Below are 57,120 nucleotides of genomic sequence, written 5' to 3'. Positions count from 1 at the left end.
CCAAGACTTCTTCTTGAAACGTAAAATCGACAAAGGTAGCATTGATGAAGCCAATATCAAGACGCTTTATTCAGATAAATTGATTGAGATTTCAATCCCTATAAAATAAGAAGACCAGCCAAAAGCTGGTTTTCTTTTGCAAAAAAGATTGGTAGTTCACAGCTACCAATCTTTTAATTTTATTTCACAGCTTCTTTTAATGCATCTACCTTGTCCAAACGTTCCCATGGAAGGTCAATATCTGTACGTCCCATGTGTCCATAAGCCGCTGTTTGACGGTAAATTGGACGTTTAAGGTCTAGCATTTGGATAATTCCTGCAGGACGAAGGTCAAAGATTTGACGCGCTGCTTTTTCAAGCTTGCTTTCAGCTACTGTTCCTGTACCAAAAGTATCGATACGAACAGAAACAGGTTGCGCCACCCCGATAGCATAGGCCAATTGTACTTCTGCCTTCTTAGCAAGGCCTGCTGCAACGATGTTCTTGGCAATGTAGCGAGCTGCATAAGAGGCTGAACGGTCCACCTTCGTCGCATCCTTACCTGAGAAGGCACCACCACCATGACGAGAGTAGCCACCATAGGTATCCACGATAATCTTACGACCAGTCAAACCTGAGTCTCCTTGAGGTCCACCGATTACAAAACGACCAGTTGGATTGATGAAGAATTTTGTTTGCTCATCCAAGTAAGAAGCCGGAATAACTTCTTTAATGACCTTGTTAATCACATCTTTGTGAATTTGTTCGTTGCTGACTTCTGGATCGTGCTGAGTTGAAATTACGACTGTGTCCACGCGCACTGGACGGTCATTTTCATCATACTCAACTGTAACTTGTGATTTAGCATCAGGGCGAAGATAGCTGATTTCACCAGACTTGCGAAGTTCTGCCAAACGACGAACCAGTTTATGACTGAGTGAAATTGGCAATGGCATGAGTTCCTCTGTCTCATCTACTGCAAATCCAAACATGAGACCTTGGTCTCCAGCTCCAATCAAGTCCAGTGGATCTTGATCCGCATTTCCACGAACTTCCAAGGCTTCGTTAACACCTTGGGCGATATCTGGTGACTGCTCAACAAGTGACGGATGAACTCCAACGGTCTCCGCAGAAAAACCATACTCTGTATTGGTATAACCAATCTCTGCAATGGTATCACGAACCACTCGGTTAATATCTACATAAGCATGTGTAGAAATTTCACCAAAAACATGAACCGAACCTGTGTATACAGCTGTCTCGGCAGCAACGTGCGCATCTGGATCTTTAGCTAAAATAGCATCCAAAATCGCATCTGAAATTTGGTCTGCAATCTTATCCGGATGCCCCTCAGATACAGATTCAGACGTGAATAATTTACGTTCTGACATAAAAATGTCCCCCCTTAAAAAATATTGTTATAGAGTTACAAAGTACTGATAGGTATTTCTATCGTCTAAGAGTTACGACTCGAAAGAAATATAAACGATACTTTTTTATTTCTGAAGCTAGTAAGGCGCATAGGGTGATCGCGTTATAGCGGCAACCGTAGAAGGACGAGCGACTTTGGAGCCGTCATTCTTTGCGAGTTACAAAGTACTGATAGAAATTTCTACCATCTTATCGGGACTATATAACCTTATCATTATACCACTTTTTACTTTTTTTTGCAGTATTTTCTCGAAATCGAAAAAAGAACCTTACGGCTCTTTTCTGGTCATAAAAATTCGGTTTGTACTCCATAATACAGAAGCTCATACCTATGCTTATCTGCATACTTCGTTTACAAACTACCTATTTTTTATCACAATATTCTTACAAACAATCTTCCAGTTAGGCTTACTGTTCCTTAGACTTTCTATTGCTTACAGTTAAGCCAAGTCCAGCCATTAGGAGGCCAAGTCCCACAATACCATAGTTCGCTGTATCATTACTTCCTGTATCAGGGAGTTTCGCCACTTCTTTTTTATAAGCTGTAGCTACTGGAACTGTGGTAGTTGGAGTCGCACTTCCTGTCTGAGCAATAGGTAGTGTTGTACGACGTTCTAGGTAAAATTGGTAATTATCTTTCGTTACCTTGTAATTGTGTCCTTCAGTTACAGTTTCAACAATCCATGTAGTTGCATCCTTAGTTAAAGAATCAGCCAAGTTACGATCAATATTCATTAATCGACCTTCAGATACAAAATCTTTATAGCTAATATCGGTCCCTGTCGAAGTTGCAACAATTCTTTCGATTTTTGCGGCTTTCAAAGACGCAAGAGTATTCGCCATCGTTGGAATTGAAGGATCCTCCTTCATTGGAGCATCTGTCAACAATACGACAAACTTTTTATTTTTAGGTGACTTAGACCAGTCGTAGGTTGAAATAATTTGTGTAAGAGCAGGTGTAGATGTTTCAGGGAAGTCTCCACTATGTGCAATCTTAATGCCTGCTAAGGCTTTTTCAAGCTCAGCTGGGTCAGAGGTAAAATAAGATTCATTAAATTTTGTTAAAATTGTACCCTCATCTGCTAATCCACCTATACGTCCATATACTTCATCACTAAAGGTAGCTAATCCAAAACGTGCTGCTACTCCATCTTTAGCAAGATTTCTTGCAAACTCATTGATATTGTTACGGACAGTGTCAATAGTTCGATACATAGATGCTGAACGGTCAACAACAAAAACGATATCGGCAGAGTTAGATTTTGAAATCGTTCTTGTCGCTTTCTTAATTTCGACTGTAGTTGTTTTATCAACACGTTCATATTGGGTATAAGAATTTCCATCTTCATCTTTCCCACTCACTGTACTCTCAGTTGTTTCAGTCTTTGGAGCAGGAAGTTCTTCACTTTTTACAGGTGCCACTTCTGTCTTTGTGACTTCGACTGTTGCAGTTTCTTCATGAATCTTTTGATCACCTTCTTGGCGTTCTTTCACGTCAATAGGTGAAACCTTCTTAGAAACATCAACAAGTTCTCCAGGTTTTGCATCTGATTGGTTAACGACTGGTTTCGCCTCATCAGCTTTAATTTCTGCTAAAGCAGCTTCGACTGCAGATTTATTTGCTTCGGTTTTCTTTACTGTTTCAGCTGAAGTAGATGCCGGTTGTGTTGTTTCATCTGCAGACACTTGTCCGACCTGAGCAAAAGCAAACAAAATTGCTACAGAAGCCAACCCAACTTTCATTTTACGGAATGAAAAACGTTGTTGTTTCATAAATGATTTATCCATAGAAGTCCCCTTTTCTTTTCACGGATCATATTATATAATCCGATTTTTTTATAGTATGATAACACAATTTTGTATAGTTTTCAATTTTTTTCCTTACGATTTCAATAAAATATTGGTCTAAAAAAGGTTTTAAAGCAATTACTGTTTTATAAATTAAATTATTTAAAATATATAATTATTATCTCCTTTGAATATTTCCGGAAATAAAAACTCAGTAGAATCAGGTGATTCTACTGAGTTTTTAAAATGTTTGGCGTTTGGCTTTTCGCTCTGCACGGCCACGTGCGCGATTTTCAGCACGCTTGGTTTTGCGGCGTTTTTCATCCACCGCCCATTGAATCTTCTTCTTATAGCCTGGTTTGACCTTTTTCTTTTTCTTTTTGACCAAGCCAATCATTTCAATATCAAGCTTATCCTGCTTCTTTTCACGATTGGCACGACGATCACGGTCATAGGTATCTTGAAACTCTCCGTCTTTGACCATCTTAGGAGTAAACTTGATCCCTAATTTTTCTAACTCACGGATATCCGAGTCATCACTTGGCTGGTAAAGGGTAATCGCTGTACCAGGCAGTCCGTTGCGCCCAGTTCGTCCAACACGGTGAACAAAGAAAGACAAGTCTTGCGGAATGGCATCATTGATAACATGGCTGACCCCTTCAATATCAATTCCACGCGCTGCCAAGTCCGTTGCGACAATGTACTCAAAATCCAGATTTTTCACCTGATTCATGATCCGTTTGCGTTCACGAGGAGCAATGTCTCCATGAATCTTAGCTACCTTCAATCCTTGAGCAGTCAAGTAGGCATGTAACTCATCAGCACGCGTTTTTGTGTTAACAAAAATCATTGCTAAATAAGGCTGCATCAACTGAGTCAGCTGGTAAATCTGAGCATTTTTGTCGCGGCCCTTGGTCGAAATCAACCAGTTATCAATGGTAGCTGAGATAACTGTTTTAGTCTTGATTTTTTCCATGACAGGATTTGACAAGTATTTCTTCAAGAATGGTTGCAATTTTTGAGGAATCGTCGCTGAAAAAACCATGAATTGCAAGTCTTTTGGAAGGCTCCCTGCAATCTTATCAACGGTTTCCAAGAATCCCATATCCAAGGTCATATCTGCTTCATCAATTACAAAGGTCTTGGCCTTGTGAATAGCCAAATCACCAGACTTGACCAAGTCATAGATGCGACCTGGCGTTCCGATAACGATATGTGGTTGGTTGCTGGCAAGTTTTTCAATCTGACGCGCCTTATCCGTACCACCTACATAATTAACCACACGAACTTCGACATCTGAGTGAACTGCAATCTGACGAGCTGCTTGGTATATTTGAGTGGCCAACTCACGACTTGGTGCAGTAATGACCGCTTGCACACTATCGCTAGTTTCATCTAATTGCTGGAAAATGGGTAATAAGAAAGTATGAGTCTTTCCTGAACCTGTTTTTGACTCGCCCACCAAGTCACGACCTGCCAAGACAATAGGAATCAACTTTTCCTGAACCTCGGTAGGAGTCGTAAACTTCAACTCCTCCAAGGCTTCTACTATATAATTTTTAAATTGAAATTTCTTAAATGACATACTATCCTCGATTCTATCCTTTCAATTATACCATATTTTGTCCTATTGCAGTAGCCCCATTTGAGTCTCAGTCCTGTAGTAAAGATTCGAATAGATTAAAAAGTTGGAACTCTCTGGTTCCAACCTCTTTCATTATTTCCAGGTCAATACAGCATTCAAACCATAATGATCACTGACTTGTGGACTATTTTGGCCATCAAAAACTACTTGCAAACTCTCTACTTCTAACTCTTTGGTCGTAAAGACGTAGTCGATTCGTAATGGCTCGGTATTGCCTTTCCAACCATCAATTTCTGGTGGAACGGTGTAGCTACCACTTCTTTCTTTCGCAACTTCAAACGCGTCTTGTAATCCTAATGGGCTAGCTAAAATCGCTTGATAGCCTTCCTGACCAGCTGGATTATTAAAATCACCTGCTAAAATCAGAGGTTTGTTCAACTCTTTTAGTACAGCCTCAAATCGTGCCCATTCTTCTTGGAAACCTTTATCCCACCAAGAGAGATGAACGCTTGCAAGAGCAAGTTCCTTACCTTCAACCTCTGTCTCAGCCAAGGCAACGCGACGAGTATGGTAGTCCGTTGGATCATCTACATCTGATACTAAAATCTCACGCGCCTTAATAGGTGTTTTAGATAAGATAGCTACGCCTTCATGGTAGCGGTCATAGCCAATATGATTGTAAGCCCAAGTCCAGTAGTAGTTTTTCCCTTTCTCAGCCAATTTTTCAACCAGAAGTCGGACATAGTGATCCTGATGAATGGGTTCTGCTGATGGTAAAGCTTGATAGTGATTGTTAACCTCTCCCTCAGGCGAAGTCATTTCTTGATTGATTTCTTGGAAACAAATCAAATCATAATCCTTATCAAGAATGTCTTGGAGTAAGATTTGGAATTTTTCCTCTGCTTCCTTCTCCATCCAACTGTGGGTATTGAGTGTTAGAAATTTCATGCTTTTCTCCTAAAACAAGAGGTTGGAAAACAGCTTCCAACCCCAAGTATATTACAATTCTACTTTAGCAACTGCTGTTTTAGCTGCAAGAGAACCTGTTTGTTCTAATTTAACTGATTTGAGGACATCACCATTTGTGAAGACAACCACTGTTGATGTTTTGCGTCCTGCTTCTCGAATAGCATCCAAGTCAGCTGTGACAAGAAGATCACCAGCAACCACTTTTTGTCCTTCAGAGACATGAACAGTAAATGGTTTTCCTTCAAGACTTACTGTATCCAAACCAATATGAACAAGCACTTCAAGACCTGAGTCAGTGACAAGACCAAGAGCGTGTTTTGTTGGGAAGATACTTGATACAGTACCAGTAACTGGAGATACAATGTTGCCATTTGCTGGCTCTACTGCAAATCCATCACCCATCATTTTTTGAGCAAAAACTGGATCTTCCACTTGTTCCAAGGCAACAACTTGACCGTCAGCTACTGAGTAAACTTCCTCAGTTACACCTTTGAAATGGACAGTATTTTGTTGAGTTTCTGTCATTTGACTTGGAAGAGTTTCAGGAATTACTTCACCTGAGTCAAGGATATCTTGGATATCAGATTTCAATACATCAGCTTTTGGTCCGTAGATAGCTTGGACACCTTGTCCTTTCATGACAAGCCCCATAGCTCCTTCTGCTTTCCATTGTTCCTCAGTACCAACGCGATCTGCGTCTTTAACAGTTACACGAAGACGAGTCATACATGCATCCACATCTACGATATTTGCACGACCACCAAGAAGGTTAATGATATTTACGGCTTGAGAAGCTGCTGCAACTTTTGGAGTTCCAGAAGCTGCTTCTTCTGATGCTCCTTCAGCTGTTTCGTAGTTTCCGTTACGTCCTGGAGTTGCGTAGTTGAATTTCTTGATCATGAAGTTGGCAATGAAGTACATGATAACCGCAAAGAGAACAGTTACCCAGATAAAGTTAACGATATCCATACCAATACCAGCATTAATTGCCAATGGTGTACGAGTCAAGAATTCAATTGAACCGAATGAGTGGACACGAAGGTGAACAATATCTGCCATAGCAAAGGCAGCACCTTGAACTACTGAATAAACAAGGTAAAGCGGTGTTGCGATGAACATGAACATATACTCGATAGGTTCAGTAACCCCTGTCAAGAATGTTGCAAGGGCTGTCGCAATCATCATACCCTTGTATTGGTGTTTCTTGTCAGCATCAACATTGCGGTAGATAGCAACGATGACACCCATCAAGATACCAAATGAACCGATCATTTGTCCAACTTTGAAACGAGCTGGAGTGACTGTTGTAAGAAGGTGTTGGTATTGGTCAGCATTTGAACCTTTAAGGTTAACAAGGTCAGTTACCCATGCAAGCCAAAGGGGATCTTGACCAAATACTTGTGTTCCTTTTGCTGCACCAGTTAACACTTCGTATGTTCCACCAAGAGCTGTATAGTTCATTGGGATTGTCAACATGTGGTGAAGACCGAATGGCAAGAGCAAACGTTCCAAAGTACCATACAAGAATGGTGCAAGGACTGGAGCAGTTTCTTGTGAGTTGGCAATCCAAATACCGAAGTTGTTGATACCTGTTTGAACTACTGGCCAAAAGGCAGCAAGTAGAATTGCAGCAATAGCTGAACGAAGAATAACGACGAATGGTACGAAACGTTTACCATTGAAGAATGAAAGGGCATCAGGAAGTTTACGGAAGTTGTAGTATTTGTTATAAGCTGTTGCCCCAACAAAACCAGAGATAATCCCTACAAAAACCCCCATGTTAAGAGCTGGTGCCTCAAGAACGCTGATAAAGTAGTCAGCAACCTTGATTGAACCACCAAAGAAGGTAGTAACCATTGCTTCAGGGTTTTTCAACATATCACCTGTAACACCGAAGATAGCACCTGTGATACGGTTAATCAAGATAAAGGCAAGTCCAGCTGCAAATGCACCACCTGCACGTTCTTTTGCCCAGCTTCCCCCAATAGCAAGGGCAAACAAGATATGAAGGTTACCGATAACCCCCCAACCAATTTGCTCAAGGATTCCACCTGTAATCACTAGAGGAGCAAGGTTTGGGTCGATCATCACGATTGATTTACCGATTGAGATCATCAATCCCGCCGCTGGCATAACGGCGATAACCACCATTAAAGCCTTACCGAATTTTTGCCAAAATTCGAAAGACAAGACATTTTTGAATGTAGCTTTCATCATTCAAATCTCCTTTATTTTATTTAGGCAAACGTTTTACGAAAACGTTTGCATTTGGTTATGTATTAATTATACCACTTTTATTTTTTTTGTAAAGGCTTTTATAAAAAAATTGTCTATTTTTTTTAATTTTTAAAAAGGAAAAAGAGAAGTTTACAAAAACTTCTCTTTTAAATATGTATTATTTTTCTGATTTGTACTGCAATTTGCATTTAAATCCAACTAGATCTTCAAGAATCGACGCATCGAAATCCCTGAACCAATTGAACCAATGAAAATTCCGATTATAAATAATAGGACTGTCATCAGAGGGATAAACACATCTGGCGTAATCATTGACAAGTTTTGACCTACCAAGGATTTATTGACCGATTGATAAACCATATTGTAAACAAAGAATACAAGGACTGAAGGAATCGCTGCACCAAGCAAGCCAATAAAAGCACCTTCTAGCAAGAATGGACCACGGATATAGCCATTTTTCGCTCCTACCAGACGCATGATCTGAATCTCACGACTACGTGAAATAATGGTGATACGGATGGTATTGGAAATGAGGAAGACTGCGATAAAAATCAAGAGCCCTGCAATAACCAATCCCCAAACACGGATAAAGGAAGCTAGTTCGAAAAGTCGTTGAGTGTTGGCTCCACCATCTTGAACCTCTGATACTCCCTCAATTTTCTTAGCTTCTTCAGCTACCGTTTTAACATCACTCGGAGAATTTGTATCGACGATATAAGCATCATAGAGAGGGTTTGCATCTCCTTCAAAGACCTTCCAATCGTCACCCATTGTTTCCGTTAGTTTTTCGTACTGTTCTTCTTTACTTGAGAAGGTGACACTTTTTACAGCTGGCATAGCTTTCAAAGCATCATAGACCTTGTGGTAGTCATTGTTGGTAACTGTCTGACCTTCTTTTTCAATCGTTTCACTGTTATCAGCTACATCCTTACGAATGTAAACCATGACCCGAACGTTGTTTTCAATGTCGGTAGCCAGTTTTGCTGTATTAAAAATTACAGATGCAAACAGGGCAACAAGTGTCAAGGTAATCATAACCGAACTCACTGCTGCTACTGTCATCCAGCCATTTCGTTTTAAACTTTTTAATGATTCAAATAAATGGCGAAAAAATCTACTAATCATCGTATCCATATTCTCCTTTAGCTTCGTCACGAACGACACGACCATTTTCAATGGCAATGACACGGTGGCGCAAGGTATTTACAATCTGGCTATTGTGGGTTGCCATCAAGACAGTAGTACCTTGGAGATTGATGCGTTCCAACAGATTCATAATTTCCCATGAATTATCTGGGTCCAAGTTTCCTGTTGGTTCATCGGCAATCAATACTTTAGGATTGTTGACAATCGCACGAGCAATCGCAATCCGTTGCTGCTCTCCACCTGAGAGTTCATTAGGGAAAGAGCGAACCTTATGTTTCAAACCAACCAGGTCCAATACTTCCATAACACGTTTTTTGATGTTGCGACGGCTCTCACCGATTACTTCCATTGCATAGGCAATATTCTCATAAACAGTCTTCTTAGGCAAGAGTTTGTAATCCTGAAAGACTACCCCGACACTACGACGTAGCAGTGGGACATCTTTCTTCTTAATTTTAACTAAATTAAAGCCTGCAACTGTTAGGCTTCCTTTTTCGATCTTTACTTCTCGGTATAAAGCTCGAATAAAGGTTGACTTACCTGCTCCAGAAGGTCCTACGATATAGGCAAACTCTCCTGGTTCAATGGTAACAGACACTCCACGCAGGGCAGTCGTTCCATTGTCATACTTTTTGACAACATCTCTCATTTCAATGATTGACATATGAGTTCCTTTCTATCTTAGCTGATTCGCCACTTGAGGTAGGCATCGATAAAACCATCAAGGTCTCCATCCATCACCTTATCTACCTGAGCAACTTCAAAGCTTGTACGGTGATCTTTTACCATAGTATAAGGCGTGAAAACATATGAACGGATTTGGCTTCCCCATGTGATTTCTTTTTTCTCACCTTTAAGGGAATCAACTTCCGCAGCTTTCTTTTCTTGCTCCATTTGATAGATCTTAGCCTGCAACATCTTCATGGCACGATCTCTATTTCCATACTGGGTACGATCGACCGTTGATTGGACGACAGTTCCCGTAGGAATGTGTGTCAAACGCACACCTGTTGAAACCTTATTGACGTTTTGTCCACCAGCACCACCTGAACGGAAGGTATCCATTTTGATATCATCTTCACGAATCTCCACTTCGATGGTATCATCCAACTCAGGCATAACCTCTACGGATGTAAAGGAAGTATGGCGGCGTTTGGCAGAGTCAAATGGCGAAATACGGACTAAACGGTGAACACCCATTTCTGATTTAAGTAGGCCGTATGCATTGGGTCCTTCAAAAGACAAGGTCACAGACTTGATACCTGCTTCATCACCAGCCTGGTAATCCAAGACTTCTACTTTAAAGCCTTTGGCATTTCCATAACGAGTATACATACGAAGCAGCATATCGCCCCAGTCCTGTGCCTCAGTACCACCAGATCCTGGATGGATTTCCAAGATTGCATTATTATGGTCATAAGGTTCTGACAAGAGAAGGGTCATCTCGTAGCTGGTCATCATCTTATCCAGTTCTGTCAACTGTTCGACCAGTTCATCATGGACTGACTCATCTTCTGCTAAAAAGTCCAATAAAATCTCAACTTCATCCTGCAACTCTTCCATTTTACGGAAGGTGTTGTAGGTGTTTTTTAATTCATTTAATTCTTGCGACGTTTTTTGGGCCGCGATATTATCGTTCCAAAAATCAGGTTCTGTCATCTTGTTTTCCAAGATGGCAATCTCTTCCTCTAAGCCTTCGAGGTCAAAGAGACCCCCTAAAAGAAGCTAATTTTTCACGATTTGCGTCAATTTTTTGACGAATTTCTGAAATGTCCATAGATACTCCTTTTCATATCGTTTTATTATACCATAATCTCTCATTTCTTTCCATATTTTGCTTTTCACCGCTTTTGATGACAGAAGAAAAGAGGCTCTAAAGCCTCTTGTTTAAAGGACTTTGGCAGAGGTATGAGTGATCTCCTCCACTTGAATTCCTTCTTTTTCAAACTTATCCTTTAATGCAGTCAAATCGATTTTTCCATCAATTTGAACTTCGATGACGACCTTGCCATCCTTACGTGGAATGTTTACAGTATGGGAAATATTTAAATCCTCTTCTACAATTAAAGCTACAATTTTCCCCAGTACTCCGACTTCATTTTCTGTAATGAAACGAACACGAATCCCCTCTTCTCCGTATCCGGCGATTTCCAAGAAAGCCTGAAAAACATCGCGGTCTGTAATAACGCCGTAGACTTGATGATTGTCTACGACTGGTAATATCCCAATTTTATTTTTCAGCATCAGGTAGGTCGCATCTTCTAGACTAGCATAGCCAGAAACCGTCACGACATCTCGAATCATTACATCTTTTACTTTGGTTTTATTCAGAAGATAATTCATCTCATAGATAGAGAGACTGGTTGCTTTAGATGGGCTGGCTTCCGCAATGGTTCCTTCTGTTACCAATCCGACTAATTGATCATTTTCGATAACAGGTAAACGGTGCAAACCTTGCTCGCGCATCAAATCTGCTGCGTGTGCTACAGTTGTATCTGGACTGATATAAACTACCTTACGGGTCATGAAATCTTTAACTGCCATGAGACTTCTCCTTCTATATTGCTACTTTTATTATACACTTTCTTAGAAAATCTATCAAACGCTTTCATCTCTTTTTCAAGATTTTGAATAATCTGAGTCTTTTACAAAAAAGAGCTCTAATCTAGAGCTCTATATGTGCAAGTTAGCAAACATTATTTATATTTCTTTCAGTTGTTAAGGATACTAGCAACTAGTATTGAAAACCTATTATCATCTCCATCCACAACCTAAACTAGTCTACCAGACTAAAGGAGAATAGCTGCACAATTCTTATCCTCCGACTAAAAAGGCCCCCCAGACTATAGAGGGATTGCGTGCGCAATCTCCATCCACAACCTAAACTAGTCTCCCAGACTAGAGGAGAATTGCTTATGCAATCCTTATCCTCCGACTAAAAAGGTCCCCCGGACTATAGAGAGATTGCTTGCGCAATCCTTATCTACCGACTAAAAAGGTCCCCGGGACCTTTTTAGCCACCTAGATATGCTTTTCTGACTTCATCTGATGCTGCGAGTTCTTTTCCTGTTCCTGATAGGACGATCTTGCCTGTTTCAAGTACATAACCTCGGTCAGAGATAGCAAGGGCCTTGTTAGCGTTCTGTTCAATTAGGAGAACCGTTGTTCCTTGCTTCTGAATATCTTGAATGATATCGAAAATTTCTTGGATAAAGATCGGGGCAAGTCCCATTGACGGCTCATCCAAGAGAAGGAGCTTAGGTGTAGACATGAGAGCGCGTCCCATAGCCAGCATCTGCTGTTCACCACCTGAAAGAGTTGCCGCATCTTGGTTTTTACGCTCTTCAAGACGTGGGAAGCGTGAGAAAACTTTTTTCAAGTTAGCTTGATTTTCTTCACGATTTTTCTTTAAAAAGGCTCCCATTTCCAAGTTTTCCATAACAGTCAAGCCTGGAAAAACATGGCGTCCCTCAGGAACTTGTGAAAGGCCACCTGCTACGATTTTTTGCGCTGGCAACTTTTGAATTTCTTTTCCCAAAAACTCAATTTTACCAGCACTTGGACGAACCAAACCTGAAAGGGTACGAAGAATGGTTGTTTTACCAGCACCATTAGCACCTATCAAGGAAACAACTTCACCTTCATTAACCTCGAAACTTACATCACGAACCGCTTGAATCATTCCGTAATGCACAGAGAGGTTTTCAACTTTTAACATAGACATCAGGCTTCACCTCCTAGATAAGCTTCGATAACGCGTTTGTTGTTCTTGATCTCATCCGGAGTCCCATGAGCAATCAACCGACCATATTCAAGAACATAGATACGCTCAGTGACTTCCATAACCAAATTCATATCATGTTCGATAAGCATGATGGTAATTTTAAATTCATCTTTGATACGACGGATCAATTCTGTCAATTCAGCTGTTTCTTGTGGATTCATACCAGCTGCAGGTTCGTCCAAAAAGAGGATTTTAGGTTCAGTTGCCAGAGCACGAACAATTTCTAATCGACGTTGTTGACCATAGGCCAGATTCTTGGCAAGAGTATTTGCGTCACTATCCAAATCAAAAATCTTCAGCAAGTCCAAAGCTTTGCTTTTTAATTCTTCCTCGTTCTTATAAAAAGCTGGTAGGCGTAGAAAGCTCGCAAGGACATGTTGTTTATGATGATTGCTAAATGCAATCAAAACATTTTCCAAAACTGTCAAGTCCTTGAACAAACGAATATTTTGGAAAGTACGACTGAGACCAAGTGAGGCAATCTTATAGGGAGTTTTCCCATTTAGGAGATGTCCATCTAGTGTCACAGTACCTTCGCTTGGTTCATAAACGCCAGTCAGGAGATTGAAAAGGGTTGTTTTACCAGCCCCGTTTGGTCCAATCAGACCAACCAACTCTCCCTCGTTCAATTCAAGAGTGACATCTCCAACAGCTGTTAGACCGCCAAAATGTTTGGTTAACTGTTTAACTTCAAGTAATGCCATTAGTTTTGTCCCTCCTTCTTCGATTTTTTAAAGAAACGTGATAGACTCAATTCCCATGTCCCAAGAAGTCCACCTGGTCTGAAAATCATGACCAATACAAGAGCCAAAGCGTAGATGATCATACGTACGCTTGCTACATCCTGAAGGAGCATATTTAAAATTCCTAAAACAATCGCTGAAACGATGGTACCAGTAATCGATCCAAGTCCACCAAATACAACGATAATCAACACATTGATGGAATTAATAAAGGTGTAATCTTTTGGAACAACAGATCCGATAAAACCGGCCTGAAGTGAACCAGCAATACTAGCTGTAATAGCTCCAAAGACAAAAGCGATAATCTTGATCTTTGTAGTGTTTACCCCAACGGATTCTGCAGCAATCTCATCCTCACGAACAGATAGAGTAGAGCGTCCAATTGGACTACGTAGGAAGTTGAGAGTTGCAATAGTTGTGATCACCACAAATAGATAAACCATTTGCCAGTTGGTAAAGTTTGGGATACCCAAGATACCAGCAGCACCATTGGTCAAACTTCCACCATTAATGATAAAGATACGAATGATTTCTGAAACACCTAGTGTCGCAACAGCCAGGTAGTCACCCTTTAAACGAAGCGTTGGAATCCCAACGAGCAAAGCGACTGCACCAGAAATCAAGGCACCCAAGACCATTGCTCCAAAGAAGGCACCATAGGTTGGTGATTTTGAACCAATAATCGCTGCTGCATAAGCCCCAATTGCCATAAAACCTGCATGACCGAGTGAGAATTGACCTGAAAAACCAACGATTAAGTTCAAGCCTACTGCAAGGATGATATTAATCCCAATTTGTTCTAAAATTTGGACATGGAATAGATTGAGAACACCAGCAGAAACCAGTATACTAATCAATCCATAACCCGCTAACAGAAGGAATAACCAGAAAATATTTACTTTAAGATTTGTCTTCATTGTTTACACCTTCTCTTTCACATTCTTACCAAGGATACCTGCAGGTCGAACAATCAGAATCAAAAGCAAGATTCCATATACGATAGCATCACGGAAATCAGACATACCGAAGGCAGTAGCAAATGTTTCCAACAAGCCAATCACAAATCCCCCTAGAGCTGCACCAGGAATAATCCCGATACCACCCAGTACGGCCGCAACGAATGATTTTAGACCTGGAGTCACGCCCATCAAAGGTTCAAGAGAATTGTAGTAAAGGGCAATGAGGACTCCTGCTGCACCAGCAAGAGCTGAACCCAAAGCAAAGGTAAAGCTGATTGTACGATTTACATTAATTCCCATCAATTGAGCTGCGTCACTATCAACTGATACCGCACGCATGGCTTTCCCCATTTTTGTTTTTTGGACGATCAATTGCAATAAAACCATCAAGAGTACAGAAACTGCTAAAATCATCAATTGAACATTTGTCAAGCTAATTGGTCCCAAGTCAAAGCGGACTGTTTCAATTGCTTGAGGGAAGGCACGAGTATTGGCGCCTACTAGATAAACCATTCCGTATTCCAGTAGGAAAGACACTCCGATGGCAGTAATCAATACAGCAATTCGTGTAGAGTGTCGTAAAGGACGGTAGGCAAGAAACTCAATCACAACACCAAGTAGTGCGGTTCCTGCCATTGAAATAATTAAAGCTAAAAAGAAATCCATTTGGAAAGAATTAATCAAAAAGTAACCAATAAAGGCACCCATCATGTAAATATCACCGTGGGCGAAGTTGATGAGTTTGATAATTCCATAAACCATGGTATAACCCAGAGCCAAAAGTGCATAAACACTACCCAGAATTAGACCATTCACAAGTTGTTGGAGCATAGCGTTCACTCTTTTCTATCCTTATTTTTTAGAAAATTTCATTATTTTCACAAGTTCATAAACACCGAAACAGGGAGTGAGTCAAAGGCTCATTCCCCATTTCAATTACTATTCTAATGTTATGGTTTTACAACTTCTGCTTCTTCAACTTTACCATTGTTCATGGTCATCATGTAAGCAGTTTTCACTGTATTGTGGTCAGCATCAAAGCTTGTTTGACCAGTTACACCATCAAAATCTTTGGTTTTAGCAAGGTTGTCCTTGATCTCACCTGAGTTTTTAGCACCTTTTGCAGCATTTGCTACTAGGTAAACTGAGTCATAGGCCAAAGCTGAGAATGTTGAAGGTTCTTCGTTGTATTTAGCACGATATGCTTCAAGGAAAGCTTTAGCTTTTGCAGAAACATCAACAGTAGTTGAGAATCCTGAGATGAAGTAAATGTTTGATGCTCTTTCAGCAGTTGCTTGTTGAACAAATTCTTCACCGTTAAATCCATCACCACCAATGATTGGTTTATCAATTCCCATACCACGAGCTTGGTTTACAATTTTACCTGCTTCTGTGTAGTAACCTGGAACAACGATAGCGTCAAACTCTTTGTCTTTCATTTTAGTAAGGGCTGCTTGGAAGTCAGTATCACCTGCTACAAACGTTTCATCTGCTACAATTTCACCCTTGTAGGCTTCGCGGAAAGATTTAGCAATACCTTTAGCATAGTCACTAGCATTGTCAGTATAAAGAACAACCTTCTTAGCATTCAATTTATTTGTTACATAGTTAGAAATAATCTTCCCTTGGAAGCTATCTTGGAATGTTCCGATAAATAGGTAATCTTGACCTTTAGTCAAACCGTCTTGAGTAGCACTTGGTGAAATCAATGGCACCCCAGCTTTAGTAGCGTTAGCTACAGCTGCAGCAGTTGCACCAGATGTCGCAGGTCCTACAATAGCTGCTACTTTTGATTGGGTAACAAGGTTTGTTGTAACAGAAGCTGCTTCAGCAGTTTCTGACTTGTTGTCTTTGTCTACAACTTCGATTTGTTTTCCATCAATTCCACCTGCAGCGTTGATTTCGTCTACAGCAAGTTGGGCACCTTTTTGTTCAGCTGTACCATAAGCTGCCACAGCACCTGTCTCTTCAAAGTTAAAACCGATTTTAATTGTTTTCTCGTCTACTGGATTTCCAGTTGTGTTTGACGCTCCTGACTTGACCTCTCCACAGGCAGCAAGAAGAGCCACACTAGCAAGAGCCACAAAAGATAGGGCAAATTTTTTCTTCATTTTTAATCTCCTTATAGTTGTTTCAAAAAATAGTATGTTAAGAATATACCGAATTATCAGAAAATTGTCAATACATTTATTTAATTTTTTAAATGATAACGTTTTCTTCGTTACGATAGAGATTGCCAACGAAAGGAGTTTCTAGCTCTTGAATATGGCAACGTCTAATTTTCTTGATATATCTTTCCTTACCTAATCTCTCAACTAAGTCATCTAACTCCTCAGTTGGAACATAGAGCTGCAAGTAACGATGTTTTTTGGAATGGTAACAGATATCACCGTATTCCTGAAGTTTTTTTGCATCTCGATTATAGTAGAGATAGATGATTAATCCTGATCGATTTGTTTTTTCAAACATGAGGGATCCTCTTTCTAAGAAATCTTCTCCTATTATATCAAAAAAAGCGAACTCCGTCGAGTTTGCTTTCTAGGTTGCTTAGCTTAAAGAATTATTAGCCATGATTTCATCAATAAAGCCATATTCAAGTGTTTCTTGGGCACTCATCCAGTAATCACGTTCAGCGTCAGCATGAATTTGCTCGACTGATTTACCAGAGTTATCTGCAAGGATTTGCTCCAAAGTCTTACGAGTTTTAAGCAAGTGCTCTGCAGCGATTGCCATATCTGTCTGTTGGGTACCACCACCTGTACCACCCATTGGTTGGTGAATCATGTACTCTGCATTTGGAAGCATGAAACGTTTGCCTTTTGCTCCACTTGATGCGATGACTGTCCCCATGGATGCAGCCATCCCCATAACGATTGTTTGGACATCTGCCTTGATAAAGTTCATGGTATCAACGATTGCCAAACCAGCTGACACAGAGCCTCCAGGTGTGTTGACATAAAGGTAAATATCTTTTGTGCTGTCTTGGGCATCCAAGAAAAGTAATTGGGCGATAACAGAGTTGGCCATGTTGTCTTCAACTGGACCTGTTAGCATGATGATGCGGTCTTTCAGAAGACGAGAGTAAATGTCATAGGAACGTTCTCCACGGCTTGTTTGTTCAATAACTACAGGAATCATTCATTTCTCCTTTTATGTTGAATTTTCTTAGTCTTACGACTCAATACAGAACTATTATATCTTTTTGGTCAAAAAAGGTCAAATTTTTGTTCTATTCTCTAAACAGAAACAAAAACTCAACCTCCTTTCAAGTTAAAAACGAACTTCTAGTTTCACTATTTACTTTGGGATTTTATTTAGTACCGAACAAGCGGTCTCCAGCATCTCCAAGACCTGGAACGATATAACCGTGTTCGTTCAAGCGTTCATCCAAAGCTGCTGTAAAGATCTCTACATCTGGGTGTGCTTCTTGAAGAGCTTTCACTCCTTCTGGAGCAGATACTAGGCAGACAAACTTGATATTTGAAGCGCCACGTTTTTTAAGTGAATCTACTGCCAAGATTGCTGAGCCACCTGTTGCCAACATTGGATCAACGACAAAGATTTGACGTTGGTCAATATCCTCAGGCAATTTCACCAAGTATTCAACTGGTTGAAGGGTTTCTTCATCACGGTACATACCGATATGACCAACTTTGGCTGCTGGAACCAAGCTCAAGAGGCCATCTACCATCCCGATACCTGCACGCAAGATTGGGACAATCGCCAATTTTTTCCCAGCCAATTGTTTTTGAACGGTCTTTGTGATAGGTGTTTCGATTTCCACATCTTCAAGTGGAAGATCACGAAGTACTTCATATCCCATCAACATTGCAATCTCATCAACTAGTTCACGAAAAGCTTTTGTAGAAGTATCTGTACGTCGCAAGATTGACAATTTGTGTTGAATGAGTGGATGATTAATGACTTCAATTTTTCCCATTTTCTGAGTTCCTTCTTTCAATTTATTCTTCTTATTATATCAAAAAACGGTTTAAAAAGCTTTCTAAACCATTTATTTTTATTAATTTTTAAATCAAATCTGCCTCTTGAAGAGCTGTCTGAACAGTCTCTAATGGTAAATGGGTCAACTCGGTGCCTTTTTCATGATAAAGGTACTGGGCATAGTCATCCATTCGGTACTGGTTGATATAAACCACGCGCTTACAACCAACTTGTAGCAGTTGTTTGGTGCAGTTCAGACACGGAAAATGGGTCACATAGGCTGTAAATCCTCTTGGAACCCCTCGTTCGGCTCCTTGCAAGATGGCATTAACCTCGGCGTGAAGGGTTCGAACACAGTGACCTTCAATGACCAGACATTCGTGGTCAATACAGTGCTCCGTTCCTGATACGGAACCATTATAGCCAGTTGAAATGACTTTATTGTCCTTGACGAGGACCGCTCCCACCTTGGCACGTTTGCATGTCGAACGATTGGCAATCAGTAAAGCCTGGGCTGCAAAGTACTCATCCCAAGCCAGTCTTTTTTCTGTCATAATTCTTCTCCTTATCCCCTATTTTTTGAAAAATGGCAAGCGTAAATCTGCAATCTTTTCAGCTGGAACCTTCATGCCATCCTTGATCCATTTGAGCAGAACTGATACGATGGCAGAACTCCAAAAGGAATGAAGGTAGCTGCTAACGCCTTTTGACTTTCCATGGTATTTTTCTAGAAATTCCTGCATGGCTTGGACAAAAATCTTTTCCAAATGATAGTCCAGAGCAAGTTGGATAACCTTGGCTTCTTTCTTGGCTGCGCGGAAAAGGTGTACCCAGACTAGATAAAGGTCTGTTTTGACATCGTAGTGGCTCAACTGTTCCATAATGTTATGGACACTGCGTTTAAAAACACTTTCCAAAATCTCTTCTTTGGAGTCATAGTTACGATAGAAGGCAGCACGAGAGACACCAGCCCGTTTGACCAGCTCCGAAATGCTAATCTTGGCCAAATCTTTTTTCTCTAGAAGTTGCAAAAGAGCCGTCTCGATTGCTTCTCTGGTTAAAAAATTGGATTCTTGATTTGATTTTCTGAGATTTTCAAGAGATTTTTCAGATATTTTACGTTCAGACATAACAATTTCTTTCTACTTGTGACAACAGAGAGGTGGTACTTTTGTTTCAAGGGCTTTCATGATATAATTGTAAAAAAAGACAGAACCTTTGTCAATGTATAAGTGACAAAGATGGAGAATTTCTATGACTTGGAAGATTGTAGCTGACTCTGGTTGTGATTATCGTCAACTGCCTACTCTTGCTATCGATACTGAATTTGTGAGTGTTCCTTTAACCATTCAAGTAGCTGATCAGGTCTTTATCGATGATGCCAATCTCGACATTGACCACATGATGGAAACCATGTATGCGACTTCTGAGGCTTCAAAATCAGCTTGTCCTAGCCCTGATGATTACTTGCGTGCATTTGAAGGTGCTAAGCATATCTTTGTCGTTACCATTACTGGTACTCTTTCAGGTAGCCATAATAGTGCACAGCTCGCTAAGAATATCTATCTGGAAGAACACCCTGACACTCAGATTCATGTGATCGATACATTGTCTGCAGGTGGTGAAGTTGACTTGATTGTCGAAAAAATCAATGACTTGATTGATCAAGGACTTTCTTTTGAAGAAATTGTTGAAGCTATTACAGCCTACCAAGAAAAAACGAAATTGCTCTTTGTTCTTGCTAAAGTTGATAACTTGGTCAAGAATGGCCGTTTGAGTAAGCTGATCGGTACAGTTGTTGGCCTTCTCAACATCCGTATGGTTGGGGAAGCAAGTGAAACTGGAACCTTAGAACTGCTACAAAAAGCGCGTGGACCAAAAAAATCCCTTCAAGCAGCCTATGAAGAACTCATCAAGGCTGGCTACGCTGGTGGCCGTATCGTCATGGCTCATTGCAGCAATGAAAAATTCTGTCAGCAATTGTCAGAACGCTTGCTGGAAACCTTCCCACAAGCGGATATCAAAATCATCCCTACGTCTGGTCTCTGCAGTTTCTATGCAGAAGATGGCGGTTTGTTGATGGGATATGAAATTAACTAAGATTATGAGCAACAAGAGATGCCAAGCATCTCTTGTTTTTTGTGGTACAATAGAGCTATGAAACATTTTGATACTATTGTCATCGGTGGTGGACCTGCTGGCATGATGGCTACAATTTCCAGTAGCTTTTATGATCAGAAAACTCTTCTCATCGAAAAAAATCGCAAACTTGGCAAAAAATTAGCTGGAACAGGCGGTGGTCGTTGTAATGTAACCAACAATGGAACTTTAGATGACCTAATGGCTGGCATCCCGGGAAATGGGCGTTTTCTTTACAGTGTCTTCTCCCAGTTTGATAACCATGATATCATCAACTTTTTTACGGAAAATGGTGTTAAACTCAAGGTCGAAGACCATGGACGCGTCTTTCCTGCTAGTGACAAGTCTCGGACTATTATCGAGGCCTTGGAAAAGAAAATCACTGAACTAGGTGGTCAAGTGGCTACTCAAACGGAGATTGTTTCGGTTAAGAAGGTAGATAACCAGTTTATCCTCAAGTCTGTAGACCAAAGCTTCACTTGTGATAAACTCATTGTCACAACAGGTGGTAAATCCTATCCTTCCACTGGTTCGACTGGTTTCGGTCACGAGATTGCCCGCCATTTCAAACATACCATTACTGTGCTTGAAGCTGCTGAAAGCCCATTGTTTACTGATTTTCCACACAAAGCGCTTCAGGGGATTTCACTAGACGATGTGACCTTAAGCTATGGCAAACATGTTATCACTCATGATTTGCTTTTTACCCACTTTGGTTTGTCAGGACCTGCTGCCCTACGCATGTCTAGCTTTGTCAAGGGAGGTGAAGTCCTTTCTTTGGATGTCTTACCTCAACTTTCTGAGAGCGACTTGGTAGCATTTCTAGAGGAAAATCGGGAAAAATCCTTGAAAAATGCTTTAAAAACTTTGCTTCCAGAACGCTTGGCAGAATTTCTTGTGCAAGTCTATCCTGAAAAAGTCAAACAACTGACTGAAAAGGAACGTGAACAACTTCTCCAGTCCATCAAGACCCTCAAAATCCCTGTGACTGGCAAAATGTCTCTAGCCAAGTCCTTTGTCACCAAAGGCGGTGTCAGTCTTAAGGAAATCAATCCTAAAACTCTGGAAAGTAAGCTCGTTCCTGGCCTCCACTTTGCCGGCGAAGTCATGGATATCAATGCCCACACGGGTGGCTTTAATATCACTTCTGCACTCTGTACTGGCTGGGTGGCAGGAAGCCTGCATTATGATTAAAATCAAAGGTTGTGAAAAATGAACAGAAGAGAATCAGTTGAATTTGTCAACATGTGCATGATTAAAAACGGGGACAAGGTTCTGGTCCAAGACAGAGTTAGCCCTGACTGGCCTGGCATTACTTTTCCTGGTGGTCATGTTGAACGTGGCGAATCCTTTGTCGATGCTGTCATTCGTGAAGTGAAAGAAGAAACTGGTCTGACCATTTCCAAACCCCAACTCTGTGGTATCAAAAACTGGTACGATGACAAGGATTATCGTTATGTAGTCCTTTTTTACAAGACAGAACACTTTACTGGTGAACTCCAGTCTTCAGACGAAGGAAAGGTTTGGTGGGAGGATTTTGACAATCTGTCTCATCTAAAACTTGCTACTGATGATATGTCTGATATGCTTCGTGTTTTTTTGGAAGATGATCTCAGTGAATTCTTTTACTACAAAGATGGTGACGACTGGCTTTATGACTTAAAGTAAAAAATAGGCTAGGAAATTCCTAGCCTATTTATTCTGCATTTGTCTGAACGTAAGTAGCAATGACATCTGATGTGTACTGGGCTGTACCAGGTCCAAATTTGTCAATGTTTTCCTTAAACTCTGGGTTGTAGACGTAGCCTTTACCGATATGACCGAATACCTCAATAGAGCAGTCAAATCCATAAGTACGAATAGCTTGCAAGAGTTTAGCTGCTTGCTCTTGGTTTTCGGCTGCTGTTGCAGGCAGACCAGCTTGAAGGTTTTGTGCCAAGGCTTGAAAAACTTGGTTAAAGGCGGCTGTGGCCTCTTCTTCGCGACCTTTTTGGCGTTCAAGCGCTTGGCCCATGACTTCCTGTCCATACTTCTCTACCGCTTCTTGGTGGTATTTTTGATTGTCTTGATAGCTAAATCCAGTAAATTTTTCCTCAATGGTCATTTTTCTTTCTCCTTTTTGTTCTTGAATGGTTTTTTGCAAGGTGGAAATCAAGGTATCCAGGTGTTTCCTTTCTCGAGTTAGATAATCCAACTGCCTAGTCAAATGGGGCAATAAATCTGTCCTTTCTTCCTTTAACAGCTCTGCTATTTTTTCTAAAGAAAAGCCTAGATATTTGTAGTAAAGAATGACTTGAAGGCGTTCCAAATCCTCCTGACTATAGGTTCGATAGCCGTTTTCCGACTTTAAGGGAACCAAGAGCCCTATCTTATCGTAATGGTGCAGGGTCTTGACAGAGACACCTGAAAGCTGCGCAGCTTCTTTTATATGGTACATGATTTCCTCCTTATACTCAATGAAAATCAAAGAGCAAACTAGGAAGCTAGCCGCAAGCTGTACTTGAGTACGGTAAGGCGACGCTGACGTGGTTTGAAGTTGATTTTCGAAGAGTATTACATTGATAGTATAACCCCTCCCCTTAGGTCAGAGTCAAGCGTTTTTACGAAAAATTTTTAACTTTTTGGGAAAGGTGTGAAAACTTGAAAATGGTTTTCTTGACAGACCTTAGAAAACATGATAGGATAGTCAAGTCTATCAATCAAACAGAAGGCTCATAAAGAGCCATTGAGAGAGGGCTATTTGACAACTCAAGTAGCCTTTTCTTATTTTAAAAAACGAGATCGGAGTTCAACTATGTCAGAAAAATCGCAATGGGGCTCGAAACTAGGCTTTATCCTAGCATCTGCTGGTTCAGCCATCGGACTTGGAGCCGTTTGGAAATTTCCCTACATGACTGCTGCTAATGGCGGTGGAGGCTTTTTACTAGTCTTTCTTATTTCTACCATTTTAATCGGTTTCCCGCTCCTGCTTGCTGAGTTTGCCCTTGGCCGTAGTGCTGGCGTCTCTGCTATCAAAACCTTTGGAAAACTTGGCAACAATAGCAAATACAATTCTATCGGTTGGATTGGTGCCTTTGCCCTCTTCATCCTTCTCTCCTTCTATAGTGTTATAGGGGGATGGATTTTAGTCTATCTAGGCATTGAGTTTGGGAAATTGTTCCAGCTTGGTGGAACGGGTGATTATGCTCAGTTATTTACTTCAATCATTTCAAATCCAGCCATTGCCCTTGGCGCACAAGCTGCCTTTATCTTGTTGAATATCTTTATTGTATCACGTGGAGTTCAAAAAGGGATTGAAAGAGCCTCAAAAGTTATGATGCCTCTGCTCTTTATCATTTTTGTCGTGATCATTGGGCGCTCGCTAAGCTTACCAAATGCCATGGAAGGCGTTCTTTACTTCCTCAAACCAGACTTTTCAAAACTAACCAGCGCTGGTCTCCTCTATGCTCTGGGTCAATCTTTCTTTGCCCTCTCACTAGGGGTGACAGCCATGCTGACCTATGCTTCCTACTTGAACAAGAAAACCAATCTGGTCCAGTCAGGGATTTCCATCGTAGCCATGAACATATCGGTATCCATCATGGCGGGACTAGCCATTTTCCCAGCCATGTCAGCCTTCAATATTCAGTCTGAAGGGGGACCTAGCTTGCTCTTTATCGTCTTGCCCCAACTCTTTGACAAGATGCCCTTTGGAACCATTTTTTACATCCTTTTCCTCTTGCTCTTCCTCTTTGCGACGGTCACTTCTTCTGTCGTTATGCTGGAAATCAATGTGGGCAATATCACCAATCAGGATAACAGCAAGCGGGCTAAGTGGAGTGTGATTTTGGGAATCTTGACCTTTGGCTTTGGAATTCCTTCAGCCCTATCCTACGGAGTCATGGCTGATGTTCACATTTTTGGAAAGACTTTCTTTGATGCTATGGATTTCTTGGTTTCCAATCTCCTCATGCCATTTGGGGCTCTCTGTCTGTCTCTTTTTACTGGCTATATCTTTAAAAAGGCCCTTGCCATGGAGGAACTCCATCTTGATGAAAGAGCATGGAAACAAGGACTTTTCCAAGTCTGGCTTTTCCTCCTTCGTTTCATCATTCCTATTATCATCATTGTGGTTTTTATCGCCCAATTTATGTAATTAAAAAGGACTTGAGTAGTAAACTCAGGCCCTTTCTTTTTTTATGGATGGCTTACAATCAATTCCAAACCTTGCCCTTCTAGGGTCCAAGTTTCAACATCACTTGGTAGGATAAAGTGGCTGCCTTTTTGGATTGGATAGTTTTTCCCGTCAACAGTTAGTTGGCCTTGACCAGCTAAGACACTGAACAGGCTGTAGTCAGCTGTCTTTTCAAAGTCAACTTTGCCAGTGATTTCCCACTTGTAAACTGCGAAGAACTCGCTGGATACAAGGAGAGTGGAACGTAGATCATCTGCTTTGATAGTTACAGGACGGCTATTGGCAGGCTCTCCAATGTTTAAAACATCGATAGATTTTTCAAGGTGAAGTTCACGCAAGTTGCCCTTGTCGTCCTTGCGGTCAAAGTCATAAACACGGTAGGTGGTATCGCTAGACTGCTGAGTTTCAAGAATCAAGATACCTGCTCCAATAGCGTGCATGGTTCCGCTTGGTACATAGAAGAAATCACCAGCCTTGACTGGCACTTTTGTCAACAGCGCATCCCAGTTCTTATCCTCAATTTGCTGGCGAAGTTCTTCTTTTGATTTGGCATTGTGACCATAGATAATCTCTGAACCTTCGTCTGCTGCGATGATATACCAGCACTCTGTTTTTCCGAGCTCGCCTTCATGTTCTAATCCATAGGCATCGTCTGGGTGAACTTGGACGCTGAGCCAGTCATTAGCATCGAGAATCTTGGTCAATAGTGGAAACACAGGTTCTGGACGGTTACCAAACAATTCACGATGTTCCGCATACAAAGTAGCAAGGTCTGTTCCCTCAAAACGACCATTGGCCACCTTTGAAACGCCATTTGGATGGGCTGAGATGGCCCAATATTCTCCTATTTTTTCACTTGGGATGTCGTAGCCAAACTCATCACGTAGCTTGGTTCCACCCCAAATTTTTTCTTGCATAACTGATTGTAAAAATAATGGTTCTGACATCATATTCTCCTGTCTGATTTTTCTCCCCTCATTATAGCAAAAAGCTCCATCTAATTGAACTCTTTTTCACATCTTATAAAGTAGGGAGAAGATTTTATAAAAATAGTGAACAAATGTGCTCTACTCAATGCTTGCACCATTGCTGGCAATGACATCCTTGTACCAGTAGAAGGACTTCTTCTTGCTACGTTTGAGACTTCCATGACCTTCATTATCACGATCCACATAGATAAAGCCATACCGCTTGTTCATTTCGCCTGTTCCAGCCGAAACCAGATCGATACAGCCCCAAGTCGTATACCCAAACAAGTCAACTCCATCTTGGTAAATGGCATCTCGCATAGCCTTGATATGAGCCTCTAAGTAAGCAATCCGATAGTCATCTGCTACATAACCATTCTCATCCGGTGTATCCATAGCACCTAGACCGTTTTCCACGATGAACATTGGCTTTTGGTAACGATCCCAGATAGCATTGAGGGTGATACGAAGACCAAGTGGGTCAATCTGCCATCCCCATTCTGAGGATTCTAGATAGGGATTTTTGAGGGAGGCAAAGACATTTCCAGCAGTTAATTCTTTAACTTCTGGATCACCTGAGGCCACTCGACTTGCATAGTAAGAGAAGGAAACAAAGTCAACAGTGTGATTCTTCAACAAGTCCAAATCCTCTGCCGTCATTTGAATCTCAATCCCCTCACGCTCCCAATGCTTCTTTGCGTAATTTGGGTATTCCCCACGCGCTTGAACATCAATGAAGAAGTAACTCTTGCGATCTTCCTCCATAGCAGCCCAGTAATCTCTCGGATGGGCTGTGTTAGGATAGTATTGCCCTGCTGCCAACATACATCCCACCTTGTTTTCTGGATCAATTTCGTGGGCAATTTTAGTCGCCATAGCCGAGGCTACTAACTCATGGTGGGCTGCTTGGTATTTGACTTGCTCTTGATTTTCCCCCTCTTCAAAACAAATCCCTGCTCCTAAAAAGGGGGCATGCAGAATCATATTGATTTCGTTGAAGGTGAGCCAGTACTTGACCAAGCCCTTGTAACGGGTAAAGAGGGTGCGACAGAGATTTGCGTAAAAGTTCAACATGCGACGGTTGCGCCAACCACCGTACTCCCTGATTAAGTGCATGGGGCAGTCGAAATGCGTGATGGTCACCAGTGGTTCAATTCCATACTTGTGACATTCCTTAAATAAATCCTCATAAAAAGCTAGACCAGCTTCATTTGGCTCTGCTTCGTCACCTTGAGGAAAAATCCGAGTCCAAGCAATGGAAAGTCGATAGGTTTTAAATCCCATTTCTGCAAAAAGCGCAATATCTTCCTTGTAATGATGGTACATATCAATGGCTTCCTTTGCTGGGTAAAAATAGCCCTCCTCAAACGAAAACATCTTTTTCTGACCTGTAATAATGGCCTCACGGTCTGGACCAATCGGTACCACATCAACATTAGCAAGACCACGACCGTCCTGATTATAAGTACCCTCACATTGATTAGCCGCCGTTGCACCACCCCAGAGAAATCCTTCTGGAAATTGTAGTATTTCTGTCATCACTTTACCTCGATTGATTTATTACTTCTATTATACTAAAAAGGAGGCAAAAAGTTTTGAACTCTCTGGATAATGATAGCACTAAACTTACTTTTATATACGAAAAAAAGACTGAAACCAGTCTTCTTTTAAATCAAAGCTGTGATAGCTGTTACTAGGCCAAAAACGATACCTGGCGCATTAGCAGCCGCAAGGGGAATATCTCTTTCTTTCTTGAAAAGACCGTAATAAACCCATAGACTACAGTTGATGGCTGCGACTAAGGGTTGGATGAAGTTGCCTTTTTGACCAGCCAAGTTGTTCATGATTTGTGGGAAGTAAGAGACATACATCATAACGGACATGAAGGTCGCTACCCAACCCAAAATTTTCATTTGTTTTTCAGACATTTTCAAAACCTCTTTCATTTTTATGAATCATATTTTATAATCTTTTTTCAAAACAATCAAGACTTTGTAGCTTTTGTTATGAAGATGTAAACTATCACAATCTTGTGATAAGAAAGAGGAAACAGAAAAAGACCGGATTGCTCCGATCTTTTAATAATTCACATTCTCAATTTCTGTTTTAAAAATAGCTAAGGTTAACGTCAAATGACTACGCGCCCTATTTCATACGATAAAAATCAATCACTAAACCAGCAGGGCCTTTAACTAGTAGCGATTCCGTTCCCCAATCAGGTTGAACATTAAAACTATCATACAGTCATTCATAAAAACAGTATCTTTTAATCCTTTTCTTCACGAACATAATTGTAGATAGTAATACATACAGATAAAAAACTAAAAAGACAGATCATCTGTATGATGATTTTTACAGGTTGACGAAGTAAACCAAACTGAGTTAGGATAACAAAAAGAGAGGAGCCCGCTATCATTACCTGAAAAAAGATAAGCGTCAAACTAAATCGATTTTTCATTTCTGCTCCTTTCTTACCACTATCACTTCATCTAAACGCTCATAAACGCTTTTATCATGAGTTGCAATGATAATAATACGTTTTTCATTTTGTAACCCAAGAATCAAATCAATAATCTCTCGGCTATTTTTTTCATCCAACGAAGCCGTAGGTTCATCCGCAAGTACAATTGGAGAATCCTTTAGCATGACTTTAGCTATGGCAACACGTTGGGCTTCCCCACCAGATAGAGAATAAATTTTCCGATTCAAATCAAGCTGGAGATGAACCTTTTTTAATGCTTCACACATTTGTTCCTCTTTATCTTTTCTGGAAAGTTTCTTGCCAATAAAAGCCAACTCCAAATTATCTTTAATACTCCTGTTTTCAATTAATCCATAATTTTGAAAAAGATAGCTAACAAAATCTTTAAAATAAGTTTTTTCCTTTATCTTTCTAAGGTCAATGCCATTTATTTCTACTGTACCATTTTGAGCTGTTTCTAGCTTTCCAATGATATTTAACAAAGTTGTCTTACCAGCACCTGATTCTCCTATCAAGGCATAAGATTTCCCTTCACAAAACTGATAAGAATAATCACGAAGAACAACATGTCCATCAAATGTCTTTTGAATATCTCTTAACTCAATCATATTACCCTCCTTTCAGATACAAGATACTACTTGTTTGGTGTTGTCTTAATTGAAAGAAAAAGAGTGCAAGAAAACCAACAGCCATAAAAATAGGAAATAACGTAACCAAGATTGGGAGATGTAAGAAAGTAGCCAAACCTGCTAATAAAAAGTAACCACACATCAAGGTAAGCAAGTAAAAATGATGAATCACAATAAGAGATTTTCCTGCTAAACGTTCAATAAAATAAGTCTTACGCCCTTGATAAAAATAAAGTGTATTTAACAAAATCATCAACAAGATGGAAGTAGCTAGACTAATGCACGACGCAATCAAGAGTAACAATCTTTCCACTGTCACCTGTTGGATTTTTGACTCAAAAGAATAAAGACCATTAGTAAAGCTTCCGATATGTGCTGTCATTTTATACTGTTTTATAATTTCCCTGACTTGCTCAGGATGGTCAAAAACATAGTTTGATATATCAAACCCTGCAACTTCTTGTCTTTCATAAGCAGATCCATACACGATAATAATCGGATCGTGAACAAAACTATCTCGATTAACTAAGTAATGTACAGAAGTAAAAATCGGATAGATAAAGAGGTTTTCTCCTCCCTCATAAGTCGCAACTTCCACTCTTTCATCTGGATGATTTTTCCTAATTGGTGCATTATCGGGTGCAAATCCCTTTTGAACAAACCGAGACCAAACCTTTTTCAAATCCTCAATCTTATTTTCCTTACTCTTTGGAATTAAAATCAAACGATCAAAGTCTCCCATTTGTTCAAAGAAAGCTTGTCCTTCTGTGTTTAGTTGAAGACCACTTTGCTTAATGAACTTTCGATTAACTTTTAGTTGATTTGAAATATTTTCAGAAGTTGGATAATCAGAGTTTTTCTGAGAATTACTAGACATAGCAATATAATCTAAAGTAGTTCCAATGTATAGTGGCTCAGTTTTTGAGACTAAGTCACCGTAAAATGCCTGTACTCTTTCTTTATCAACTTTCTCCTCTCCTGTATCAAGACCATGAGTCGCAAAATAGCTAGGATATTGTGTCCACGCTTGCTTCCCTTCTTCCAAAGTTCTCACTTTTCTAGTCATATCCACCACCCCATAAATGCTGTACATAACCGTTAGGAGTGAAAAAATCTGTGTTACAATAACCAAAACAAAAATCAAATGCAAGGGAGCTTTCCCCTTAAGGGATAGGTTCATCGGTTGTCTCTGTAAGATATGATAAAACAGATTGGAGGCAAAAAAGTTTAGAAAAAGTAGAATGACTAACCAAGCTAGTAAGGGAAATCCAATCAATTCTATAGCAAGTAATGTAGCATTTCTTTGTAAAATAAGTATAAGAATAGCTAGTACAAATACAATGCTAGCACTCCCTACTAAAAAAAGACTCTCTTTCCAAATTCCCCTAAGGGCAATCTGATACTTACCTAATCCTGATATTCTCTTGATACTGACCGATCGAATATTAACAATATAGTCCGCAACCAGGAGTGTAAGAAAAGAAATTAGAAAAACAAAGGCTATCATGATAGCTTGTGGATAGACTAAGAGAAATTTTAAGAGGGTGAGTCCAGAATTTGCTTCCACAGCATTCGCTTGATGTCCCTTTTCAATCAATCTGCCTGCCAAATCTTGAGCGCTTAGATTTCCTTTGACAATAATATAAAGAGTATTATATGAAGCATTTTGAATAAGTCCTTGGTTTTCTTGTAAGGGTAAATCTTTTGGTAGTTCTCCTCCAATAGGAATGTAAGTGTTTTCCACCTCACCTCTCTCATTTTCTTTAACATCTACTATTCTCCTCGCCAGAACAGTTCCAGTATCTTCTGCAATTTTCTGTAAATCTGTAGCAATGGAACTAGTCGAACTCACAACCTCAACTTTCTGACTATAACCTCCCAACAATTCACTCTTATAGTGGTAAACAAAGAGAAGACCGACAAGGGTTATCAAGATAAAGGAAGAACATGCTAATATTTTTTTTAATAAACCATACATAGATGACTCCTTTTATACGAAAAAAGAGGGGAAGTCAACTCCCCTCCCTACTCACTAATCAATACCAACCGGTAGGGTTATAGCGGAAAGTAGCTGGATCCCAAACATCCCAAATCCACGCTCTAGACCAAACACCTGGGTCAGCATTATCCACTGCAGAATTACCATTATTTCTATTTATAACTTTAGAACCATGGTTATTATCAGAATGATAATAGTCTGAATAAGCATTTATTCCATAAGTATAACCATATTCCCACGTACCACCTTCCACATCATATCGATAGGCATAAGCGATTGTTGCAGTTGTCGCAGTAAGTGCCAAAGCACTAATAATTAAAACTTTCTTTAATTTTTTCATAGGAAACCTCCTTTTAAGGCTCTAATAAGATGAATGCTTTTAAAACGCATTATTTCCTCCTTCCCAATTTATTTAAAGCACTCAATCCACCTATACTCGTCTTCATTGTACCACAAAAAGAAAGCGCTGTCAATTATTTATGTGCTAAAAGCCGTTATAAAAAGACCGGATTGCTCCGATCTTTTCAATAGTTCATATTCTCAATTTCTGTTTTAAAAATAGCTAAGGTTAACGTCAAATGATTAAGCGCCCTATTTCATACGATAAAAATCAATCACTAAACTAGCTGGACCTTTTACAAGCAAGGATTCTGTCCCCCAATCAGTTACAGCCGGACCGTGTAAAATGTCGGCACCAAGCTCTTTCAACCGTTTGTAGTTCTGCTCTACATCCTCAACCTCAATGTGAAGAATGATTCCTGACTGAAACTTTTCCAAAGGAACCAAATGACTTTGTGACAACATGAGACAGTGACTGCCAATCGTGAACTGAGCAAAACTGTTGTCAACATAATCGGCTTTTTTATCCAAAATACGCTCCAAGTCAGCACAGACTTGGGGAACATCTGAAACGATAATATCTAATTGATTTAAATTCATTTACTATCCTCCACAAAAAGACCGGATTGCTCCGATCTTTTCAAGTTCTGCTCTAAGAAAATCAAAGAATAAAATCTACAAAGTTTACATTTGATTTTCGACGAGAAGAATTATTTGATTGCGCGTGATTGCAAACCTTCTTCTTCCAAGAAGAGACGGAATGGTACGAGTTCTTCTGCTTCGTATTTTTCCTTGAAGGCTTTAATCGCTTCTTCTGAGTGTTGTTTTGGATCGAGTTCAAGTACTTCTACTGGAAGTGGACGATGTGGAGTGATGTGAGCATCGATAACAACAGTTTTACCTTCTTTGTTCAATTTAACAGCTTCTGCAACAACTGCATCGATATCTTCGATACGGTTCACAGTGAACCCTACAGCACCTTGCGCTTCAGCGATTTTCGCATAGTCAGCATTAGGGAAGTCACAACCAAACAAGTGTTTGTTTGTGTCTTCGTATTTGTCCTTGATGAAGGCATATTTACCATTTGAGAAGACAACGTTGATAACTGGAAGGTCGTATTGAACGTTTGTGATCACGTCTGGGTAGCACATGTTGAATGCACCGTCACCCATGATGTTCCATACTTGGCGATCAGGATTGTCTTTCTTAGCAGCGATACCACCAGGAAGGGCAATACCCATTGTCGCAAAGAGTGGAGATGTACGCCACATGTTCTTAGGTGTCATGTGAAGGTGACGAGTAGATGTTTGAGTAGTGTCACCTACGTCGATTGAGTAGATAGCATCTTGATCAGCATGTTTGTTGATTGCATTGTAAACTTGGTACAATTGCAATTCACCCTCAGTTTTACCTTCGAGTTTGTTCATGTAATCACGCCAGTTTTGGTTGTTCTTAACGTTTGCACGCCACCATGGAGTAGATTCTACTGGGTTTACTTTGTCAAGGATTGCTTTCGCTGCTTGGCCTGCGTCACCAAGAATAGAAGCGTCAAGGGCATGACGTTTACCAAGTTTGTAAGGGTCGATATCGACTTGAATGAATTTCTCAGTATTCTTGAAGGCTTCGTAAACTTCAGCAAATGGGAAGTTTGAACCAAGGAAAAGAACGGTATCTGCTTCAAAGACAACTTCGTTGGCTGGTTTCCAACCAACACGGTAAGCAGAACCTGTCAAACCTTCATAGTTCCATTCAAAGGCTTCAAAGTTTTTACCAGTTGTGATGATTGGTGCTTTGATTTTACGTGACAATTCAGTGATTACTTCACCAGCTTTAACACCACCGTAACCAGCGTAGATCACTGGACGTTCAGCATTGTTCAAGATTTCAACAGCTTTGTCGATTTCAACTTCGTTCAAAGCTGGAGCGATGAATGAGCGCTCATATGAACCTGATCCGTAGTATGAGTTTTCGTCAATTTCTTGGAAACCAAAGTTTACTGGAATTTCAACAACGGCTGGACCTTTTTTAGAAACGGCAGCACGGCAAGCTTCGTCAATAACTTTTGGTAATTGCTCTGCGTAAGCTACGCGTTTGTTGTAAACAGCGATACCGTTGTACATTGGGTTTTGGTTCAATTCTTGGAAGGCATCCATGTTCAATTCGTTAACCGGACGTGATCCAAGGATAGCAAGGAATGGAGTGTTATCCATAGCTGCATCGTAAACACCGTTAATCAAGTGAGTCGCACCTGGACCACCTGAACCAACTGCAACCCCGATTGAGCCGCCAAATTTAGCTTGCATGACCGCTGCAAGAGCACCTGTTTCTTCGTGGCGAACTTGCAAGAAGCGGATATCTTTGTCTTCAGCCAAAGCATCCATGAGTGAGCTGAGTGTTCCTGATGGGATACCGTAGATAGTGTCTACGCCCCATGTTTTCAATACGTTGAGCATTGCTGCAGATGCAGTAATTTTCCCTTGAGTCATAATGATAACTCTCCTTCAAATATTTTTAAAACTTGATAAATCCGTTTTCATATACTAATTGGAAACGTTTCAGCAAATTTTTACTCTACTACTTTACCACATTTGTTTTGGGTCTCCTAAGAATGTGCTCAGAAGTTTTTATTCTCTATTACAGTACAGTTTGAAAACGTTTTTAGAATCTGTTTTATAATAAAAAGCGAGCAAGCCCGCTTCTTAGTCTATCTTAGTAACGTTTAGCATGAGTGAACTAATCAAAACAGATACAGAACTAAAAGCCATGGCTAGACCAGCCAGTTCTGGGTTGAGCACCAAACCAATACCTGAAAAGACTCCTGCTGCAATCGGAATACCAATGAGGTTATAGATAGAAGCCCAGAAAAGATTGAGTAGAATACGATTAAAGGTCTTCTTACTCATATCAAAAGCACGTGCCAATCCTAGTAAATTGTTGGTTGTAAGGACAAGATCTGCTGATTCAATGGCAATATCTGTCCCAGAGCCCATGGCAATTCCGACATCCGCTACACTGAGGGCCGGCGCATCATTGATACCATCTCCAACAAAGGCCAATTTCCCATTCTTTTGAAGCTTGTGAATTTCATGTGCCTTTTCCTCTGGCAAGACATTTGCGATTACTTCTTCGATACCAATTTGTTCTGCAATCGCATGGGCTACTCCAGCATTATCTCCAGTAAGCATGACCGTTCTAAGACCACGTTTTTTCAATTTAGCAATAGCTTCTTTGGCATTTTCCTTAGGGACATCCTGCAAGGCAATTAAGCCTTTTAACTGACCATCCACGGATAGGAAGACAACTGTTTTTGCTTCTTTCTCAAGCAAATCAAATCGTTCTTGATAATCATGTGGAATAGCAAGGTCAGCTAAGAGCTTAGCATTCCCCAGCAAGACTTGCTTACCATTAATAATCCCAGTCACACCTTTTCCATGCAAGGCTTGGAAGTTTTCCACTGGGTGAAGGCTAATTCCTAGTTCAGATGCACGATTAACAATAGCTTGAGCTAGCGGGTGTTGAGATACATCTTCCAGTGAAGCAGCCAAACTTAGCACTTCTCCTTCATCTCCGATAACATCTGTCACTACTGGCTTCCCTTCGGTCAAGGTTCCTGTCTTATCAAAAACAACCGTTTGAACTTTTTGGATTTCCTGTAGAACTGTACCATTTTTGAGAAGAATCCCCATCTTGGCACTTCGTCCTGTTCCAACCATGAGTGCTGTTGGTGTCGCAAGTCCAAGAGCACAAGGGCAGGCAATAATCAAGACTGCAACACCATAGAGAAGCGACGTTACAAAACTTTCACCAAGAAAAACAAACCAGATCCAAAAAGTAAGGAGTCCTAAAATGACAACTGCTGGTACGAAAATTCCAGAAATCTTGTCTGTCAAATCTTGAATAGGAGCACGACTGGTTTGAGCTTTCTTCACAAAGTCTACAATCTGAGCCAACATGGTTTCAGAACCTACTTTTTCAGCTCTAAAAATGATCGTACCACTATTATTGATGGTTGAACCAATGACAGCATCTCCAACTGATTTATCGACTGGAATACTTTCCCCAGTTACCATTGATTCATCAATACTAGTTTCTCCTTCTATTACAGTCCCATCAACGGCAATTTTTTCACCTGGTCGAACGCGAATGAGATCCCCAACTTTGACTTGTTCTAGAGGTATTTGAACATAAACATCATCACGCAAAACCTCTGCTGTTTTTGCTTGTAGGTCTAATAATTTTTCGACTGCCTGCGAAGTATTTTTTCGCATTTTTTCCTCAAAAACTGCTCCCAAAAGAATGAAGAAGAGGATAAATGCAGCACTTTCAAAGTAAACGGGCAGACCAGTGAAGAGGGCAACTAAGCTATAGAAATAGGCCACTAGGGTTCCCAGAGCAACCAAGGTATCCATGTTGGAATTGTGCTTTTTAAAACTAGCCCAAGCGCTTCTGATATATGGAACTCCAGCTACCAGCATAATGGGGGTTGTGGCTAAAAAGGTGCCCCAACGCATGACTTGGTGACTAATTCCTCCTGTAGACATCCCAATCATAAGAATCACAAGAGGCACAGTAAAGATACTAGTAATCCAAAAACGTTGTAAAAGTGATAGAGATTTTCGAGTCTTCTCAACTACGGTATAACTCCCCTTTTGCATCTTCATGCCACATGAAAATTCATGTTGGCCTAACTCTTGAGGTGTAAAACGAATTGTCTTCTCTTCATCCACACCGATTGGTTCTAGAATTCCTTCTTCTTCGAAGAGAATCTCTTTATAACAGTTTGAAGGTGTCACACGATGAAAGGTAATCTCAGCAGGAATCCCTTTTTGCAGTTGAATGTGGGCTGGATGGTAGCCTTTGTCTGCCGTGATACGGATTTTTTGAACACCATTTTCAAGACTTGCTTTTACAATTTCAGTCATCTCATTCTCCTATTCTACAATCATCTTACCGTGCATCATATTCATCCCACAAGAGAAACCATACTCTCCAGCCTGTTCAGGTGTGATTTCCACTACATACTCTTCACCCATAGGCAAGTCCGCATGCACCCCAAAATCTGGGAAAACAATCTGATCTAGGCAGGGTGAAGGGTCCTTACGGTCAAAGACGATACGGGCTGGCACTGATTTCTTAAGAATAATCAACTCAGGCGTATAGCCCCCTTTGACTTCCACTCGAATCTCTTGGTAGCCCTTTTTTTGCTGGGCCTTTTGTTCAGATTTTTCAGGCTTTTTGAAAAACCAAAACAAGATAAACGCTATAAGGGCAATACAAATAATGGTTACAATACTATTTAACATGACGTCTCCTTTACATACAATTACATCTTACTTCTGTTACAGCGCTTGATTTCTTCTTAGAAATCACAGCTTCTAAGTCTTTCAAGTCAGCCAGAGTAAAATCACATTCCACAATCAATTCAGCCAACAAGTTCTTAATCCTACGAGAACAAACCTTGTTTTTGATATCTTGGACAAGCAAGTCTCGACTTTGATCCAAAGTTAAAAGGGCTGAATAGACAAAGAACTTGCCTTCTTTTTTCCTTGTCAGACACTCTTTCTCAACCAAACGAGCCAAAAGAGTTTGAATGGTCGACTTGGACCAGTCGAACCGTTCCGCCAGAACCATGATCAAATCCGTACTGGTCTGTTCCCCCTGCATCCAAATAATCTTCATGACCTGCCATTCTGCATCTGAAATCTGCATAATCACACCTCCTAAATCTACATTTGTCGATTACAGTTATTAGTATACTCCGAAAATCTACATTTGTCAACTATAATTTTTATTATTTTTCCGAAAAATAGAATTCTAATCATGTAACGAGAGATTTGCAGTCAAATTTTACTATATAAACTATAAAAATATGCTATACTGTAGAAAAAAGAAAACAACCACTAGGGGTGCGTAAAGCTGAGATTAACGACTGTTAGATCCCTTTGACTCAATCTAGGTAATGCTAGCTGATGGAAGTGGAAATGATAATGAGGACTAGCTGGTCTTCTATTGCTTTCCTCAAACAGACTAGCTTGTTCTTAAGAATACAAACTTCAGTTGGTTGGGAGGTTTTAGATGACTTATTTACCCGTTGCTCTAACCATTGCAGGGACTGACCCTAGTGGCGGTGCTGGCATTATGGCTGATTTAAAGTCATTCCAAGCTAGAGATGTCTATGGAATGGCCGTTGTGACCAGTCTTGTCGCTCAAAATACCAGAGGCGTTCAATTAATCGAGCACGTCTCCAACAAAATGCTGGAAGCTCAATTGGAAAGTGTCTTTTCGGATATCAAGCCTCAGGCTGTAAAAACAGGGATGTTGGCAACTACTGAGATCATGGAAATCATCCAACCCTATCTTAAAAAACTGGACTGTCCCTATGTGCTGGACCCTGTCATGGTCGCTACGAGTGGGGACACCCTGATTGATTCCAGTGCCAGAGACTACCTAAAAACAAATCTGCTTCCCCTTGCTACCATTATCACGCCCAATCTTCCTGAGGCAGAAGAGATTGTTGGTTTTTCAATCCATGACCCCGAAGACATGCAGCGTGCTGGTCGCCTGATTATAAAAGAATTTGGTCCTCAGTCCGTTGTTATCAAAGGTGGCCATCTTGAAGGTGGTGCCAAGGATTTCCTCTTTACCAAGGATGAACAATTTGTCTGGGAAAGTCCACGAATTCAAACTTGTCACACCCATGGTACTGGATGTACCTTTGCTGCTGTGATTACGGCTGAACTAGCCAAGGGCAGAAGTCTTTACCAGGCAGTTTATAAGGCCAAGGCCTTTATCACAAAAGCCATCCAAGACGCTCCTCAACTCGGTCATGGTTCTGGCCCAGTCAACCATACAAGCTTTAAAGATTAAGAAAAAACTCTCTAGTTCCTACTTTAAGGGAATTAGAGAGTTTTTGATTAGGAAATCATGTCATCCAGCTTTGTTAAAAAGGCATGTGCTTTTGCCTCAATATCTTCTGCCTGCATCAAATCACGTACGACTGCTACTCCAGCTATACCCGTGCCGATAAGTTGGTCAATATTCTCTGACGTCAATCCTCCGATAGCAACCACTGGAATGGCGACCGTTTGGCAAATTGTTTTCAAGGTTGAAATCAGGGTGATAGGTGCATTTTCTTTGGTCGTAGTCGGGAAAATGGCTCCTGTTCCCAAGTAATCCGCACCCCATGTTTCCGCCTCAAGAGCCCTTTTTACTGTTTTAGCAGTAACACCGAGGATTTTTTCAGGCCCCAAGACTTTGCGGGCAACCGAAACCGGTAGTTCATCGTCGCCGATATGCAGACCTGCTGCATCGACTGCTAGACAAACATCCAAACGATCATCGATAATCAAGGGCACCTGATAGGCGTCTGTTATTTCCTTGACTTGTTTGGCCAGTTGATAGTATTGATTGGTAGTGAGATTTTTTTCTCGTAGTTGGATGATGGTAACACCTGAACGGCAGGCCGTCTCGACTTTTTCAAGAAAGTTTTCCAAGGAATCTTGGTAGCGATTGGTTACTAGATACAGTCTAAGTGCTTCTCTATTCATAAAAGTCTCCTTTGATGGCTTCTAGCCAATTTTCGTCTCTTTTTAGAAGAGAGAGCTGATTGAGAGTTTGAAAGCGGAAATCTTCCAATCCCATTCCTTGAACAACTATTCTCTCAGCAGAGATATTGAGATAAGAAACTGCTAGGCAAGAAGCTTCAAATGCGATCTTTCCTTGACTGAGAAAAACGGCGGTCAAGGCTCCAACCAAGTCTCCTGTCCCTGTTATCCAGTCTAATTCGTCACAGCCATTTCCCAATATTGCAACCTGATTCTCCGAAACAATGAGGTCCTTGGGGCCAGTGACTAAAAATGACATACCAGGATAGGTCTGACACCAGTCTTTCAAGGCTTGAAGCAGGTCCTCAGTTTCTTGATCCTTATGGCTAGCATCAACTCCAACTCCGTGGTGCTTTAAACCAACAAGACTTCGGATTTCCGACATATTTCCTTTAAGGACTGTGGGCTTGTATTCTAAAAGATCTGTGACTAGATCCTTACGAATGGATGACGCTGATACACCAACCGCATCTACTACCATTGGTAGACAAGCTTGATTTGCATAAGAAGCTGCCATGCGGATTGCTTTCTCCTTCTCAGCTGACAAATGCCCTAGATTGATAAAGAGAGCCTGGCTTTGTTTGGTAAAATCAAGGACCTCACGGGGATCATCTGCCATGACAGGTTTAGATCCCAGAGCTAGAATGCCATTGGCTAACATCTCACAGGAAATCTCATTGGTAATGCAGTGAATCAAGGAGCTAGAGGCTAGAGGAAAGGGATTTGTAAATTCCTGCATCAGTCTATCCTTTCACCAAAGAAATATCCTTGTACTTTTTTAAAGAATTCCTGCTTGATTAAAAATCGAAAGGCGAGAAAAGCTATGGCTGTACCGATCAAGGTCGCTCCGAAAAATCGTGGAGTATAGATAAACCAGCTGAGCTTCGCCGCAGATCCCGTAAAGAGAACCATGACAGGATAGGAAACAATGGATCCGATAATCCCTGTTCCCAAAATCTCTCCTAGGGCAGAATAGTGAAATTTTCGACCGTACTTATAAAAGAGACCTGCAAGGAGGGCTCCAAAAGTAGCTCCTGTGAGGGCCAAGGGCGGAATCCCCTGAGTTGACATACGGATAAAGGCTGTGACTGTTGCCATGACCAAGGCATAAACAGGCCCCATCAAAATCCCTGCAAGAATGTTGACTACACTGGACATTGGTGCCATCCCCTCGATTCGGAAGATGGGTGTAAGCACTACGTCAAGAGCAATCATCATGGATAAAATAGTTAATTTGTGAACTTGAAGTCGGTGGTTTCTCATTTTCTATTTCTTCTCTTTTTCTAAGGACTGCAAATCACTCGCCCATGTTTGGTGTTGGTAAGCCATCTCCCAAAACTTGGCTTCCATGTGGACACTGATGTGGAAGGCCTCTAGCATTTTTTGTTTGTCCGTCTCATTGCTTTCTCGATAGAGCTGATTGACCAGCTCTTCTTCCTCTTTAATCTGCTGTTCTAACTCATCGGTGATATAGGTCTCAATCCACTGCTGATAAAGAGGATTCGGGGATGGTTTGCGATTAAGTGCCTTGCCCAAATCATGGTATAACCAAGGACATGGGAGCAAACTAGCAAAAGCAATGCCCAGGTTTGGCTCTGAAAACTGTCGATAAATATGCGAAATGTAATGATAACAGGTTGGAGCAATCGGTTGCTCGTCCATTTCCTGGTCGCTGATTCCCAATTCCTTAAAAAATTGTTTGCGGATAAACAACTCACCCTCCACTAGACTCTGGGCATTTTGTTTCAAGAGTCTTTTCATCTCTTGGTTTGAAGTCTTATCAGCCAAGAGGTGATAGGCTTCTGAAAAAGACTTCAGATAGTAGGCATCCTGAATCAGGTAATAGCGGAAAATAGAAGGTTCTAACGTTCCCTCTTGTAACTGTAAAACAAAGGGATGGTTAAAGGAAGCCTGCCAAGCTTCCCTGGATAATTCCATCGCAATATCTGTAAATTCCATAATAACTCCTTTATAGAAATAAACTGGTTTGAAGCAATAAAAAGAAAAGTAGGTAGATCAATTTTGTCCTCTGAGAAATATAAAAAGTCCGATAGCTATTCTCCAAATGAACATGTTCGTCATATCCGTGAGCAGATAGAGCTCTCAGGTAAAGATGGCGCCATCTAAAGACCGTCATCAGAACCTTACTGTAAATCAAGGGCGACCAAACATGCAATTTTTGACCACGCAATAAGCAAGCTTCCTTGAGGGACTTGATTTCTTGTTGAATGAGGGGAAAGGCATTGAATACTACAATTAAGGCATAGGCCCAAGAACGCGATAACCCCTTTTGAGCCAAGTACAAGAGAAGCTCTTTTAGGGAAATACTAGAAACAAAGACAAGGCCGATACAAACCGTCACAAAAGCCCTCGTTCCAAGCATGACTGCCTGCGAAGCATCCCCATGTAACTGTACTGCCCAGTAATTAGCAAAAGATGGTAAAATGGCGAGCACAAGCATCCAAGCCAACATTTTAAATCGACGGTAGTAGAGCATAAAGAGAATGCAAAATGCGACTACCGAGAGATTAAGAGCAATCGAAGGAAGGAAAGATGTTTCCAAGGATAAAATCAGCAAGAAAAGACTAATAATCGGTGTCTGAGTTGCTACTTTGATCATACTACCTCACCTCCCCTTGAGTATTCCTACTCAGAAAACTGAGAGGTTTGCTGATAGTCACGTCTTTAATATGACGGAGACCCTCACTAGTCATCTCGATCCAATAATCGACCACAGAAATCAAGGGATCTAAACGATGGCTAATGATCAAAAAACTTCTTCCTTGATTGCTCTCCTCCACAATCCACTGGCAAAAATAATGGCAAGCTCTATCATCCAAACCAGCAAAAGGTTCATCTAGCAAGATCACAGAAGCCTTGCTGGTCAAGATGGTCAATAGCTGAAGAATCTTTTGCTGGCCACCACTTAATTGATAGGGACTCTTATCAAGCGCCTGCTCCAGATTAAAATATCGTAAAGCTTGGAGAATCCGCTGATTTCTTTCCGAGTCTGGACTATCTAATTGCAGTTCCTCTCTCAGACTGACTCGGATAAACTGCTTCTCAGCTTCCTGAACAACACCCGTCAGATCACGATACAAACTCTTTTTCTTTTTAAGAACCGACCCCTTCCAAGTAATGCGCCCTCTATACTTTTGAAATTGAAGAATGGAGCGAAAGAGGGTTGATTTCCCAACACCATTATCACCCAAGATACAGGAAATTCCTTGGTAAAATGTGAAATCCGCAATCGAAAAGAGAGGGCGATTCCCCAGCTCACAGGTCACACGGTCCATATGGAATAATTCTGGACTAGAGGCAACTTCCTTTGAAGAAACCTGTATCATCTCAGAGGTAGGGATTTTATTTATTTCCCTTAGTTGCCCGTCTCTCAGCTCCACCATATGGTCAATGTAGGCTCCATAGTCCGTTAAATCATGATCGCACAGGATGACTGTCTTCCCATTAGAGGACAACTCTTTTAGAATCTCCAATATCTCGATTCTGCTCTTGCGGTCAATGGAAGCGAAGGGCTCATCCAAGAGATAGACCCTAGGGTTCATAGCAAAGATAACAGCCAGCGCAGCCTTTTGCTTTTCACCACCTGATAAGTGATGGATGGAACGGTTCAAGATTGCCTCGCAACGACATTGCCGGACCACCTCTGCTATTTTAGCATCAATATCTTGAAGTGGATGCCCGATATTCTCCAAGGTAAAAACCAGCTCCTCAAACAAGTTCTCCATGGTGAATTGATGATTGGGATTTTGAAAGAGAATACCAACCGTCTGGACACGTTCAACGATAGAAAGCTGACTGACCTGACTCCCATCTATCAAGACTTGACCACTATAGGGAAGAGAACTGACTTGAGCAATGACTTGAAAGAGGCTGGATTTTCCTGAACCACTACTCCCAACTAACAAGGTAAAGGCTTGCTCATGAAAAGTAAAATCAATCGGTTCCGAAAAGATTGGGGATTGAATCCCTCTTAATTTCAGGCCCATCTATGCCTTTCCTCCAGCTGCAAACTGATGATAGAGTTTGACAATGGCACGAACCAAGATGGTACAGAAGAAAAAGACGGAAATAAAACGCACCACCAGCAAGGAAAGGACAAAAGGAAGGGAGAAGGCATAGTAACCTAATTTAATGTATTCATAGACAAAGCTAAAAAGCGTAATCCCAATACTATTAGCAGTTAGAGAGAGCCAACTTTCATAGCGATTCTTGGTCACAAGAAAGCCAAATTCACTTCCCAAACCTTGAACCAAGCCAGACAAAAGGGCACCTAGACCGAATTGACTACCATAAAGGACTTCAGCAAGCGCAGCGAGCACTTCTCCAATCGTTGCGCTTCCCACTCTTGGAACAAAGATGGCAGCAATGGGCGCAGCCATACACCAGAGACCAAAGAGGATTTCATTGGCAAAGACCTGTAAACCAAGAGGGGCTAAAATCAGAGTGAGGATATCAAACAGATAGCCTGAACCCACAAAAACGCCACCAAAAAAGATAGACAAGAAAGCAAGCAAGATAACATCTTTTAACTGCCATTTTTTCAACATAAAAAAACTCCTTTTTTAAAGAAAAGTGGGGCATTCAAGGAGAGCTGCCAAAAGGCTTGCGGTCAAGCCTATCCTCTTTTGATAAACAAAAAAACTCCAATTACAATCAAGAATTAGAGTTTAGCTTACAAGATTAGACAGTTTCTTTCGACATACGAAAAAAACCTTTTCACATTTCCCTTCGCCAGTCTTAACTGTATCAGGTTCAATGGGTATCATCTCAGCCTAAAGCACCCCAAATGTCTTTATTATTTTATTACTGGACCAGTATAACAGAAATTGAAAGCCCTAGCAAGATATTTGACCGGAAAATATATTTATATAGTTTGTTTGTTCATTCTTTTAATCTACATAAAAGTATTGAATCTGTCCTATAATTCATAACCGATATCAAAAAAGGCTAATTCTAAAGCAACTGCTTGATTCCAGCGTTCCTGAAGTTCTGTCAAATCTTCTCGATTTTTCCCGACACGATTAAGTTCATCAACTAGAAATTGAACCCACTCTTCAAAGAAAGGACCTCTGTGGAGATTGATCCATTCCAAATGAATATAGGCTTCAGGTAGAGCCAAATCTTTAGAACCCCAGTCTAAATAGAGACCTTCTGCAATGACCAGCATGACCAAAAGATGAGCATAGTCTGATGAAGTCACAGCAGAATACATTAGCTCCTGAAACGCTTTTGTCACAGGGTGCAAGGTCACTTCTAGATAGTCATTCTCAGATACTTTTAACTCTTTGAAAGCCTTTTGGAAATAACCATCTTCATCTGCTTCAAGAAAGCCTAGTTGCTTGGCAAAACGAAGTTTGGACTCAAGCTGGTCTGCGTGAGCTACACAAGCTCCCAGCATGGATAGGAAAGCATCAAAGAAATGATAATCTTGAATCAGGTAGTCTTTTAAGACCTTATTCTCAATTGTCCCCGCAAAAAGTTCCTTAACAAAACGATGATTGATTGCAGCCTGCCAATCCTTCTGACTGCTTTTTAATAATTCTCCAACGGTCAAACCTGGCTGAAATGCATAGTCTTGTGTTTCCATATTTACTTTTCCTCTCTTTACTCGTTCGTAATCAACAAAATACTAAGAAAATCCTAGTTTTACTTGACCTTTTTAAAGAAAAGTGGGGCATTCAAGGAGGAGAGCTACCAAAAGGCTTGCGGTCAAGCCTATCCTCTTTTGATAAACAAAAAAACTCCAATTACAAACGAGAATTAGAGTTTAGCTTACAAGATTAGATAGTTTCTTTCGACACACGAAAAAACCTTTTCACATTTCCCTTCGCCAGTCTTAACTGTATCAGGTTCAATGGGTATCATCTCAGCCTAAAGCACCCCAAATGTCTTTATTATTTAATTACTGGACCAGTATAACAGAATTTGAAAGCCCTAGCAAGATATTTGATTGGAAAATATATTTATATAGTTTCTGATAACGATTTAATCTTTCTATACATGAAGAAAAACCTCCACATAAGGTGGAGGCCTTCTACTTTATCAATACAATTTTAAGTCACGAGGGTCGACTGGGAATGTTGGGTTGTATGGGTTGTGACGGAGTTTGAAGTGTTTGACATCCTCAATAGTCTGAGTTCCAGATAATTGCATGACTGTCTTCAATTCTGCATTTAAGTGCTCAAAGACTTGACGCACACCAACACTACCACCAAGAGCCAAACCATAGATCACAGGGCGACCAATAGCTACCAAGTCTGCTCCTGAAGCCAAGGCTTTAAAGACGTGTTGACCGCGACGAACACCAGAGTCAAAGACAATTGGCACACGTTTATCAACTGCTTCAGCTACTTCTTGAAGCGAGTCAAAGGATGCTGGTCCACCATCGATTTGGCGGCCACCGTGGTTGGTTACCCAGATACCAGAAGCACCTGCGGCAAGCGAACGTTCAACGTCTTCACGGCATTGTGGCCCCTTGACATAGACAGGAAGTCCTGAATATTCAGCGATAAATTCGACATCACGTGGAGACAAGCGTTGTTTGGCTGATTTGTAAACAAAGTCCATTGATTTTCCAGCACCTTCTGGCAGGTATTCCTCAACAATCGGCATGCCAACTGGGAAGACAAAACCATTGCGCTTGTCGACCTCACGATTGCCCCCTACAGTTGCATCCGCCGTCAAGACAATCGCTTTGTAGCCTTCAGCCTTCACACGGTCCATGATATGGCGGTTAATGCCGTCATCCTTACTAAAGTAAAATTGGAACCAATGAGGTGTCCCTTGAAGAGCTTCCGTAATTTCTGGAAGGTCAACGGTAGAGTAGGAACTAGTTGTATAGAGAGAACCAAATTCATGCACACCACGCGCAGTGGCTACTTCCCCCTGCTCATTTGCCAATTTATGAGCCGCAACAGGCGCCATAATAATTGGTGAAGATAATTTTTCACCTGCAAATTCAATCTCTGTACTTGGATTTTCAACATCACAAAGCGTATGAGGAACAATAAGTTTGTGGTTAAAGGCACGGATGTTCTCGCGTAGAGTGAAAGTATCCTCTGCTCCACTAGCGATATAACCAAAGGCAGCTTTAGGAATGACTTGTTGCGCCATTGGCTCCAAATCATAAGTGTTAATAAAATCTACAGGTCCTTCTGCATTGCTTGTTTTATATGACATAAAGTGTCCTCCTTATTAAGTAAGCGTTTACTTTTTCTTACATAAACTATCTTACCTCTTTTTCAGAATCCTTTCAAAAATTTTGTCTGGGAATTTCAAATCACAGACATGATAAATATTTTCTATCATTGTGATAAAAAATTCATATTATCCAAACATGCCCTTTAGTGCTACAATAGCTATATTATTCCTAGATGGGAGGTTCTATTTTGGATTGGTCCATTGTTGAACAATATTTACCGCTCTATCAAAAGGCATTCTTTCTGACCTTACATATCGCAGTTTGGGGAATTCTGGGTTCTTTTCTTGTTGGTCTAATCGTTAGTGTCATTCGGCATTATCGCGTTCCTATCTTTTCACAGCTAGCAACAGCCTACATCGAATTGTCACGAAACACGCCCCTTTTGATTCAACTCTTCTTCCTCTACTTCGGGCTTCCCCGAATAGGGATTGTTCTTTCTTCAGAAGTCTGTGCAACAGTTGGGCTCATCTTTTTAGGTGGCTCCTACATGGCTGAATCTTTCAGAAGCGGACTGGAAGCAGTTAGTCAAACCCAGCACGAGATTGGTCTAGCCATCGGTCTAACGCCTGTACAGGTCTTTCGCTATGTGGTTCTTCCGCAAGCGACTGCGGTTGCTCTACCGTCCTTTAGTGCCAATGTCATTTTTCTCATCAAAGAAACCTCTGTCTTCTCTGCGGTAGCCTTAGCCGATCTCATGTACGTCGCCAAGGACTTGATTGGACTCTATTATGAGACAGACATTGCACTAGCCATGTTGGTAGTTGCTTACCTGATCATGCTTCTACCCATCTCTCTAGTCTTTAGCTGGATAGAAAGGAGGCTCCGCCATGCAGGATTCGGGAATGCAAGTACTCTTTCAGGGAAATAATCTCCTGCGTATTCTACAGGGATTGGGTGTCACGATTGGAATTTCCATTCTCTCCGTCCTTCTATCAATGATTTTCGGAACAGTCATGGGAATCATCATGACCTACCATTCTAGAGTTATTCGTTTTTTAACACGCTTTTATCTGGAATTTATCCGTATCATGCCCCAGCTGGTACTACTTTTCATCGTTTATTTCGGCTTAGCTCGAAACTTTAATATCAATATCTCAGGCGAGACTTCGGCTATTATTGTTTTTACCCTCTGGGGTACAGCTGAAATGGGGGACTTGGTACGTGGAGCCATCACTTCTCTCCCTAAACATCAGTTTGAAAGCGGACAGGCTCTGGGCTTGACCAACTTCCAACTTTACTATCACATTATCATTCCACAGGTCTTGAGAAGACTACTACCACAAGCCATCAATCTTGTCACTCGTATGATCAAAACGACTTCCTTAGTTGTCTTGATTGGGGTTGTGGAAGTTACCAAGGTTGGACAACAAATCATTGACAGCAATCGCTTGACAATCCCAACCGCTTCCTTTTGGATTTATGGAACCATTCTGGTCCTGTATTTCGCAGTCTGTTTTCCTATTTCCAAACTATCCACTCACTTAGAAAAACATTGGAGGAACTAAATGTCTGAAACTATTTTAGAAATCAAGGACCTAAAAAAATCCTTCGGAGACAATCCTATCCTCCAAGGTCTATCCTTGCAAATCAAAAAAGGGGAGGTTGTGGTTATTCTTGGGCCATCTGGTTGCGGAAAAAGCACTCTCCTTCGTTGCCTCAATGGTCTAGAAACCATTCAAGGTGGAGATATTCTTCTGGATGGCCAGTCCATTATTGGCAATCAGAAAAACTTTCACCTGGTTCGTCAAAAGATTGGCATGGTCTTTCAAAGTTATGAACTCTTTCCTCACCTAGATGTCCTTCAAAACCTCATCCTAGGCCCTATCAAAGCTCAGGGACGAGACAAGAAAGAAGTAACGGCGGAAGCTTTGCAACTACTGGAACGTGTGGGTTTGCTTGATAAAAAAGACAGTTTTGCTCGCCAATTATCTGGGGGACAGAAACAACGAGTGGCGATTATCCGTGCCCTTCTCATGCATCCAGAAATTATCCTCTTTGACGAAGTGACGGCTTCACTGGATCCAGAAATGGTGCGTGAAGTTCTGGAACTCATAAATGACTTGGCTCAAGAAGGGCGCACCATGATTCTGGTAACCCACGAAATGCAGTTTGCCCAAGCTATTGCAGATCGCATTATCTTCCTCGACCAAGGGAAAATTGCTGAAGAAGGAACGGCTCAAGACTTCTTTACCAACCCACAAACCAAACGAGCACAGGAATTTTTAAACGTCTTTGACTTTAGCCAGTTCGGCTCATATCTATAAAGGAGATTTTTATGAAAATCATCAAACCAATTCTAACTGTTTTTGCCCTAGCCTTTACGCTTATCTTTGTCACAGCTTGTAGCTCAAGTGGAAGCTCTGATGCTTCATCAGGAAAAACAACCGCCAAGGCCCGCACTATCGACGAAATCAAAAAAAGCGGTGAGCTACGAATCGCCGTATTTGGAGACAAAAAACCATTTGGTTATGTTGATAACGACGGTTCCTACCAAGGCTACGATATCGAATTGGGCAACCAACTGGCTCAAGACCTTGGTGTAAAGGTTAAATACGTCTCTGTTGATGCTGCCAACCGCGCTGAATACTTGATTTCAAACAAGGTGGATATCACACTTGCCAACTTCACAGTTACTGACGAACGTAAGAAACAAGTTGACTTTGCCCTTCCTTACATGAAAGTTTCCCTCGGTGTCGTGTCACCAAAAGATAAAGTCATCAAAGACGTTAAAGAATTAGAAGGTAAAACCTTGATTGTTACAAAGGGAACGACTGCTGAAACTTATTTTGAGAAAAATCACCCAGAAGTAAAACTCCAAAAATACGACCAATATAGCGATGCCTACCAAGCCCTTCTTGACGGACGTGGAGATGCCTTCTCTACTGACAATACGGAAGTCCTAGCTTGGGCACTTGAAAACAAAGGATATGAAGTCGGAATTTCTTCCCTCGGAGATCCAGATACTATTGCGCCAGCAGTTCAAAAGGGGAATCAAGAACTTCTTGACTACATCAACCAAGAAATTGAAAAACTTGGTAAAGAAAACTTCTTCCACAAAGCTTATGAAAAAACACTTCACCCAACCTACGGTGACGCTGCTAAGGCAGATGATCTAGTTGTTGAAGGTGGAAAAGTAGACTAACATCTAATAAACATAACAAAAAGAAATCAGGTAATCCTAGTGACTACCTGATTTTCTATGTTTTAGGCATTTTGCCAATTTTCTTGGTCTTCTTTAAAGCGTTTTAGGAGGTCGAGTCCTTCTGGCGTGATGTAACCTTCTTCTTGGGCTAGGTGGATCAGTTCACTGTAGTTAGAAAGCGTCACAAGTTTGACACCAGCATCCGCAAAATTCTTATCAGCTTTTGGCAATTGATAACTGAAAATCGCTACGACACCAAGCACATCAGCTCCTTCGCGTTTAGCTGCTGCTACGGCTTCAAGAACAGACCCACCCGTTGAAATGAGGTCTTCAACAACAACCATCTTTTGACCTTGTGCTACGCGACCTTCGATTTGGTTGCCTGCTCCGTGGTCTTTTGGTTTGCTGCGGATGTAGGCAAAAGGCAAGTTCATCTTGTCAGCGATAATAGCTCCGTGTGGAATTCCTGCTGTCGCAGTTCCTGCAATCACTTCTACTTCTGGAAATTCAGCTTTAATAGCTTCCACAAAACCATTTTCAATCAAGCTACGAGTCTCTGGATAGGCTAGTGTCACACGGTTATCAGTATAAATCGGCGATTTGATACCAGATGCCCAAGTGAAAGGTTCCTCTGGTTTGAGGTAAACGGCTTGGATTTTCAAGAGGTGGCTAGCGATATCTTTAGCAAGTGTCATAGTATTCTCCTTTTGTTTTTATAATCTATTTCTTTAATTTCTGTCTTGGTTCCATTCATCCTTGATAGCATGATAAGCTGCAACAGGATCCTCAGCTTGGGTAATCGGACGTCCTACTACGATATAGTCACTACCGATTTGATAGGCATCCGCTGGTGTCATGACACGTTTTTGGTCTCCAACCGCAGCTCCTGCCGGACGAATACCTGGTGTCAGACAGATGAAATCTGGATTGGTGGCCTGCTTGATGAGTTGCACTTCCTGAGCCGAGCAAACGACACCATTCAAGCCCGCTTCAGCTGTCTTCTTGGCATAGTGAATCACAGACTCTTGCAGGCTGGTTTGGATATTTTGAAAATCCTGCATCTGGCTTTCCGACGTTGATGTAAGCTGGGTCACAGCGATCAATTTAGCTTGTGTCCCTAGACCTTCACGCGCAGCCTTCATCATCTCCACACCACCTGCAGCATGAACGTTAGTCATGTCCACACCAAGCTGAGACAAGACCTTCATGGCAGATTTGACTGTATTTGGAATGTCATGTAGCTTGAGATCCAAAAAGACACTATGCCCCAGTGACTTCAAATAACGGACAACTTCTGGACCTTCCGCATAATAAAGCTCCATCCCTACTTTTAGATAAAGACTTTCTTCTGCTGGGAAAAGAGATAAAAATTCCTTGACTGCCTCAAAACTAGGAAAATCAAGAGCAATAACTGGACGATGTTCACGCATACCTTTCTCCTTTTACCTTTGTAAGCTAGAGAGCATGAAAAAAGGAACCTGCCAACAGCAAGGTTCCACGAAAAATGGGTAGAGTTCACCCTTTCACCGTCTAACCTTAGCTGCCTCTCTGGACTGCTTTAAAGGTTTTTTTCTATTCTATTATTTATAGTAGGACTTGTCAAGCAAAAACTCGAAACTGGACTTCTATACCATTCAAAATCAAGAGGAAAAGTTAGTCTAACGACTCTGTGATTGCTGGCTCGTTTGGCTTTGATTTCCTTGTTCTTCTTGTTTTTTCTTTTCTTCTTCCTGTTTTTTCTTCTCAGCTTCCTTGGCCTCTTGTTTGGCTTTTTCCTCAGCCTCTTCTATCAATTTATCCGCTATCGTATAGCTGTATACTCCAGCTTCCATATCGACTACACTCGGTTCTGACAATTGTGGCTTGATTTTGCTGTAATAAGGCAATTTCTTGCTCAATTCTGATAAAGGAACCAAAATCTCATCTGTATCCAGCATGGTAATTTTTAAAAGATCTGCTGTTGCCTTGCTCGGCGCTAATTCGATTTTCTGGATTTGACTCTTGATATCCTCACTGATGGTAGACAATCCTGTTATCAGCTTTTTCACCTGCTGCTCATCGTTAAAGGTAACTGTCAGATAAGTCTCAGGCAAGTTTAAGCGATCAACAGGAGTTGACTCTACTGTACCACTAGACAGAATAGGATAATGTTCTTCACCAGACACATAATAACCGACAATATCGAATTCCTTGACCTCAATCGTAAAGTTAGTCGGAAATTGATAGTCAATCTTCGCTGATTCTATCCAATGATTGGACTTGATTCGCTCAGCGTATGTTTCCTTATCCAACAATAGAGCTAAAGTATAGTCGCTATCTTGAATCCCAGAAGCCTGTTTGATGTCATCCGCCTGCGTGTTACTATTTCCCTTAACCTCGATATTTTTGATGGTCGAAAGTGGAGTCAATAGATAGACTGAAAGAAGAAGGACCAGGACACTGGGTACCAAGATACTCACAGCTCGCCAAATATGAACAGGCGCAATTTTAGGCTTGGCTGGTTTCTCTGGTTTTTTGGGTTTTTCTTTTTTCTTCTTCTCTTTTTCCTCTTTGACTTTAGGGGCATCCTTTTGAGATTTTTCTTCTTTTTCGGATGGTTCCTTGCTTGGACTTGAGGCTTCCTCAACTGACTCACTCGATGATTTCTTGGATTCCTCCAGTAGTTTCGAGTTGGCTTCCTTACGAGCTTGTTTTTCCTTTTCCTTCTCTTCAGCTAGGGCAGCTTCTTCCTCAGCCTTCTTCTTCAGGTATTCCTGGTTTCGTTTCTGCCATTCAGACAATTCTTGCTTCTTGTTTGATTCTTTTTTCTTATCCTTTGACATTGATATTCCTTATGCTAGGTCTTTTCTTAGTAGATCGTAAAAATCTGCAAGAGATTTCAATTCAGTCGAAGCTTTCATGCTAGCTTGGTATTGGTCCTTGTGACTAAGCAAGTGACTGAGTTTCGCCTCCAAGCTTTCCAAGGTCAAGTCACTTTCTTGAAGTTCTTCTGCGTAGCCTTTCTTAACAAAGTAGGCTGCATTTTCAATCTGATCTCCACGACTTGCTTCACGACCCAATGGTACGATGAGATGGAGTTTCGCCATGGCCAAGAGCTCGAAAATCGTATTGGCACCGCCACGCGTCACCACCACATCTGCCATCTCCATCAAGGGTTGATAGAGATCCGTCACATAATCAACACGAAAGAGATTTTGACTCAACTCATTGAGGCTTGAATCTCCAGTGAGATTGATAATATTGTAGCGTTCGGTCAGTTCTTGCTTATGATCTGTCACCAATTGGTTAAATACACGAGCTCCTGCAGAACCACCAACAAACAATACCGTTGGCAATTTAGGATCAAAGTGGGTTTGGATATCCACCAATTCATCTGGTTCAGGAGTTTTTTGGTCTGAAACCTTGGTCACTGCCCCCACATGCTCGACTTTTGCGAGACCAGCAGCCTGCTCAAATGTCGAATACATCTTAGTCGCAAATTTATAGGCAATTTTATTGGCTAAGCCCATAGAAAGGTCCGATTCATGAATAAAGACAGGCACTCCTGACACTCGCGCTGCGATAACCGGCGGTACAGAGACAAATCCTCCCTTAGAAAAAAGAGCCTGTGGACGCAGTCGTAACATGATAAAGAGCGATTGAACAATTCCCCAACCAACTTTGAAGACATCCAGCATATTTTGCCAAGAAAAATAACGACGCAACTTCCCAGTCGCAATAGAATGGAAAGTAACATCCAAACCTGACTTGAGGATTTCTTGGTGTTCGATTCCGTGTTTATCACCAATATAGTGAACTTCCCAGCCGTCTTCGATGAACTTGGGCATTAATAAGAGGTTGAGGGTGACGTGTCCAACCGTCCCCCCACCTGTAAAGACAATTTTTTTCATATTATTCCTTTAACTCCGCTACTGTGTCGATGAAAAGATCTCCACGTACTTCAAAGTTAGCATACATATCCCAGCTAGCATTAGCAGGACTGAGGAGAACCACGTCTCCTTGAGTCGCAAGCTCATAAGCCTTGCGGGTCGCATCAGCAATATCTGTCGCATCTACATAAGCCACACCAGCCTTATCCGCTGCCCGTTTGACACGTTCTGCAGATTGACCGAGGATAACCATCTTCTTGAGCCCAGTAATATCTGGCACTAATTCGTCAAACTCATTGCCGCGGTCCAAACCACCTGCAATTAAGATAACCTTACTATTGTCAAATCCTGACAAGGCTTTTTGAGTGGCTAAGATATTGGTTGACTTGCTATCGTTATAGAATTTGACACCCTGAATTTCATCCACAAATTGGAGACGGTGTTTGACACCACCAAAGGATGAAAGAGTTTCCTTGATGGTTTGGTTGTCTACACCACGAAGCTTGGCTACAGCCATAGTCGCAAGGGCATTTTCTACATTGTGGCTACCTGGAACACCGATTTCACTAGCTGCCATGACCACTTCTCCACGGAAGTAGAGTTGACCATCTTCCAAATAAGCTCCATCAACCTTTTCCTGTGTTGAAAATGGTACAACAGTAGCTTGTGTTTTGGTAGCCAATTCTTTTGCCAAATCTTGGTTAAAGTTCAAAACAAGGAAATCAGCTGCTGTCATCTTGTTCTGGATATTCCACTTAGCTACCACATATTCTTCAAAAGAGCCATGGTAGTCGATATGAGTGGGCATAAGGTTGGTAATAACCGCAATCTCAGGATGGAATTCTTGAACACCCATCAGTTGGAAAGAAGAAAGTTCCATGACAAGCGTGTCCTTAGCCGTTGCAGTTTGAGCCACTTGACTGGCAGGATAGCCGATGTTCCCTGACAAGAGACCATGTTGGCCAGCAGCAGTCAAAACTTCCCCAATCATCGTCGTTGTGGTTGTTTTCCCATTTGAACCAGTAATACCGATAATTGGCGCATCTGAAATCAAATAAGCCAATTCCACCTCAGTCAAGACTGGAATCCCCTTTGCCAGAGCCTTCTCAATCATGGGATTGCTATACGGGATGCCTGGATTTTTCACCATCAGAGCGAAATCTTCATCCAATAATTCCAAAGGATGCCCACCAGTGACAACCTTGATCCCATCTTCCAGCAAGCTTTGAGCAGCAGGATTTTCCTCAAAAGGCTTGCCGTCATTTACTGTCACAATAGCACCTAGCTTGTCTAGCAAACGGGCCGCAGACTCACCAGACTTAGCTAAACCTAAAACAAGGACTTTCTTATTTTTAAATTGATCGATTACTTTCATGTCTCAAACTCCATTTCTACTCCTACTATTTTACCATTTTTATGAAAATAATACTAAACGAAAATGCTCTAGCCTTCATTCTAGCATAGAAAAAGAGAGCCATAGCTCTCTTTCTATTTATCTTCTTCTGCTCTTTTTTACAGACATGAGCGTAATGTCTCTCAAGCTAAAGTAAGCTAGGGCCAACATGGCGATTGTGACAAAGAATTCTGTCGGTAATTGGAAGATTTGCAAGATGGACAACATCAGCAAAATCAAGAGTGCAACAACTACAAAGACCAAGATAACGATGTTGACTGTTCCTTTGATACTTTGGGGTGTCGCAAATACATAGAGTAGTAATAAGAGTATCCCTATGATTAAATAGACCATCTTTATCTCTTTCTAGCTCTTATTCAGCTGATTTTTTCTTCTTGTTGGCTTTCTCACGCTCTGCCTTGTTAAGGATTTGTTTACGCAAACGGATAGACTCAGGCGTTACTTCCATGTACTCATCGTCATTCAAGAATTCAAGAGACTCTTCAAGGGTCAAGATACGAGGTGTCTTGATAACAGCTGTTTGATCCTTAGTAGCTGAACGAACGTTGGTCATTTGTTTGGCCTTAGTGATGTTAACTGTCAAGTCGTTTTCACGAGAGTTTTCGCCAATGATCATTCCTTCGTAAACCTCAGTACCTGGGTTGACAAAGATGGTTCCACGTTCTTCGATAGACATGATTGAGTAAGTTGTAGCCTTACCAGCATCGATGGAAACAAGGGCACCACGGTGACGTCCCCCAATTTCACCTGGAATCAATGGCAAGTATTGGTCGAAGGTATGGTTCATGATACCGTAACCACGAGTCATTGACAAGAACTCAGTTGAGTACCCAATCAAACCACGCGCTGGAACAAGGAAGACCAAACGAGTTTGACCATTACCAGTTGAAATCATATCCAACATTTCACCCTTACGTTCAGAAAGGCTTTGGATAACAGAACCTTGGTATTCTTCTGGAGTATCGATTTGAACACGTTCAAATGGCTCACATTTAACACCGTCGATTTCTTTTACAATAACCTCTGGACGAGATACTTGAAGTTCATAACCCTCACGACGCATAGTTTCGATAAGGATTGACAAGTGCAATTCTCCACGACCTGAGACAGTCCATTTATCTGGTGAGTCCGTTGGGTCAACTCGTAGGGAAACGTCTGTTTGCAATTCTGCTTGCAAGCGTTCTTCCACCTTACGAGAAGTCACCCATTTTCCTTCACGACCTGCAAATGGTGAGTTGTTGACCAAGAAGGTCATTTGAAGAGTTGGCTCATCGATGTGTAGGATTGGAAGAGGTTCAATGGCATCTGTCGGTGTAATCGTCTCACCAACAAAGATATCTTCCATACCAGAAACAGCAATCAAGTCACCTGCTTTAGCTTCTTGGATTTCACGACGTTCCAAGCCAAAGAAACCGAAGAGTTTTGTAACACGGAAGTTCTTCGTTGTACCATCTAGTTTAGAAAGGGTAACTTGGTCCCCAACTTTCACACTACCACGGAAGACACGACCGATACCGATACGACCTACGAAGTCATTGTAGTCCAAAAGTGAGACTTGGAACTGCAAAGGTTCATCTGAGTTGTCCACTGGAGCAGGGATATGGTCGATAATGGTATCAAAGATTGGTGCCATTGTTTTTTCTTGATCAGCTGGATCATCTGACAATGAAGATGTTCCGTTGATAGCTGAAGCATACACCACTGGGAAGTCAAGCTGGTCATCATCTGCACCAAGCTCAATGAAAAGTTCCAAGACTTCGTCCACTACTTCTGCTGGACGAGCTGATGGTTTATCGATTTTGTTGACAACCACGATTGGAACAAGGTCTTGTTCCAAGGCTTTTTTCAATACGAAACGAGTCTGTGGCATGGTTCCTTCGTAGGCATCCACGACCAAGACAACACCGTCAACCATTTTCATGATACGCTCAACTTCTCCACCGAAGTCCGCGTGTCCTGGTGTGTCCATGATATTGATACGAGTTCCGTTGTAGGCAACGGCTGTATTTTTTGCAAGGATGGTAATCCCACGCTCTTTTTCGATATCGTTTGAGTCCATAGCGCGCTCTGCCAATTCAGTACGTGCATCAAGAGTTTCAGATTGTTTCAATAATTCGTCAACGAGGGTTGTTTTACCGTGGTCAACGTGGGCGATAATCGCAATGTTACGGATATCTTCTCTTAATTTTGTCATGATTTCCTCTAATATTTAAATTTTTATTTCTAACTGAACAATTATACCACAGTCTCATTCAAAAATCACAGTTCAGCTAAGTGTAAATGTTTTCACTCTGCTTTTCTAGTCAAGGCAACTCTTTTCAAAGTCAGAGACTTATGATAAGATAAGCTGGTATGCGTTTAGATAGATTATTAGCCCAAGAAAAGGTCAGTCGCAAGGCTATGAAACAGGCTTTATTAAAAAAAGAAATCCTAGTGGACGATTGTCCAGCCAACTCCCTCTCTCAAAATGTCGACACTGGATTGCAGAAATTAGTCTTTCAAGGACGGCAAATCCAAGGCTACGAGCACAACTACCTCATGCTTCATAAACCAAATGGAGTCGTTACAGCTAGCA

58 protein-coding genes, 1 pseudogene and 3 riboswitches (2 of these 62 only partly in view) are annotated in these 57,120 nt (G+C 41.2%); of the genes and pseudogenes, 11 read left to right on the top strand and 48 right to left on the bottom strand.

Annotated features, from left to right (window positions below; translation table 11 throughout):
- Positions 1 to 109: the final stretch of a DUF1827 family protein gene (locus tag BWR56_RS03030; protein WP_000767205.1), read on the top strand. 191 nt of this gene lie to the left of the window's left edge; the window shows 109 of its 300 coding nt (coding positions 192–300); the start codon falls outside the window, past its left edge; its stop codon occupies positions 107 to 109.
- Between the two features lie 70 nt (positions 110 to 179).
- Here BWR56_RS03030 and metK read toward each other — a convergent pair whose 3' ends face one another.
- The 19 genes from metK to BWR56_RS02925 all read right to left on the bottom strand — a co-directional run bounded on the left by metK (position 180) and on the right by BWR56_RS02925 (position 19,694).
- Entirely contained in the window at positions 180 to 1,370 is a 1,191-nt protein-coding gene (metK, locus tag BWR56_RS03025; protein WP_049504952.1) for a methionine adenosyltransferase, read from the bottom strand.
- A gap of 448 nt (positions 1,371 to 1,818) precedes the next feature.
- Positions 1,819 to 3,198 carry a VWA domain-containing protein gene (locus BWR56_RS03015; protein ID WP_049504950.1) on the bottom strand — a complete coding sequence of 460 codons (1,380 nt, stop codon included), beginning with the start codon at positions 3,196 to 3,198 and terminating at the stop codon, positions 1,819 to 1,821.
- Between the two features lie 241 nt (positions 3,199 to 3,439).
- On the bottom strand, positions 3,440 to 4,783 hold the full coding sequence (locus BWR56_RS03010; protein ID WP_076984446.1) for a DEAD/DEAH box helicase: 1,344 nt from the start codon (positions 4,781 to 4,783) through the stop codon (positions 3,440 to 3,442).
- 132 nt (positions 4,784 to 4,915) lie between these two features.
- Positions 4,916 to 5,731, bottom strand: a complete 816-nt coding sequence (locus tag BWR56_RS03005) for an endonuclease/exonuclease/phosphatase family protein (protein ID WP_049504946.1) — start codon at positions 5,729 to 5,731, stop codon at positions 4,916 to 4,918.
- Positions 5,732 to 5,782: 51 nt separating this feature from the next.
- On the bottom strand, positions 5,783 to 7,969 hold the full coding sequence (locus BWR56_RS03000) for a PTS transporter subunit IIBC (protein WP_076984445.1): 2,187 nt from the start codon (positions 7,967 to 7,969) through the stop codon (positions 5,783 to 5,785).
- A 219-nt stretch (positions 7,970 to 8,188) separates the two neighbouring features.
- Entirely contained in the window at positions 8,189 to 9,115 is a 927-nt protein-coding gene (gene ftsX / locus BWR56_RS02995; RefSeq protein WP_000625556.1) for a permease-like cell division protein FtsX, read from the bottom strand.
- Positions 9,108 to 9,800, bottom strand: a complete 693-nt coding sequence (gene ftsE / locus BWR56_RS02990) for a cell division ATP-binding protein FtsE (RefSeq protein ID WP_000022275.1) — start codon at positions 9,798 to 9,800, stop codon at positions 9,108 to 9,110. Before ftsE ends, ftsX begins: the two co-directional genes overlap by 8 nt.
- Before the next feature lie 17 nt (positions 9,801 to 9,817).
- Positions 9,818 to 10,913, bottom strand: a protein-coding gene (gene prfB / locus BWR56_RS02985; RefSeq protein WP_155760976.1) for a peptide chain release factor 2 whose coding sequence is annotated in 2 segments (ribosomal slippage) — positions 9,818 to 10,840 and positions 10,842 to 10,913 — 1,095 coding nt in all. Because the reading frame shifts where the segments join, the coding sequence is not laid out codon by codon here.
- A 110-nt stretch (positions 10,914 to 11,023) separates the two neighbouring features.
- Positions 11,024 to 11,680, bottom strand: coding sequence for a CBS domain-containing protein (locus BWR56_RS02975; RefSeq protein ID WP_000268643.1), 657 nt, complete (start codon positions 11,678 to 11,680; stop codon positions 11,024 to 11,026).
- Positions 11,681 to 12,149: 469 nt separating this feature from the next.
- Positions 12,150 to 12,860 carry an ABC transporter ATP-binding protein gene (locus BWR56_RS02970; RefSeq protein WP_000062204.1) on the bottom strand — a complete coding sequence of 237 codons (711 nt, stop codon included), beginning with the start codon at positions 12,858 to 12,860 and terminating at the stop codon, positions 12,150 to 12,152.
- On the bottom strand, positions 12,860 to 13,624 hold the full coding sequence (locus tag BWR56_RS02965; protein ID WP_001186018.1) for an ABC transporter ATP-binding protein: 765 nt from the start codon (positions 13,622 to 13,624) through the stop codon (positions 12,860 to 12,862). Before BWR56_RS02965 ends, BWR56_RS02970 begins: the two co-directional genes overlap by 1 nt.
- Positions 13,624 to 14,580 (bottom strand): branched-chain amino acid ABC transporter permease, encoded by a 957-nt coding sequence (locus BWR56_RS02960; RefSeq protein WP_076984443.1) that lies wholly within the window; start codon positions 14,578 to 14,580, stop codon positions 13,624 to 13,626. Before BWR56_RS02960 ends, BWR56_RS02965 begins: the two co-directional genes overlap by 1 nt.
- A gap of 3 nt (positions 14,581 to 14,583) precedes the next feature.
- A complete protein-coding gene (locus BWR56_RS02955) occupies positions 14,584 to 15,453 on the bottom strand; it encodes a branched-chain amino acid ABC transporter permease (RefSeq protein WP_000941413.1) in 870 nt (289 codons plus the stop codon).
- A 119-nt stretch (positions 15,454 to 15,572) separates the two neighbouring features.
- Positions 15,573 to 16,733, bottom strand: a complete 1,161-nt coding sequence (locus BWR56_RS02950) for an ABC transporter substrate-binding protein (RefSeq protein WP_000726128.1) — start codon at positions 16,731 to 16,733, stop codon at positions 15,573 to 15,575.
- Positions 16,734 to 16,821: 88 nt separating this feature from the next.
- Positions 16,822 to 17,091 carry a YlbG family protein gene (locus tag BWR56_RS02945; RefSeq protein WP_000462108.1) on the bottom strand — a complete coding sequence of 90 codons (270 nt, stop codon included), beginning with the start codon at positions 17,089 to 17,091 and terminating at the stop codon, positions 16,822 to 16,824.
- A gap of 78 nt (positions 17,092 to 17,169) precedes the next feature.
- Positions 17,170 to 17,760: an ATP-dependent Clp protease proteolytic subunit ClpP gene (clpP, locus tag BWR56_RS02940; RefSeq protein ID WP_000613467.1), complete on the bottom strand. Its 591-nt coding sequence runs from the start codon at positions 17,758 to 17,760 to the stop codon at positions 17,170 to 17,172.
- A gap of 172 nt (positions 17,761 to 17,932) precedes the next feature.
- Entirely contained in the window at positions 17,933 to 18,562 is a 630-nt protein-coding gene (gene upp, locus BWR56_RS02935; RefSeq protein ID WP_000515974.1) for a uracil phosphoribosyltransferase, read from the bottom strand.
- Positions 18,563 to 18,650: 88 nt separating this feature from the next.
- Positions 18,651 to 19,118 (bottom strand): deoxycytidylate deaminase, encoded by a 468-nt coding sequence (locus BWR56_RS02930; protein ID WP_000136990.1) that lies wholly within the window; start codon positions 19,116 to 19,118, stop codon positions 18,651 to 18,653.
- 18 nt (positions 19,119 to 19,136) lie between these two features.
- The gene (locus BWR56_RS02925; protein WP_000003897.1) at positions 19,137 to 19,694 is read right to left on the bottom strand and encodes a TetR/AcrR family transcriptional regulator; all 558 of its coding nucleotides are present in this window, start codon (positions 19,692 to 19,694) and stop codon (positions 19,137 to 19,139) included.
- Between the two features lie 124 nt (positions 19,695 to 19,818).
- On the opposite strand from BWR56_RS02925, the gene BWR56_RS02920 reads away from it, so the two are divergent.
- The 3 genes from BWR56_RS02920 to BWR56_RS02910 are packed head-to-tail and all read left to right on the top strand — an operon-like array spanning position 19,819 to position 22,371.
- Entirely contained in the window at positions 19,819 to 20,664 is an 846-nt protein-coding gene (locus tag BWR56_RS02920) for a DegV family protein (RefSeq protein WP_076984442.1), read from the top strand.
- A 57-nt stretch (positions 20,665 to 20,721) separates the two neighbouring features.
- Positions 20,722 to 21,897, top strand: a complete 1,176-nt coding sequence (gene aao / locus BWR56_RS02915) for an aminoacetone oxidase (protein WP_076984441.1) — start codon at positions 20,722 to 20,724, stop codon at positions 21,895 to 21,897.
- Positions 21,898 to 21,915: 18 nt separating this feature from the next.
- Positions 21,916 to 22,371: an 8-oxo-dGTP diphosphatase gene (locus tag BWR56_RS02910; RefSeq protein ID WP_076984440.1), complete on the top strand. Its 456-nt coding sequence runs from the start codon at positions 21,916 to 21,918 to the stop codon at positions 22,369 to 22,371.
- Positions 22,372 to 22,399: 28 nt separating this feature from the next.
- On the opposite strand, the gene BWR56_RS02905 is transcribed toward BWR56_RS02910, so the two are convergent.
- Positions 22,400 to 23,140 (bottom strand): MerR family transcriptional regulator, encoded by a 741-nt coding sequence (locus tag BWR56_RS02905; protein WP_061421216.1) that lies wholly within the window; start codon positions 23,138 to 23,140, stop codon positions 22,400 to 22,402.
- 357 nt (positions 23,141 to 23,497) lie between these two features.
- Here BWR56_RS02905 and BWR56_RS02900 point away from each other — a divergent pair, with 357 nt between their 5' ends.
- Positions 23,498 to 24,838: a sodium-dependent transporter gene (locus BWR56_RS02900; protein ID WP_076984439.1), complete on the top strand. Its 1,341-nt coding sequence runs from the start codon at positions 23,498 to 23,500 to the stop codon at positions 24,836 to 24,838.
- Between the two features lie 41 nt (positions 24,839 to 24,879).
- On the opposite strand, the gene manA is transcribed toward BWR56_RS02900, so the two are convergent.
- The 12 genes and pseudogenes from manA to BWR56_RS02840 all read right to left on the bottom strand — a co-directional run bounded on the left by manA (position 24,880) and on the right by BWR56_RS02840 (position 37,003).
- Positions 24,880 to 25,824, bottom strand: coding sequence for a mannose-6-phosphate isomerase, class I (manA, locus tag BWR56_RS02895; RefSeq protein ID WP_076984438.1), 945 nt, complete (start codon positions 25,822 to 25,824; stop codon positions 24,880 to 24,882).
- A gap of 120 nt (positions 25,825 to 25,944) precedes the next feature.
- The gene (locus tag BWR56_RS02890; RefSeq protein WP_076984437.1) at positions 25,945 to 27,384 is read right to left on the bottom strand and encodes a 6-phospho-beta-glucosidase; all 1,440 of its coding nucleotides are present in this window, start codon (positions 27,382 to 27,384) and stop codon (positions 25,945 to 25,947) included.
- A gap of 128 nt (positions 27,385 to 27,512) precedes the next feature.
- A complete protein-coding gene (locus BWR56_RS02885; protein WP_001291473.1) occupies positions 27,513 to 27,773 on the bottom strand; it encodes a SemiSWEET family transporter in 261 nt (86 codons plus the stop codon).
- Positions 27,774 to 27,990: 217 nt separating this feature from the next.
- A pseudogene (locus BWR56_RS09890) lies at positions 27,991 to 28,071 on the bottom strand (VOC family protein); the annotation flags it as partial.
- A 228-nt stretch (positions 28,072 to 28,299) separates the two neighbouring features.
- On the bottom strand, positions 28,300 to 28,935 hold the full coding sequence (locus BWR56_RS02875; protein WP_071851381.1) for a putative bacteriocin export ABC transporter: 636 nt from the start codon (positions 28,933 to 28,935) through the stop codon (positions 28,300 to 28,302).
- A gap of 1 nt (position 28,936) precedes the next feature.
- The gene (locus BWR56_RS02870) at positions 28,937 to 30,934 is read right to left on the bottom strand and encodes a DUF1430 domain-containing protein (protein ID WP_076984436.1); all 1,998 of its coding nucleotides are present in this window, start codon (positions 30,932 to 30,934) and stop codon (positions 28,937 to 28,939) included.
- 58 nt (positions 30,935 to 30,992) lie between these two features.
- Positions 30,993 to 31,295, bottom strand: coding sequence for a lactococcin 972 family bacteriocin (locus tag BWR56_RS02865; protein WP_076984435.1), 303 nt, complete (start codon positions 31,293 to 31,295; stop codon positions 30,993 to 30,995).
- Positions 31,296 to 31,546: 251 nt separating this feature from the next.
- Positions 31,547 to 31,894 (bottom strand): VOC family protein, encoded by a 348-nt coding sequence (locus tag BWR56_RS02860; RefSeq protein WP_076984434.1) that lies wholly within the window; start codon positions 31,892 to 31,894, stop codon positions 31,547 to 31,549.
- Positions 31,895 to 32,004: 110 nt separating this feature from the next.
- The gene (gene spxB, locus BWR56_RS02855; RefSeq protein WP_049503130.1) at positions 32,005 to 33,780 is read right to left on the bottom strand and encodes a pyruvate oxidase; all 1,776 of its coding nucleotides are present in this window, start codon (positions 33,778 to 33,780) and stop codon (positions 32,005 to 32,007) included.
- A gap of 213 nt (positions 33,781 to 33,993) precedes the next feature.
- The gene (locus BWR56_RS02850) at positions 33,994 to 36,216 is read right to left on the bottom strand and encodes a heavy metal translocating P-type ATPase (RefSeq protein ID WP_076984433.1); all 2,223 of its coding nucleotides are present in this window, start codon (positions 36,214 to 36,216) and stop codon (positions 33,994 to 33,996) included.
- 9 nt (positions 36,217 to 36,225) lie between these two features.
- Positions 36,226 to 36,597 carry a cupredoxin domain-containing protein gene (locus tag BWR56_RS02845; RefSeq protein ID WP_038804415.1) on the bottom strand — a complete coding sequence of 124 codons (372 nt, stop codon included), beginning with the start codon at positions 36,595 to 36,597 and terminating at the stop codon, positions 36,226 to 36,228.
- Positions 36,598 to 36,607: 10 nt separating this feature from the next.
- On the bottom strand, positions 36,608 to 37,003 hold the full coding sequence (locus tag BWR56_RS02840; protein WP_076984432.1) for a CopY/TcrY family copper transport repressor: 396 nt from the start codon (positions 37,001 to 37,003) through the stop codon (positions 36,608 to 36,610).
- 183 nt (positions 37,004 to 37,186) lie between these two features.
- Positions 37,187 to 37,285, top strand: a riboswitch (TPP riboswitch).
- 84 nt (positions 37,286 to 37,369) lie between these two features.
- Here BWR56_RS02840 and thiD point away from each other — a divergent pair.
- Positions 37,370 to 38,161, top strand: a complete 792-nt coding sequence (gene thiD, locus BWR56_RS02835; protein ID WP_076984431.1) for a bifunctional hydroxymethylpyrimidine kinase/phosphomethylpyrimidine kinase — start codon at positions 37,370 to 37,372, stop codon at positions 38,159 to 38,161.
- 47 nt (positions 38,162 to 38,208) lie between these two features.
- Here the strand turns inward: thiD and thiE are convergent, their stop codons facing one another.
- The 9 genes from thiE to lctO form a co-directional block, all read right to left on the bottom strand.
- Positions 38,209 to 38,841, bottom strand: a complete 633-nt coding sequence (gene thiE / locus BWR56_RS02830; RefSeq protein ID WP_076984430.1) for a thiamine phosphate synthase — start codon at positions 38,839 to 38,841, stop codon at positions 38,209 to 38,211.
- Positions 38,834 to 39,637, bottom strand: a complete 804-nt coding sequence (gene thiM / locus BWR56_RS02825) for a hydroxyethylthiazole kinase (protein WP_076984429.1) — start codon at positions 39,635 to 39,637, stop codon at positions 38,834 to 38,836. Before thiM ends, thiE begins: the two co-directional genes overlap by 8 nt.
- Positions 39,637 to 40,161: an energy coupling factor transporter S component ThiW gene (gene thiW / locus BWR56_RS02820; RefSeq protein ID WP_001244067.1), complete on the bottom strand. Its 525-nt coding sequence runs from the start codon at positions 40,159 to 40,161 to the stop codon at positions 39,637 to 39,639. Before thiW ends, thiM begins: the two co-directional genes overlap by 1 nt.
- Positions 40,162 to 40,164: 3 nt before the next feature.
- On the bottom strand, positions 40,165 to 40,857 hold the full coding sequence (gene tenA, locus BWR56_RS02815; protein WP_076984428.1) for a thiaminase II: 693 nt from the start codon (positions 40,855 to 40,857) through the stop codon (positions 40,165 to 40,167).
- Between the two features lie 10 nt (positions 40,858 to 40,867).
- Entirely contained in the window at positions 40,868 to 41,518 is a 651-nt protein-coding gene (locus BWR56_RS02810) for an energy-coupling factor transporter transmembrane component T (RefSeq protein WP_076984427.1), read from the bottom strand.
- Position 41,519: 1 nt separating this feature from the next.
- Entirely contained in the window at positions 41,520 to 42,905 is a 1,386-nt protein-coding gene (locus BWR56_RS02805; protein WP_049504912.1) for an ATP-binding cassette domain-containing protein, read from the bottom strand.
- Positions 42,906 to 43,466 carry an ECF transporter S component gene (locus BWR56_RS02800; protein ID WP_049504911.1) on the bottom strand — a complete coding sequence of 187 codons (561 nt, stop codon included), beginning with the start codon at positions 43,464 to 43,466 and terminating at the stop codon, positions 42,906 to 42,908.
- A gap of 159 nt (positions 43,467 to 43,625) precedes the next feature.
- Positions 43,626 to 43,714, bottom strand: a riboswitch (TPP riboswitch).
- 123 nt (positions 43,715 to 43,837) lie between these two features.
- The gene (locus BWR56_RS02795; RefSeq protein WP_000449830.1) at positions 43,838 to 44,506 is read right to left on the bottom strand and encodes a TenA family protein; all 669 of its coding nucleotides are present in this window, start codon (positions 44,504 to 44,506) and stop codon (positions 43,838 to 43,840) included.
- A gap of 218 nt (positions 44,507 to 44,724) precedes the next feature.
- Positions 44,725 to 44,813: riboswitch (TPP riboswitch) on the bottom strand.
- Positions 44,814 to 44,961: 148 nt separating this feature from the next.
- Positions 44,962 to 46,098: an L-lactate oxidase gene (gene lctO / locus BWR56_RS02790; protein WP_000120741.1), complete on the bottom strand. Its 1,137-nt coding sequence runs from the start codon at positions 46,096 to 46,098 to the stop codon at positions 44,962 to 44,964.
- A 209-nt stretch (positions 46,099 to 46,307) separates the two neighbouring features.
- Here lctO and BWR56_RS02785 point away from each other — a divergent pair, with 209 nt between their 5' ends.
- From BWR56_RS02785 to BWR56_RS02770, 4 genes are read left to right on the top strand one after another with little or no spacing between them, the layout of a single operon-like run.
- Complete coding sequence (locus BWR56_RS02785; RefSeq protein WP_000384102.1) at positions 46,308 to 46,988, top strand: amino acid ABC transporter permease; 681 nt, start codon at positions 46,308 to 46,310, stop codon at positions 46,986 to 46,988.
- On the top strand, positions 46,948 to 47,625 hold the full coding sequence (locus BWR56_RS02780; protein ID WP_002893103.1) for an amino acid ABC transporter permease: 678 nt from the start codon (positions 46,948 to 46,950) through the stop codon (positions 47,623 to 47,625). Before BWR56_RS02785 ends, BWR56_RS02780 begins: the two co-directional genes overlap by 41 nt.
- A complete protein-coding gene (locus BWR56_RS02775) occupies positions 47,626 to 48,384 on the top strand; it encodes an amino acid ABC transporter ATP-binding protein (protein ID WP_076984426.1) in 759 nt (252 codons plus the stop codon). It begins immediately after the preceding gene.
- A gap of 11 nt (positions 48,385 to 48,395) precedes the next feature.
- Positions 48,396 to 49,262, top strand: coding sequence for a cysteine ABC transporter substrate-binding protein (locus tag BWR56_RS02770; protein WP_000691539.1), 867 nt, complete (start codon positions 48,396 to 48,398; stop codon positions 49,260 to 49,262).
- A 62-nt stretch (positions 49,263 to 49,324) separates the two neighbouring features.
- On the opposite strand, the gene pyrE is transcribed toward BWR56_RS02770, so the two are convergent.
- The 7 genes from pyrE to typA form a co-directional block, all read right to left on the bottom strand.
- Entirely contained in the window at positions 49,325 to 49,957 is a 633-nt protein-coding gene (pyrE, locus tag BWR56_RS02765; protein ID WP_000170888.1) for an orotate phosphoribosyltransferase, read from the bottom strand.
- Positions 49,958 to 49,990: 33 nt separating this feature from the next.
- Positions 49,991 to 50,692 (bottom strand): orotidine-5'-phosphate decarboxylase, encoded by a 702-nt coding sequence (pyrF, locus tag BWR56_RS02760; RefSeq protein ID WP_001206746.1) that lies wholly within the window; start codon positions 50,690 to 50,692, stop codon positions 49,991 to 49,993.
- A 228-nt stretch (positions 50,693 to 50,920) separates the two neighbouring features.
- Positions 50,921 to 52,084 (bottom strand): cell division protein FtsQ/DivIB, encoded by a 1,164-nt coding sequence (locus tag BWR56_RS02755; RefSeq protein ID WP_076984425.1) that lies wholly within the window; start codon positions 52,082 to 52,084, stop codon positions 50,921 to 50,923.
- A 9-nt stretch (positions 52,085 to 52,093) separates the two neighbouring features.
- A complete protein-coding gene (locus BWR56_RS02750) occupies positions 52,094 to 53,152 on the bottom strand; it encodes a UDP-N-acetylglucosamine--N-acetylmuramyl-(pentapeptide) pyrophosphoryl-undecaprenol N-acetylglucosamine transferase (protein WP_076984424.1) in 1,059 nt (352 codons plus the stop codon).
- A 1-nt stretch (position 53,153) separates the two neighbouring features.
- Positions 53,154 to 54,506, bottom strand: a complete 1,353-nt coding sequence (gene murD, locus BWR56_RS02745; RefSeq protein WP_076984423.1) for a UDP-N-acetylmuramoyl-L-alanine--D-glutamate ligase — start codon at positions 54,504 to 54,506, stop codon at positions 53,154 to 53,156.
- A 117-nt stretch (positions 54,507 to 54,623) separates the two neighbouring features.
- Positions 54,624 to 54,878, bottom strand: a complete 255-nt coding sequence (locus tag BWR56_RS02740) for a DUF3165 family protein (protein ID WP_000262666.1) — start codon at positions 54,876 to 54,878, stop codon at positions 54,624 to 54,626.
- Between the two features lie 19 nt (positions 54,879 to 54,897).
- Positions 54,898 to 56,739: a translational GTPase TypA gene (gene typA / locus BWR56_RS02735; protein WP_000164116.1), complete on the bottom strand. Its 1,842-nt coding sequence runs from the start codon at positions 56,737 to 56,739 to the stop codon at positions 54,898 to 54,900.
- Positions 56,740 to 56,897: 158 nt separating this feature from the next.
- On the opposite strand from typA, the gene BWR56_RS02730 reads away from it, so the two are divergent.
- On the top strand, positions 56,898 to 57,120 hold the start of the coding sequence (locus BWR56_RS02730; protein ID WP_076984422.1) for a 16S rRNA pseudouridine(516) synthase. It continues 503 nt past the right edge of the window; the window shows 223 of its 726 coding nt (coding positions 1–223); its start codon is at positions 56,898 to 56,900; its stop codon lies off the right edge, out of view.

It is taken from the genome of Streptococcus oralis, from assembly GCF_001983955.1.
GTDB lineage: Bacteria > Bacillota > Bacilli > Lactobacillales > Streptococcaceae > Streptococcus > Streptococcus jiangnanensis.
The sequence above is the reverse complement of the archived record's forward strand: the minus strand, read 5'-3'. Positions and strand labels throughout refer to the sequence as shown.

What these genes read in the sequence shown, in the direction of transcription:
- metK (WP_049504952.1), bottom strand. Translation starts at nt 1,370, where the DNA reads ATGTCAGAACGTAAATTATTCACGTCTGAATCTGTATCTGAGGGGCAT.
- BWR56_RS03015 (WP_049504950.1), bottom strand. Translation starts at nt 3,198, where the DNA reads ATGGATAAATCATTTATGAAACAACAACGTTTTTCATTCCGTAAAATG.
- BWR56_RS03010 (WP_076984446.1), bottom strand. Translation starts at nt 4,783, where the DNA reads ATGTCATTTAAGAAATTTCAATTTAAAAATTATATAGTAGAAGCCTTG.
- BWR56_RS03005 (WP_049504946.1), bottom strand. Translation starts at nt 5,731, where the DNA reads ATGAAATTTCTAACACTCAATACCCACAGTTGGATGGAGAAGGAAGCA.
- BWR56_RS03000 (WP_076984445.1), bottom strand. Translation starts at nt 7,969, where the DNA reads ATGATGAAAGCTACATTCAAAAATGTCTTGTCTTTCGAATTTTGGCAA.
- ftsX (WP_000625556.1), bottom strand. Translation starts at nt 9,115, where the DNA reads ATGATTAGTAGATTTTTTCGCCATTTATTTGAATCATTAAAAAGTTTA.
- ftsE (WP_000022275.1), bottom strand. Translation starts at nt 9,800, where the DNA reads ATGTCAATCATTGAAATGAGAGATGTTGTCAAAAAGTATGACAATGGA.
- BWR56_RS02975 (WP_000268643.1), bottom strand. Translation starts at nt 11,680, where the DNA reads ATGGCAGTTAAAGATTTCATGACCCGTAAGGTAGTTTATATCAGTCCA.
- BWR56_RS02970 (WP_000062204.1), bottom strand. Translation starts at nt 12,860, where the DNA reads ATGTCTATGTTAAAAGTTGAAAACCTCTCTGTGCATTACGGAATGATT.
- BWR56_RS02965 (WP_001186018.1), bottom strand. Translation starts at nt 13,624, where the DNA reads ATGGCATTACTTGAAGTTAAACAGTTAACCAAACATTTTGGCGGTCTA.
- BWR56_RS02960 (WP_076984443.1), bottom strand. Translation starts at nt 14,580, where the DNA reads ATGAAGACAAATCTTAAAGTAAATATTTTCTGGTTATTCCTTCTGTTA.
- BWR56_RS02955 (WP_000941413.1), bottom strand. Translation starts at nt 15,453, where the DNA reads ATGCTCCAACAACTTGTGAATGGTCTAATTCTGGGTAGTGTTTATGCA.
- BWR56_RS02950 (WP_000726128.1), bottom strand. Translation starts at nt 16,733, where the DNA reads ATGAAGAAAAAATTTGCCCTATCTTTTGTGGCTCTTGCTAGTGTGGCT.
- BWR56_RS02945 (WP_000462108.1), bottom strand. Translation starts at nt 17,091, where the DNA reads ATGTTTGAAAAAACAAATCGATCAGGATTAATCATCTATCTCTACTAT.
- clpP (WP_000613467.1), bottom strand. Translation starts at nt 17,760, where the DNA reads ATGATTCCTGTAGTTATTGAACAAACAAGCCGTGGAGAACGTTCCTAT.
- upp (WP_000515974.1), bottom strand. Translation starts at nt 18,562, where the DNA reads ATGGGAAAAATTGAAGTCATTAATCATCCACTCATTCAACACAAATTG.
- BWR56_RS02930 (WP_000136990.1), bottom strand. Translation starts at nt 19,118, where the DNA reads ATGACAGAAAAAAGACTGGCTTGGGATGAGTACTTTGCAGCCCAGGCT.
- BWR56_RS02925 (WP_000003897.1), bottom strand. Translation starts at nt 19,694, where the DNA reads ATGTCTGAACGTAAAATATCTGAAAAATCTCTTGAAAATCTCAGAAAA.
- BWR56_RS02920 (WP_076984442.1), top strand. Translation starts at nt 19,819, where the DNA reads ATGACTTGGAAGATTGTAGCTGACTCTGGTTGTGATTATCGTCAACTG.
- aao (WP_076984441.1), top strand. Translation starts at nt 20,722, where the DNA reads ATGAAACATTTTGATACTATTGTCATCGGTGGTGGACCTGCTGGCATG.
- BWR56_RS02910 (WP_076984440.1), top strand. Translation starts at nt 21,916, where the DNA reads ATGAACAGAAGAGAATCAGTTGAATTTGTCAACATGTGCATGATTAAA.
- BWR56_RS02905 (WP_061421216.1), bottom strand. Translation starts at nt 23,140, where the DNA reads ATGTACCATATAAAAGAAGCTGCGCAGCTTTCAGGTGTCTCTGTCAAG.
- BWR56_RS02900 (WP_076984439.1), top strand. Translation starts at nt 23,498, where the DNA reads ATGTCAGAAAAATCGCAATGGGGCTCGAAACTAGGCTTTATCCTAGCA.
- manA (WP_076984438.1), bottom strand. Translation starts at nt 25,824, where the DNA reads ATGTCAGAACCATTATTTTTACAATCAGTTATGCAAGAAAAAATTTGG.
- BWR56_RS02890 (WP_076984437.1), bottom strand. Translation starts at nt 27,384, where the DNA reads ATGACAGAAATACTACAATTTCCAGAAGGATTTCTCTGGGGTGGTGCA.
- BWR56_RS02885 (WP_001291473.1), bottom strand. Translation starts at nt 27,773, where the DNA reads ATGTCTGAAAAACAAATGAAAATTTTGGGTTGGGTAGCGACCTTCATG.
- BWR56_RS02875 (WP_071851381.1), bottom strand. Translation starts at nt 28,935, where the DNA reads ATGATTGAGTTAAGAGATATTCAAAAGACATTTGATGGACATGTTGTT.
- BWR56_RS02870 (WP_076984436.1), bottom strand. Translation starts at nt 30,934, where the DNA reads ATGTATGGTTTATTAAAAAAAATATTAGCATGTTCTTCCTTTATCTTG.
- BWR56_RS02865 (WP_076984435.1), bottom strand. Translation starts at nt 31,295, where the DNA reads ATGAAAAAATTAAAGAAAGTTTTAATTATTAGTGCTTTGGCACTTACT.
- BWR56_RS02860 (WP_076984434.1), bottom strand. Translation starts at nt 31,894, where the DNA reads ATGAATTTAAATCAATTAGATATTATCGTTTCAGATGTTCCCCAAGTC.
- spxB (WP_049503130.1), bottom strand. Translation starts at nt 33,780, where the DNA reads ATGACTCAAGGGAAAATTACTGCATCTGCAGCAATGCTCAACGTATTG.
- BWR56_RS02850 (WP_076984433.1), bottom strand. Translation starts at nt 36,216, where the DNA reads ATGACTGAAATTGTAAAAGCAAGTCTTGAAAATGGTGTTCAAAAAATC.
- BWR56_RS02845 (WP_038804415.1), bottom strand. Translation starts at nt 36,597, where the DNA reads ATGTTAAATAGTATTGTAACCATTATTTGTATTGCCCTTATAGCGTTT.
- BWR56_RS02840 (WP_076984432.1), bottom strand. Translation starts at nt 37,003, where the DNA reads ATGCAGATTTCAGATGCAGAATGGCAGGTCATGAAGATTATTTGGATG.
- thiD (WP_076984431.1), top strand. Translation starts at nt 37,370, where the DNA reads ATGACTTATTTACCCGTTGCTCTAACCATTGCAGGGACTGACCCTAGT.
- thiE (WP_076984430.1), bottom strand. Translation starts at nt 38,841, where the DNA reads ATGAATAGAGAAGCACTTAGACTGTATCTAGTAACCAATCGCTACCAA.
- thiM (WP_076984429.1), bottom strand. Translation starts at nt 39,637, where the DNA reads ATGCAGGAATTTACAAATCCCTTTCCTCTAGCCTCTAGCTCCTTGATT.
- thiW (WP_001244067.1), bottom strand. Translation starts at nt 40,161, where the DNA reads ATGAGAAACCACCGACTTCAAGTTCACAAATTAACTATTTTATCCATG.
- tenA (WP_076984428.1), bottom strand. Translation starts at nt 40,857, where the DNA reads ATGGAATTTACAGATATTGCGATGGAATTATCCAGGGAAGCTTGGCAG.
- BWR56_RS02810 (WP_076984427.1), bottom strand. Translation starts at nt 41,518, where the DNA reads ATGATCAAAGTAGCAACTCAGACACCGATTATTAGTCTTTTCTTGCTG.
- BWR56_RS02805 (WP_049504912.1), bottom strand. Translation starts at nt 42,905, where the DNA reads ATGGGCCTGAAATTAAGAGGGATTCAATCCCCAATCTTTTCGGAACCG.
- BWR56_RS02800 (WP_049504911.1), bottom strand. Translation starts at nt 43,466, where the DNA reads ATGTTGAAAAAATGGCAGTTAAAAGATGTTATCTTGCTTGCTTTCTTG.
- BWR56_RS02795 (WP_000449830.1), bottom strand. Translation starts at nt 44,506, where the DNA reads ATGGAAACACAAGACTATGCATTTCAGCCAGGTTTGACCGTTGGAGAA.
- lctO (WP_000120741.1), bottom strand. Translation starts at nt 46,098, where the DNA reads ATGTCATATAAAACAAGCAATGCAGAAGGACCTGTAGATTTTATTAAC.
- BWR56_RS02780 (WP_002893103.1), top strand. Translation starts at nt 46,948, where the DNA reads ATGCAGGATTCGGGAATGCAAGTACTCTTTCAGGGAAATAATCTCCTG.
- BWR56_RS02775 (WP_076984426.1), top strand. Translation starts at nt 47,626, where the DNA reads ATGTCTGAAACTATTTTAGAAATCAAGGACCTAAAAAAATCCTTCGGA.
- BWR56_RS02770 (WP_000691539.1), top strand. Translation starts at nt 48,396, where the DNA reads ATGAAAATCATCAAACCAATTCTAACTGTTTTTGCCCTAGCCTTTACG.
- pyrE (WP_000170888.1), bottom strand. Translation starts at nt 49,957, where the DNA reads ATGACACTTGCTAAAGATATCGCTAGCCACCTCTTGAAAATCCAAGCC.
- pyrF (WP_001206746.1), bottom strand. Translation starts at nt 50,692, where the DNA reads ATGCGTGAACATCGTCCAGTTATTGCTCTTGATTTTCCTAGTTTTGAG.
- BWR56_RS02755 (WP_076984425.1), bottom strand. Translation starts at nt 52,084, where the DNA reads ATGTCAAAGGATAAGAAAAAAGAATCAAACAAGAAGCAAGAATTGTCT.
- BWR56_RS02750 (WP_076984424.1), bottom strand. Translation starts at nt 53,152, where the DNA reads ATGAAAAAAATTGTCTTTACAGGTGGGGGGACGGTTGGACACGTCACC.
- murD (WP_076984423.1), bottom strand. Translation starts at nt 54,506, where the DNA reads ATGAAAGTAATCGATCAATTTAAAAATAAGAAAGTCCTTGTTTTAGGT.
- BWR56_RS02740 (WP_000262666.1), bottom strand. Translation starts at nt 54,878, where the DNA reads ATGGTCTATTTAATCATAGGGATACTCTTATTACTACTCTATGTATTT.
- typA (WP_000164116.1), bottom strand. Translation starts at nt 56,739, where the DNA reads ATGACAAAATTAAGAGAAGATATCCGTAACATTGCGATTATCGCCCAC.